Annotated in this window: 63 protein-coding genes (2 of these 63 only partly in view); 38 read left to right on the top strand and 25 right to left on the bottom strand. The window is 43.4% G+C overall.

Annotated features, from left to right (window positions below; translation table 11 throughout):
- From FFF34_012095 to FFF34_012085, 3 genes are all read right to left on the bottom strand, one after another.
- Nucleotides 1–3,102, bottom strand: the 5' portion of a protein-coding gene (locus tag FFF34_012095; protein ID TSD64642.1) for a T9SS type B sorting domain-containing protein. Its footprint begins 804 nt before the window's first position; only the first 3,102 of its 3,906 coding nucleotides appear in the window; it begins with the start codon at nt 3,100–3,102; the stop codon falls past the left edge of the window.
- 122 nt (nt 3,103–3,224) lie between these two features.
- Nucleotides 3,225–4,211, bottom strand: a complete 987-nt coding sequence (locus FFF34_012090; protein ID TSD64641.1) for a family 43 glycosylhydrolase — start codon at nt 4,209–4,211, stop codon at nt 3,225–3,227.
- A gap of 4 nt (nt 4,212–4,215) precedes the next feature.
- The gene (locus FFF34_012085) at nt 4,216–4,959 is read right to left on the bottom strand and encodes a YdcF family protein (protein TSD64640.1); all 744 of its coding nucleotides are present in this window, start codon (nt 4,957–4,959) and stop codon (nt 4,216–4,218) included.
- A gap of 98 nt (nt 4,960–5,057) precedes the next feature.
- Here FFF34_012085 and FFF34_012080 point away from each other — a divergent pair, with 98 nt between their 5' ends.
- Nucleotides 5,058–6,392 carry a hypothetical protein gene (locus tag FFF34_012080; GenBank protein TSD64639.1) on the top strand — a complete coding sequence of 445 codons (1,335 nt, stop codon included), beginning with the start codon at nt 5,058–5,060 and terminating at the stop codon, nt 6,390–6,392.
- A 65-nt stretch (nt 6,393–6,457) separates the two neighbouring features.
- Here FFF34_012080 and FFF34_012075 read toward each other — a convergent pair whose 3' ends face one another.
- From FFF34_012075 to FFF34_012060, 4 genes are all read right to left on the bottom strand, one after another.
- A complete protein-coding gene (locus tag FFF34_012075) occupies nt 6,458–7,105 on the bottom strand; it encodes a gluconate 2-dehydrogenase subunit 3 family protein (GenBank protein TSD64638.1) in 648 nt (215 codons plus the stop codon).
- A 6-nt stretch (nt 7,106–7,111) separates the two neighbouring features.
- Nucleotides 7,112–8,848, bottom strand: coding sequence for a GMC family oxidoreductase (locus FFF34_012070; GenBank protein TSD64637.1), 1,737 nt, complete (start codon nt 8,846–8,848; stop codon nt 7,112–7,114).
- Between the two features lie 35 nt (nt 8,849–8,883).
- Nucleotides 8,884–9,540 carry a DUF1080 domain-containing protein gene (locus tag FFF34_012065; GenBank protein TSD64636.1) on the bottom strand — a complete coding sequence of 219 codons (657 nt, stop codon included), beginning with the start codon at nt 9,538–9,540 and terminating at the stop codon, nt 8,884–8,886.
- A gap of 114 nt (nt 9,541–9,654) precedes the next feature.
- Nucleotides 9,655–10,644: a hypothetical protein gene (locus FFF34_012060; protein ID TSD64635.1), complete on the bottom strand. Its 990-nt coding sequence runs from the start codon at nt 10,642–10,644 to the stop codon at nt 9,655–9,657.
- Nucleotides 10,645–10,815: 171 nt separating this feature from the next.
- Here FFF34_012060 and FFF34_012055 point away from each other — a divergent pair, with 171 nt between their 5' ends.
- Entirely contained in the window at nt 10,816–12,000 is a 1,185-nt protein-coding gene (locus FFF34_012055) for a DEAD/DEAH box helicase (protein TSD65062.1), read from the top strand.
- Between the two features lie 83 nt (nt 12,001–12,083).
- Entirely contained in the window at nt 12,084–12,959 is an 876-nt protein-coding gene (locus FFF34_012050; GenBank protein TSD64634.1) for a sugar phosphate isomerase/epimerase, read from the top strand.
- Between the two features lie 73 nt (nt 12,960–13,032).
- On the opposite strand, the gene FFF34_012045 is transcribed toward FFF34_012050, so the two are convergent.
- The gene (locus FFF34_012045) at nt 13,033–13,899 is read right to left on the bottom strand and encodes an alpha/beta hydrolase (protein TSD64633.1); all 867 of its coding nucleotides are present in this window, start codon (nt 13,897–13,899) and stop codon (nt 13,033–13,035) included.
- Nucleotides 13,900–14,046: 147 nt separating this feature from the next.
- On the opposite strand from FFF34_012045, the gene FFF34_012040 reads away from it, so the two are divergent.
- Entirely contained in the window at nt 14,047–15,189 is a 1,143-nt protein-coding gene (locus FFF34_012040) for an alpha/beta hydrolase (GenBank protein ID TSD65061.1), read from the top strand.
- Here the strand turns inward: FFF34_012040 and FFF34_012035 are convergent.
- From FFF34_012035 to FFF34_012025, 3 genes are all read right to left on the bottom strand, one after another.
- Entirely contained in the window at nt 15,174–15,947 is a 774-nt protein-coding gene (locus tag FFF34_012035) for a molybdopterin-dependent oxidoreductase (protein TSD64632.1), read from the bottom strand. The genes FFF34_012040 and FFF34_012035 overlap by 16 nt on opposite strands.
- Nucleotides 15,934–16,599 (bottom strand): thiosulfate reductase, encoded by a 666-nt coding sequence (locus tag FFF34_012030; protein ID TSD65060.1) that lies wholly within the window; start codon nt 16,597–16,599, stop codon nt 15,934–15,936. The genes FFF34_012035 and FFF34_012030 overlap by 14 nt, the downstream gene beginning before the upstream one ends.
- A 74-nt stretch (nt 16,600–16,673) precedes the next feature.
- Complete coding sequence (locus tag FFF34_012025) at nt 16,674–17,459, bottom strand: DUF1223 domain-containing protein (GenBank protein ID TSD64631.1); 786 nt, start codon at nt 17,457–17,459, stop codon at nt 16,674–16,676.
- 158 nt (nt 17,460–17,617) lie between these two features.
- Between FFF34_012025 and FFF34_012020 the strand changes: the two genes are divergently transcribed.
- From FFF34_012020 to FFF34_012000, 5 genes are all read left to right on the top strand, one after another.
- Nucleotides 17,618–18,205, top strand: coding sequence for a sigma-70 family RNA polymerase sigma factor (locus FFF34_012020; protein ID TSD64630.1), 588 nt, complete (start codon nt 17,618–17,620; stop codon nt 18,203–18,205).
- Entirely contained in the window at nt 18,205–18,471 is a 267-nt protein-coding gene (locus FFF34_012015) for a hypothetical protein (GenBank protein TSD65059.1), read from the top strand. Before FFF34_012020 ends, FFF34_012015 begins: the two co-directional genes overlap by 1 nt.
- 57 nt (nt 18,472–18,528) lie before the next feature.
- Complete coding sequence (locus FFF34_012010) at nt 18,529–18,786, top strand: hypothetical protein (protein ID TSD64629.1); 258 nt, start codon at nt 18,529–18,531, stop codon at nt 18,784–18,786.
- An 84-nt stretch (nt 18,787–18,870) separates the two neighbouring features.
- Nucleotides 18,871–19,452: an AhpC/TSA family protein gene (locus tag FFF34_012005; protein ID TSD64628.1), complete on the top strand. Its 582-nt coding sequence runs from the start codon at nt 18,871–18,873 to the stop codon at nt 19,450–19,452.
- A gap of 166 nt (nt 19,453–19,618) precedes the next feature.
- Entirely contained in the window at nt 19,619–20,710 is a 1,092-nt protein-coding gene (locus FFF34_012000; protein ID TSD64627.1) for a hypothetical protein, read from the top strand.
- Here FFF34_012000 and FFF34_011995 read toward each other — a convergent pair whose 3' ends face one another.
- Genes FFF34_011995 through modA form a run of 3 tightly spaced genes read right to left on the bottom strand, consistent with a single transcriptional unit; the run spans nt 20,711 to nt 22,771 of the window.
- On the bottom strand, nt 20,711–21,328 hold the full coding sequence (locus FFF34_011995; GenBank protein TSD64626.1) for an ATP-binding cassette domain-containing protein: 618 nt from the start codon (nt 21,326–21,328) through the stop codon (nt 20,711–20,713).
- Nucleotides 21,325–21,996: a molybdate ABC transporter permease subunit gene (gene modB / locus FFF34_011990; protein TSD64625.1), complete on the bottom strand. Its 672-nt coding sequence runs from the start codon at nt 21,994–21,996 to the stop codon at nt 21,325–21,327. Before modB ends, FFF34_011995 begins: the two co-directional genes overlap by 4 nt.
- Nucleotides 21,997–22,012: 16 nt before the next feature.
- Nucleotides 22,013–22,771 carry a molybdate ABC transporter substrate-binding protein gene (modA, locus tag FFF34_011985; protein ID TSD64624.1) on the bottom strand — a complete coding sequence of 253 codons (759 nt, stop codon included), beginning with the start codon at nt 22,769–22,771 and terminating at the stop codon, nt 22,013–22,015.
- 139 nt (nt 22,772–22,910) lie between these two features.
- Between modA and FFF34_011980 the strand changes: the two genes are divergently transcribed.
- From FFF34_011980 to FFF34_011970, 3 genes are read left to right on the top strand one after another with little or no spacing between them, the layout of a single operon-like run.
- Nucleotides 22,911–23,759, top strand: coding sequence for a glycoside hydrolase family 16 protein (locus FFF34_011980; protein ID TSD64623.1), 849 nt, complete (start codon nt 22,911–22,913; stop codon nt 23,757–23,759).
- Nucleotides 23,760–23,777: 18 nt separating this feature from the next.
- On the top strand, nt 23,778–25,010 hold the full coding sequence (locus tag FFF34_011975) for a glycoside hydrolase family 5 protein (protein ID TSD64622.1): 1,233 nt from the start codon (nt 23,778–23,780) through the stop codon (nt 25,008–25,010).
- 23 nt (nt 25,011–25,033) lie between these two features.
- A complete protein-coding gene (locus tag FFF34_011970) occupies nt 25,034–25,897 on the top strand; it encodes a DUF1080 domain-containing protein (protein TSD64621.1) in 864 nt (287 codons plus the stop codon).
- 2 nt (nt 25,898–25,899) lie between these two features.
- Here FFF34_011970 and FFF34_011965 read toward each other — a convergent pair whose 3' ends face one another.
- The 5 genes from FFF34_011965 to FFF34_011945 all read right to left on the bottom strand — a co-directional run bounded on the left by FFF34_011965 (nt 25,900) and on the right by FFF34_011945 (nt 28,026).
- Entirely contained in the window at nt 25,900–26,235 is a 336-nt protein-coding gene (locus tag FFF34_011965) for a DUF86 domain-containing protein (protein ID TSD64620.1), read from the bottom strand.
- Nucleotides 26,225–26,527, bottom strand: coding sequence for a nucleotidyltransferase (locus FFF34_011960; protein ID TSD64619.1), 303 nt, complete (start codon nt 26,525–26,527; stop codon nt 26,225–26,227). The genes FFF34_011965 and FFF34_011960 overlap by 11 nt, the downstream gene beginning before the upstream one ends.
- A 25-nt stretch (nt 26,528–26,552) precedes the next feature.
- Nucleotides 26,553–27,458, bottom strand: coding sequence for a prohibitin family protein (locus tag FFF34_011955; GenBank protein TSD64618.1), 906 nt, complete (start codon nt 27,456–27,458; stop codon nt 26,553–26,555).
- A gap of 63 nt (nt 27,459–27,521) precedes the next feature.
- Complete coding sequence (locus FFF34_011950; protein TSD64617.1) at nt 27,522–27,710, bottom strand: hypothetical protein; 189 nt, start codon at nt 27,708–27,710, stop codon at nt 27,522–27,524.
- Nucleotide 27,711: 1 nt separating this feature from the next.
- Complete coding sequence (locus FFF34_011945; GenBank protein ID TSD64616.1) at nt 27,712–28,026, bottom strand: rhodanese-like domain-containing protein; 315 nt, start codon at nt 28,024–28,026, stop codon at nt 27,712–27,714.
- A 122-nt stretch (nt 28,027–28,148) separates the two neighbouring features.
- On the opposite strand from FFF34_011945, the gene FFF34_011940 reads away from it, so the two are divergent.
- From FFF34_011940 to FFF34_011930, 3 genes are all read left to right on the top strand, one after another.
- Nucleotides 28,149–29,267 (top strand): DUF4407 domain-containing protein, encoded by a 1,119-nt coding sequence (locus tag FFF34_011940; protein TSD64615.1) that lies wholly within the window; start codon nt 28,149–28,151, stop codon nt 29,265–29,267.
- A gap of 177 nt (nt 29,268–29,444) precedes the next feature.
- Complete coding sequence (locus FFF34_011935; GenBank protein ID TSD64614.1) at nt 29,445–31,289, top strand: M61 family metallopeptidase; 1,845 nt, start codon at nt 29,445–29,447, stop codon at nt 31,287–31,289.
- Between the two features lie 2 nt (nt 31,290–31,291).
- On the top strand, nt 31,292–32,605 hold the full coding sequence (locus tag FFF34_011930; GenBank protein TSD64613.1) for a M20/M25/M40 family metallo-hydrolase: 1,314 nt from the start codon (nt 31,292–31,294) through the stop codon (nt 32,603–32,605).
- A 92-nt stretch (nt 32,606–32,697) separates the two neighbouring features.
- Here the strand turns inward: FFF34_011930 and FFF34_011925 are convergent, their stop codons facing one another.
- Together FFF34_011925 and FFF34_011920 are read right to left on the bottom strand one after the other, a co-directional pair.
- Nucleotides 32,698–33,099 (bottom strand): hypothetical protein, encoded by a 402-nt coding sequence (locus FFF34_011925; protein TSD64612.1) that lies wholly within the window; start codon nt 33,097–33,099, stop codon nt 32,698–32,700.
- Nucleotides 33,100–33,103: 4 nt separating this feature from the next.
- Nucleotides 33,104–33,808 carry a hypothetical protein gene (locus FFF34_011920; protein TSD64611.1) on the bottom strand — a complete coding sequence of 235 codons (705 nt, stop codon included), beginning with the start codon at nt 33,806–33,808 and terminating at the stop codon, nt 33,104–33,106.
- A gap of 236 nt (nt 33,809–34,044) precedes the next feature.
- Here FFF34_011920 and FFF34_011915 point away from each other — a divergent pair, with 236 nt between their 5' ends.
- Nucleotides 34,045–34,896, top strand: a complete 852-nt coding sequence (locus FFF34_011915; protein ID TSD64610.1) for a metalloprotease — start codon at nt 34,045–34,047, stop codon at nt 34,894–34,896.
- A 118-nt stretch (nt 34,897–35,014) separates the two neighbouring features.
- On the opposite strand, the gene FFF34_011910 is transcribed toward FFF34_011915, so the two are convergent.
- The 3 genes from FFF34_011910 to FFF34_011900 are packed head-to-tail and all read right to left on the bottom strand — an operon-like array spanning nt 35,015 to nt 37,328.
- Complete coding sequence (locus FFF34_011910; protein TSD64609.1) at nt 35,015–35,746, bottom strand: 1-acyl-sn-glycerol-3-phosphate acyltransferase; 732 nt, start codon at nt 35,744–35,746, stop codon at nt 35,015–35,017.
- 44 nt (nt 35,747–35,790) lie between these two features.
- Nucleotides 35,791–36,351: an NUDIX hydrolase gene (locus tag FFF34_011905; protein TSD64608.1), complete on the bottom strand. Its 561-nt coding sequence runs from the start codon at nt 36,349–36,351 to the stop codon at nt 35,791–35,793.
- A 38-nt stretch (nt 36,352–36,389) separates the two neighbouring features.
- Nucleotides 36,390–37,328, bottom strand: a complete 939-nt coding sequence (locus FFF34_011900; protein TSD64607.1) for an EamA family transporter — start codon at nt 37,326–37,328, stop codon at nt 36,390–36,392.
- 109 nt (nt 37,329–37,437) lie between these two features.
- Between FFF34_011900 and FFF34_011895 the strand changes: the two genes are divergently transcribed.
- On the top strand, nt 37,438–38,064 hold the full coding sequence (locus tag FFF34_011895) for a hypothetical protein (GenBank protein TSD64606.1): 627 nt from the start codon (nt 37,438–37,440) through the stop codon (nt 38,062–38,064).
- A gap of 38 nt (nt 38,065–38,102) precedes the next feature.
- On the opposite strand, the gene FFF34_011890 is transcribed toward FFF34_011895, so the two are convergent.
- The gene (locus tag FFF34_011890; protein ID TSD64605.1) at nt 38,103–39,353 is read right to left on the bottom strand and encodes a methionine adenosyltransferase; all 1,251 of its coding nucleotides are present in this window, start codon (nt 39,351–39,353) and stop codon (nt 38,103–38,105) included.
- Between the two features lie 206 nt (nt 39,354–39,559).
- On the opposite strand from FFF34_011890, the gene FFF34_011885 reads away from it, so the two are divergent.
- From FFF34_011885 to nuoL, 21 genes are all read left to right on the top strand, one after another.
- Nucleotides 39,560–40,450, top strand: coding sequence for a diacylglycerol kinase family lipid kinase (locus tag FFF34_011885; GenBank protein ID TSD64604.1), 891 nt, complete (start codon nt 39,560–39,562; stop codon nt 40,448–40,450).
- Between the two features lie 6 nt (nt 40,451–40,456).
- Nucleotides 40,457–40,792 carry a translation initiation factor gene (locus FFF34_011880; protein TSD64603.1) on the top strand — a complete coding sequence of 112 codons (336 nt, stop codon included), beginning with the start codon at nt 40,457–40,459 and terminating at the stop codon, nt 40,790–40,792.
- 409 nt (nt 40,793–41,201) lie between these two features.
- Entirely contained in the window at nt 41,202–42,041 is an 840-nt protein-coding gene (locus FFF34_011875; GenBank protein ID TSD64602.1) for a MotA/TolQ/ExbB proton channel family protein, read from the top strand.
- A 92-nt stretch (nt 42,042–42,133) separates the two neighbouring features.
- Nucleotides 42,134–42,751, top strand: a complete 618-nt coding sequence (locus FFF34_011870; GenBank protein ID TSD64601.1) for a biopolymer transporter ExbD — start codon at nt 42,134–42,136, stop codon at nt 42,749–42,751.
- A gap of 5 nt (nt 42,752–42,756) precedes the next feature.
- A complete protein-coding gene (locus tag FFF34_011865; protein ID TSD64600.1) occupies nt 42,757–43,290 on the top strand; it encodes a biopolymer transporter ExbD in 534 nt (177 codons plus the stop codon).
- Between the two features lie 31 nt (nt 43,291–43,321).
- On the top strand, nt 43,322–44,146 hold the full coding sequence (locus FFF34_011860) for an energy transducer TonB (protein ID TSD64599.1): 825 nt from the start codon (nt 43,322–43,324) through the stop codon (nt 44,144–44,146).
- 7 nt (nt 44,147–44,153) lie between these two features.
- A complete protein-coding gene (locus FFF34_011855) occupies nt 44,154–44,384 on the top strand; it encodes a hypothetical protein (GenBank protein TSD64598.1) in 231 nt (76 codons plus the stop codon).
- On the top strand, nt 44,374–45,300 hold the full coding sequence (locus FFF34_011850; GenBank protein TSD64597.1) for a phosphate ABC transporter substrate-binding protein: 927 nt from the start codon (nt 44,374–44,376) through the stop codon (nt 45,298–45,300). Before FFF34_011855 ends, FFF34_011850 begins: the two co-directional genes overlap by 11 nt.
- A gap of 21 nt (nt 45,301–45,321) precedes the next feature.
- Nucleotides 45,322–47,031, top strand: a complete 1,710-nt coding sequence (locus tag FFF34_011845; GenBank protein ID TSD64596.1) for a hypothetical protein — start codon at nt 45,322–45,324, stop codon at nt 47,029–47,031.
- Nucleotides 47,032–47,116: 85 nt separating this feature from the next.
- Nucleotides 47,117–47,488 carry an NADH-quinone oxidoreductase subunit A gene (locus FFF34_011840; protein TSD64595.1) on the top strand — a complete coding sequence of 124 codons (372 nt, stop codon included), beginning with the start codon at nt 47,117–47,119 and terminating at the stop codon, nt 47,486–47,488.
- Between the two features lie 117 nt (nt 47,489–47,605).
- A complete protein-coding gene (locus FFF34_011835) occupies nt 47,606–48,148 on the top strand; it encodes an NADH-quinone oxidoreductase subunit B (protein ID TSD64594.1) in 543 nt (180 codons plus the stop codon).
- Nucleotides 48,148–48,651, top strand: a complete 504-nt coding sequence (locus tag FFF34_011830; GenBank protein ID TSD64593.1) for an NADH-quinone oxidoreductase subunit C — start codon at nt 48,148–48,150, stop codon at nt 48,649–48,651. Before FFF34_011835 ends, FFF34_011830 begins: the two co-directional genes overlap by 1 nt.
- A 5-nt stretch (nt 48,652–48,656) precedes the next feature.
- Nucleotides 48,657–49,868, top strand: a complete 1,212-nt coding sequence (locus FFF34_011825) for an NADH-quinone oxidoreductase subunit D (GenBank protein ID TSD64592.1) — start codon at nt 48,657–48,659, stop codon at nt 49,866–49,868.
- Entirely contained in the window at nt 49,861–50,385 is a 525-nt protein-coding gene (locus tag FFF34_011820; protein ID TSD64591.1) for an NAD(P)H-dependent oxidoreductase subunit E, read from the top strand. The genes FFF34_011825 and FFF34_011820 overlap by 8 nt, the downstream gene beginning before the upstream one ends.
- On the top strand, nt 50,385–51,749 hold the full coding sequence (nuoF, locus tag FFF34_011815; protein ID TSD64590.1) for an NADH-quinone oxidoreductase subunit NuoF: 1,365 nt from the start codon (nt 50,385–50,387) through the stop codon (nt 51,747–51,749). The genes FFF34_011820 and nuoF overlap by 1 nt, the downstream gene beginning before the upstream one ends.
- 125 nt (nt 51,750–51,874) lie before the next feature.
- Complete coding sequence (locus FFF34_011810; protein TSD64589.1) at nt 51,875–52,873, top strand: 2Fe-2S iron-sulfur cluster binding domain-containing protein; 999 nt, start codon at nt 51,875–51,877, stop codon at nt 52,871–52,873.
- On the top strand, nt 52,873–53,904 hold the full coding sequence (nuoH, locus tag FFF34_011805; protein ID TSD64588.1) for an NADH-quinone oxidoreductase subunit NuoH: 1,032 nt from the start codon (nt 52,873–52,875) through the stop codon (nt 53,902–53,904). Before FFF34_011810 ends, nuoH begins: the two co-directional genes overlap by 1 nt.
- Before the next feature lie 17 nt (nt 53,905–53,921).
- Nucleotides 53,922–54,419, top strand: coding sequence for an NADH-quinone oxidoreductase subunit I (locus FFF34_011800; GenBank protein TSD64587.1), 498 nt, complete (start codon nt 53,922–53,924; stop codon nt 54,417–54,419).
- 63 nt (nt 54,420–54,482) lie between these two features.
- Nucleotides 54,483–54,992, top strand: coding sequence for an NADH-quinone oxidoreductase subunit J (locus FFF34_011795; protein ID TSD64586.1), 510 nt, complete (start codon nt 54,483–54,485; stop codon nt 54,990–54,992).
- Nucleotides 54,992–55,321, top strand: a complete 330-nt coding sequence (nuoK, locus tag FFF34_011790) for an NADH-quinone oxidoreductase subunit NuoK (protein TSD64585.1) — start codon at nt 54,992–54,994, stop codon at nt 55,319–55,321. Before FFF34_011795 ends, nuoK begins: the two co-directional genes overlap by 1 nt.
- 104 nt (nt 55,322–55,425) lie before the next feature.
- A protein-coding gene (gene nuoL, locus FFF34_011785) for an NADH-quinone oxidoreductase subunit L (GenBank protein TSD64584.1) crosses the window boundary here: on the top strand, nt 55,426–56,329 show its beginning. 1,001 nt of this gene lie beyond the right edge of the window; the window shows 904 of its 1,905 coding nt (coding positions 1–904); the start codon lies at nt 55,426–55,428; its stop codon lies beyond the right edge, outside the window.

The following is a 56,329-nucleotide window of genomic DNA, read 5'->3' as shown; positions in this document are numbered from 1 at the left end:
TATTACTACCAGAGGGTCGGGAGCTTTTGTTACTGTAACTTTAAATTTAATTTCAGCTTTATCATACGCCGGCAAAATATCATCAGTTACCGCTATCACTACATTAACCGGCTGTCCGGCAATTAATAACTGGCCTGGTAAAGGTGATTGTTTAAACTTAAAATTAGCAGAACATTGGCTCGCGGCAGTAAGCCCAGTGGTATAGTCGGCCAAAAACAGAGAACAATCACCGGATATGCTGATGTTAATATCATCATGGGCAGCAACTGTTATAGGGCTTGTTATTACAACAGGTACATCAACACTTTTAGCATTACTTACACTCGTATTATCCACATAGCCCGATACCGGGCCAAGGGTATTTCCTTCGGCTGCAATAATAGTTACTACCCCTGCGGGGGTAACTTTTCTAATGCTGTGGTTAAAGGAGTCGGCCACGTATATATTGCCATTGTTATCAATAGTGATACTTTGAGGGGTATTAAATTTAGCAGCGGTGCCTGTTCCGTTTACAAAGCCTACATCACTTCCTGCAAATACATTACGGTCCCAATTAGGTGTATTTGGCGTAAACTTATAAATAAGATGTGTGGTGGTTGATACAAAAACAGCGCCATGGCCGTCAACAACTATCCCGGCATAACGAGTTAAAAAATCGCGTGTACGGTATAGTGTAGTTACTACTCCTGCAGGCGTGATCTTGCGTAAACTCCTCACATCCTTATTGTCCGAACTGATCACATATAAATTACCATCTGGGCCGAAAGCAAGGCCGCTTATACCACTAAACCTGGCCCCTAACCCTGTACCATCATTACCGGGTAAATCATTGGCGAAACGGGTACCCGCAAATACTGTTGCAGTAATGCCGTCGGGGCTTATTTTTATAATGCGGGTATTATCTGCAGCGTAAACATATCCATTATCATCAACAGCTATAGCTGTGGCATCAAACGGATCGGTATTGTTAAGGTCGTCTATTGCATTAAAGGCAAAGGTAGTAACAACGCCATCGGGTGTAATTTTGCGGATATTAAAATTTAGTTTATCAATTACATAGGTATTGCCATTTCTCGGGTCGGCTGTAATGCCGAACAAGGCCGAACCAAACCTGGCATTTTTACCTTTGCCATCAACGTTACCCGCAGCCAGCCCACCTGCAACTGTGGTTACCCGGCCAGTAGCTCCATCAATTTTACGGATAGCCTTATTGCCAAGGTCAGATATATATAAATCGCCTGTTATATTATCGTAGGTGATACCGGTAGGCTGGTTAAATTCAGCATTCAGTGGGTCGGCAGGGTCGGGGCCATAGCCTGCCTTTACAGTAACCTTTTGCGGCCCTATATCAGCACAGGCAAATACATTATTAATTAGTTTAACCACTACCGGTTGAAAGCCTGGGGGTGCAGCAGATACGGTTGCAAGTTCGCCTAAGGTAGCCGTATGGGTTTGGTTGTTGCCTAAAGGCAGTAATATGGTTGGCGGCTTTGGTGTAATGGTGGGGTACTGATACACCACAGGGACCTCTGCAATGGTTAATGTTTGTGAAACATCAGGAGCATCGTCATAAAATGAATTACCATACAAGTGAGCGGTAATGGTTACCGTTCCAGGCCCCAGTATATGTATTTTACCATCGGCTATGCTGGCTATGTTTTCGTCGCTGCTGGTATAAGTAATATCTAAATTAGTAACAGATTTTGGCGGTGAAGCAGTTGCGTTGGGGCTAAAATCGACATCGGTTTCCTTTTTTGCAGGCAAGGGTGGAAAATTGATGGTTTGCGGAATGCGCGTATCATCATTTACCTGCATGTAAACAGTATAGCCCCTGCTGCCATATTCGTTATAGCCAATTACCGAAACCTGGTAAAGGCCCGGCGTTGTAGGGGTGCCGCTTATTTTACCTGTAGTATAGTCAAATGTAAGGCCTGGCGGTAATCCGGCATAATCTATTATTTGAAAGCCGGTCACCGAAATTTTTCTGATCAGGTTATTATTAGCATCCGCTATATAAACATTACCCTTATTGTCTACACATAAGCCGCCGGGGTCTCTCAACGAGGCTTGCCCTAATATACCGTTGCTGTTACCGGGGTTTTCGCTGGTAAGGTTCGTCACTACATAATCCGGTGTTATCCGTCTAACCATCTCTACATCGGTTACATACATAAATCCGTAGTCGTCGATTGTTATTCCGTTGGCATAGCTAAACCTCGCTGACCGGCCTGTGCCTTCCCAGTAACCAAAAAAAGGCTGACCTGCAACAGTAGTAACGGTTGGCCCGGCGCTTATTCCTCTTATATAACTATAATCGGTAACGTACATGTTGCCATCCGGCGATATGGCTAAACCATTAGGTGTAGAAAAAGCAGCATCGGCACCGGGGCCGTCTATATCTATTGGGGTTGCCGGTATTTTACCCCCCGCATAAAGCGTAACATATCCCTGGCTAACTTGCCTTATCAGGCTTTTAAAATTTGACCCATAATCTGTTACATACATGTTGCCAGCGCCATCAATATCTATACCCTGCGGCCCGGCAAAGGTATTATTGGTTTGGGCGGCAGTACCGGGTATCCCCGCATATACACTTACCGCGCCGGCAGGCGTTATCTTTTTTACCGTGTGGTCGCCCACATCGGTTACAAATATATTTCCGTTTTTATCAAACACCATTCGCCAGGGTCTTACCAAATTGGCCGATACAAAGGTGCTAACAACGCCGGTTGCTAAGTCTATCTTACGGATGGAGGCATTGCCAAACTCAACAACATACATAAACTTACCGTCGGGGCTAATTTTTACATCCTGGGGCTTATTAAAAGTTGCGGCAGCTTTTGGTCCGTTATTTTGGCCGGCTGCCCCGGTACCCGCGAAAGTGCTCACCTGGCCGTATACATTGGGCGGTACACGGGGGCTGTTAGGTTTGTATGATGGCAGCAAAGGAGTAATAGGCACATTAACCGTGTAATACTGCTTATCGGGCTGGTTAAATTTGGGGGGCTGTTTTAATGGATCTTCTGTACCGTACTGCGCATAAGCCGGCGTTATTGTTGCAAAGACAACAAAGCAAAATAAAATATAAAAAAGGCTTTTCACTTATGTTAAATCGCGGCTAATCAGCATGAAAGCGGATAATAAATGTAGGCATTTTTTATTAGCTATCAATTAAATAATCAATAGCTCTAATTAATTTGTATACTATAATGCAGCAGGTTGCCCTATTTTATTTTACTGGCTGTTACCCCTTCGAGGGTTATTTTTACAGGGTTAATTAAGCCGTTGGCATCAAAGGTAATTTTATCAATACAAGTTACCCGGTGGTTAGCGTCGGTTTCGGTAAGCGGGCGGCGGTGGTAAATTATATACCACTCGTCCTTGCCCGGTACTTGTATAACCGAGTGGTGCCCGGCGCCCGTAGCAACGGCAGGGTCCTGTTTTAAAACGGTGCCTATTTTTTTAAATGGCCCGTTAATGTTATCGCCTATGGCATAAGCCACGCGATAGTCGGGGCCTGTCCAGCCGCCTTCGCTCCACATAAAGTAATATTTGCCTTTACGGGTAAACATTACAGGGCCCTCTACATAACCTTCGGGTGTAATTTCTTTAAAAGTGCTTCCGTCGGCCATGGGTATAAAGCCGGTGAAATCGGCCTTTAGTTTAGCAATATTGCAATGCTGCCATCCACCATAAATAATGTAATACTGGCCGTCGGCATCTTTAAAAACAAACTGGTCTATAGGTTGCGCGCCATTGTAAAATTTATCAATCAATGGTTTACCTAAATAATCTTTAAAAGGCCCTTCGGGTTTATCGGCAACGGCAACGCCTATACCGCCATATTCCTTATCGCTTTGAATATCATTTGCGCCAAAAAATATGAAGTACTTGCCATCCTTTTTAACGATGGCCGGTGCCCATAATGCGCGCTTTACCCATTTTACATTTGATGAGTCGATGATATTGGCGTGCTTGGTCCAATTAATCAGATCGGGCGATGAAAACGCATCGAAATGCACTTGCTGGTTATACTTGGCCGAATAGGTGGGGTAAACCCAATACTCTTTACCAAAAATGGTAGCCTCCGGGTCGGCATACCAGCCATCAAAAATAGGGTTGCCCGAAGTTGTTTTTTTGGTAGTGTTTTGTGCTGATGCCATTTGCATTATTAATACAGGCAAAAAAATTAAGATAGATGCTTTTTTCATTTTTTTATTTGATCCAGGCTACTAAGTAGCCAACAATTTCTTTTAAATACAAATTCCAGGTAAGCAAAGCTTCGGCGCTTGGTACAATACTCATTAAAGTTACCTCCTGTTTGCCATACATATAATTGCTTGGGTAGGATATTGCGCTTATACCTGCCTTTTTAAATATTAATGCCGCCCTGCGCATATGGAAGGCCGATGTTACCAATAAATACGGCGGCTTTAAACCGGCCTTTTGCAATAGCGGTTTACTATAGGCGGCGTTCTCCAAGGTATTACGAGATCGTGTTTCCATGATTACAGTGCTATCGGCAAAGTTTAATTTTTTAAGCTCGGTTTTCACAAAGGCCGCCTCGGTAAAGCCATCGGGGTTAATATCGGCATTGCCCCCAGTAAATAATATTTTTTGAGCCTTTTTGTTCATGACAAGTTTAGTGGCCTGTATATACCGGTCGGCAGCCCAATTAAAATAACCCTTCCCCTCTTCGTCTTCCGATACAAATCCGCCCAACAAAATTACCGCGCTGTATTGTTTATTATCCGGCTTGTACTTGCCAATATCCCATAGGCGAGCAAATGAATCGGCAAGTAAAGGGTTCGAAAAAACAAACAATGTTATGGTAGCTACAAGAAGCAAGCGATTTTTTCTTTTTTGATTTTTGGTTTTTACTGCAAATATCAATAACACTACAACCCAGGTTAAAGGGTGCAGTAGCAGAGTAAACAACTTAGATAGTATAAAAACCATTGCTTATAAAAGGTGTACAAATTAATGCTTTTTAATTAATAAAGCTTTGTAACCAATATTTTATTACCGGCGTCAGATAGTAATAATGAACCTAAAAAATGAAATATAAATTATTTACCAGCTTTATTTTAAGCGCCCTTGCTGTTGGCGCGTTTGCCCAGCAACAAGGATCTGTAACAACCCCGGTGTCGCTAACCGCTAATCAAAAAAACGAAACAATAGACAGTATTATTACAACGATTAACAATAGGTATGTTTTTAAAGATGTGGCTAAAAAGATAGAAATATACCTGCGCGGCAGGCAATCTAAAAACGCATATGGAAAAATCACTAACGGCGCTGAGTTTGCTCAGACCCTTACTACCGACTTGCAAACCGCCGGTAATGATAAACACCTGCGGGCCGGGTATTTTGCCGAAGAGTTACCGGTTGAAAAAGAACGCGAATTAATGAGCATACCGGCCGAGGAACGCGATGGGCTAAGTAATATGCTGCAACATACCAATTACGGCATCAACAAAATTGATGTACTAAAAGGCAATATTGGCTACATTGATATCGGTGTATTCGTATCGCCGGAATTTGCGGGCGACACCTACGCTGCTATGATGAATTACGTGGCCCACACCGATGCCCTTATCATCGATCTTCGTAAGTGCGGGGGCAGCATGTCGCCTGATGCGATACCTTTTATTTGCAGCTATTTTTTTGAATCGCCGGTGCACTTAAATGATATTTATTACCGTAAAGGCGATAAACTAACCCAATCATGGACATACGCTTATGTGCCCGGCAAAAAATATTTAAATAAACCAATTTATGTATTAACCAGTGGCGCTACATTTTCGGGGGCTGAAGAATTGGCCTACGACCTGCAGAATTTGAAACGCGCCACTATAATAGGCCAGACCACCGGCGGCGGTGCAAATCCTGGCGGCGATATAAGGATAAACAGCCATTTTAGGCTATTTGTACCCGTAGGCCGGGCCATTAACCCTATTACCAAAACAAATTGGGAGCGTGTAGGTGTAAAACCCGACATCATTATGAATACAAAACTGGCCTTATTTAGAGCGCAGCAATTGGCGATGGAAAGCACTATAAAAACCACCAACGAGCAGCAATGGAAAGACGGCCTAACCTGGTTTTTAAAAGAGTTGAATGATAATCAACCTAAATTTAAACCCCTGACTTTTGAACTAAAGGGTTTCGATAAGGCAAAAGAGGTTTATGTGGCCGGGTCGTTTAATGATTGGTCGGCGCAGGCTACTAAGTTGCAACGTGTGGGCAATAAATGGATAGCCAACACCGAAAGCGAACCGGGTAAAATAACCTACAAATTTATAGTTGACGGGCAGTGGATAACCGATCCGGATAATAACCAAACCCAGGTTAATGGGCCGAACACCGATTCGGTTAAAATACTGGAGTAGTTTACCAGCGGATAGTGATGGTGATGAAAAAAGCCCGTGGCATATATGCCCGGGCTTTTATTTTTTTAAACGATGCTTGTTGCAATGCTTATTTTAACATTTTCCATGCCGTACTGCTTCAACACATCGGCGGGTACTCCTGTCCATTTATTTGGCGAGTTGCCTGCATAGCCAAGATCTTTAACCCCCATTTCGCTGCTCCAGAAACCGGATGCGGTTAAATCGCGCATGCGGTTAAAAAAAGCCACACCTTGTGCCATTTCTAATTTGGCCTTTTGCGGGTAAGCTATCAGGTCCAGCAGTTGTGTTTGCTGTGCGCTGCTGCATTTAATAAAGGCATTATTGTAGCGGTTAAGGCATTGCATATCTAACCAGCGCAAACCGCCACGCATAGGCAGCTGATGCTCGGGGATATCCTTTACTATAAACTCAATAAACTCGGGCACCTTAGCATCAGATGCACTGCCCGACTTACCATCCTTAGGTATAATAATATCAGCCAGCACTGTAATGGTGGCCATTTCGTGGTCGGTAAAAAACTTATCGGCCATTAACTTTTTGTCTCGGGCTACTTCAAAGGGCTGCCTGCCTACTGCCGCTTCGGGTGCGTCTTCGGTGGCGGGCGCTTTGTCGCTGGTTTTACAAGCGCCAAGCAGTAAACCTGTTGATAAGGTACCTAAACCAATTGCTTTAAGGGATTCGCGTCTGTTCATGATGCGTTATACATTAAGTTTTTTACGTTGTTGTAATATATATTCTGCGGTACGCATAGATAAGGCCAGGATGGTCCATGTGGCGTTTTTATCGCCTTGCTGTACAAACGGGGCGGCATCAACCACAAAAAGGTTTTTGCAATCGTGCGCCTGGCACCATTTGTTTAAAGCCGACTTTTTAGGATCGTCGCCCATGCGTATAGTACCCACCTCGTGGATGATCTTGCCCGGCGCCTCTAAGCCATAATTGGTTTCGGGGCCTTGCATTTTGCCATAAATAGCACCCATATTGTGTAATATTTCGGCAAAAGTTTCCTGCATGTGCTTGGCCTGGTTTATTTCATCATTGCTCCATTTATAGTGGAAACGCAATACCGGTATACCGTATTTATCTACTACACCGTTAGGGTCAATTTCGCAATAGTTATCCGCGCGTGCTATGGCGGTACCACGGCCGGCCATGCCTACCTGTGTGCCATAAAAGCGGCGATAATCTTCTTTTAAACCTGCGCCATAGCCACCACCGTCTTTCATTTTACCATCGCGGCCCGGTACAACACCGTTCATGTTTTCTATTCCGCTACCAAAACCATACGATGGCATGTGTAAACCACCGCCATACTCGATGTGGTAACCACGCGGGAAATTTAGTTTTTTGTTATCCAACCACCACGGCGAGTAAATGTGAACACTGCCCACACCGTCTTCGTTATAACGCTTGCGGTCCATCAATTGCGGAAGGAAACCGCCTGCGCCCGACCCGGTAGAATCGTGCAAGTACTTGCCTACTACACCGCTGCTATTGGCCAGCCCACCCGGGTGCGCTGCCGATTTAGAGTTTAACAGTATACGTGCCGACTCGCCTGCGCTGGCGCCCAGCACTACTGTTTTGGCATTTACCTGGTACTCTTGCAGGTCTTCTTTATTAACGTAAGATACGCCGGTAGCTAAGCCATTTTTATCGGTGATTATCTCGCGTACCATGGCATTGGTTATTACTTTTAAGTTGCCTGTTTTCATGGCTGGTATAACCAGGCATGATGATGCCGAGAAATCGCCATAAACTTTACAGCTACGGCCACATTGCCCGCAAAAGAAACAAGCACCCCTGTCTTTATTGCCCGGCAAGGCCTCGGTTAAAACCGAACCACGGCCTGGTATAACGGTAACACCTGCTTTTTGCGCGCCCTGTTTAATAAATAATTCGTTTAATCGGGGTTTGGGCGGTGGTAAATAAATACCATCGGGTTCGTTCTCTATATTTTCAACCGTGCCATATATACCTATCAGGCGGTCAACTTTATCATAGTAAGGTTTAACGTCTTCATAGGTAATTGGCCAGTCATCAGTAAGGCCATCTTTAGCCTGAAAATCTAACGGGCCCATCCGCAGGGATATACGCCCCCAGTGGTTGGTACGTCCACCCAGCATACGCGAACGGAACCAGTAAAATTCGGTTTTGTCTTTGGTGGTATAAGGTTCGCCTTCCAACTCCCACCCGCCAAAGGCGGCATCAAAATCACCAAAGGGGCGGGTTACACCAGCACCCCTGCGTGGCGATTCCCACGGCCATTTTAATTGCTGTGAATCTTTAGCCGGGTCAAAGAAAGGCCCCGCCTCCAGCATTAATACTTTAATACCAGCATTGGCTAATACATAGCCGGCCATACCGCCGCCTGCACCCGAGCCAACTATCACCACATCATAGGCGGTGCCTGATTTTTTTATCTGCAAATCGTCCATCTATATCTAAAAAAGTTATTCTATAAATTATAGCCCTACAGTTGTTTTAACGTGATGTTTTTGTAGGCCACCACTGCACCGTGCGATTGCAATGCGATATGCCCTTTAGGGTATTTAGCAAAATCTTTCCAGGTTTTAAATTTGCTATTGTCCAGCAATTGCTGCCATTCCGGGCTGCCCATTTGCACATTTATAACTTCGGTGCCGTTTAGCCAAAAAGTAAGGTGCCCTTTGTCTTTACGTATTTTTGCCTTGTTCCATTGGCCGGCTGGTTTAGCGGCAGTAGCCGGTGCAGCTTTCATATCATATAACGAACCAGCAAGGTGATTGTCTTTTTTATTGTCTTCGGCTTTTTCGTTATCAAGCACCTGCATTTCTATACCGCTTAAATAGGTTGCGCCTAAAGCCGGGTCTTCGTGCACGCCAAAAATAATACCGCTGTTGCCGCCTTCGGCTATTTTCCACTCCAGGCTTAATTCATAGTTTTCATACTCGCCATCGGTTACCAGGTCGGCCTGTCCCGGTGCAGCAGGGTCTAATTGTAAGGCACCGTCAACTACCTTCCACGGGCCTGCATCTTTACCTAAATAGGCATGCCAGCCGGTAGTGGTTTTACCGTCGAATAGTTTTTGTGCCGATGATGAATACGAAAGTGCCGCTACAGCAATTGCGCTTAACAGTAATTTTTTCATGGTATTTAAGTTGTGCAGCGCAATGGTGGCTGCGTTTATAATGTTTGAAAAGTAAATGTAGTATAAATTTTATTTGATAAGCAAGCCACGTTGTTATCACACCAAAATATTACATTAATGCCTGTTAAACAAAAAGGATAGGCCCGAGGCTACACCAAATTGCATATAAGCATAACTGTCTTCAAAAAATATATTGTAATCATCCTGCCCACGGTAGCCACCGCCCACCAAAAACGATACATTTTGCATAAACGGAAACTGGTAATAATATTTAAGGCTTACGTTCAATCGCTTTTTTAGGTTAAGCGCATTGTAACCGTTGTACTTATCGGCTATGTAAGTAAAATCAAATTGCAGGCGCTGCCAGTTATTTACTACCTGTTGTTTAGGGTCAACAGCATCCGGGTATTTTTTGGCGATATTATAAATGTAACCGCCGTTTAAACGTATCCAGCCGTATTTGCCGGGTAAGCCGTACGCCGCGCCGGTACCAAACAAACCCGAGTGTACCTCTAATGCAAGCGACCGGTACTGATCGGTAATTATTTTGGAGTGATCTACCCGTTTACCATTTACATAGGTAAGTGTATAAAAATTTGTGCTGAATTTGCCGCTATCGCGATTAAAGCTACCATCGGGCATTACGGTTGGCCCGCGTATACCGTTGGAGTGATGGGTGTATGATAACGATAGATATTGCGGTTTGTAGGTATCGCGGTTAACGCGGTAATACAGCGTGCCGTTAGGCATATAACTGGGCGATTTTACCGGTGCGCCGCGTGCTGATAACAGGCGCAGCTTTACCCTTGCCTCTACATCAAAAAAGAAACGCGATTTTGGTGTATTGAACATTACAAAATTGGCAGTAATATCGCCTACCAACATGGTTTTTAGGGGCTGAAAAAGCTCTTGCCCAAAAAAGGAGGGGCGCAGGTTTTGCAGATAAATATTATTAAAATCGCGGTTAATGCGGCGGGTTGCAATGGTTGCCGTATCGGTGGTATCTGCTAAAGCTTGTTTTTGCGCGTAACCATTTAAGGTAGCAAGTAGCAGGGCCGCAACAAAATAATATACTTTTAAAGCACGTAATAAGTGTTTCACCATAACTTTATAACCCGCATAGGTACCGCTCAAAAGTACGAGATAGTTGCAGATAATGAAGTAAACATCGTTTAAAACGCTAAAAATTTATATCTTGCAGACATACGTATTAAGAACAGAGTGACTTTCCAGGAATTTAATTTCAACGAACAATTATTAGAAGGCGTTTTAAGCATGGGTTACACCCAGGCAACCCCCATACAAGAGATGACCATACCGGTTATAATGAATGGCGACGACCTTATAGCCTGCGCGCAAACAGGAACAGGCAAAACAGCATCATACCTATTGCCGGTATTAAACTATATTAGCAATACACACAACCACCATACCACCGCGCTGGTGCTTGCCCCCACGCGAGAGCTTGCCCAGCAGATAGACCAGCAGGTAGAGGGGCTGGCCTATTTTACCGGCGTTAGTTCGCAGGCGGTATTTGGCGGGGGCGATGGCATGGCTTACGAGCAGCAGCGCCGCGGTATACAAAACAATGTAAATATTATTATAGCCACTCCGGGCAGATTAATAGCCCACCTAACGTCGGGTGTATTAAAGCTTGATAAAATAACCCACCTGGTATTGGACGAGGCCGACCGTATGCTGGATATGGGTTTCCAGGACGATATTATGCGCATAATAGGCTATCTGCCTAAAAAGCGCCAGACACTATTATTTTCGGCAACTATGCCGGGCCGCATACGCACACTGGCAAAGGCTATATTAACAAACCCGCAGCAAATAAACATTGCTATATCGCAGCCTGCTGCCGGTATAGACCAACAGATATACCGCCTGCACGACGGACAAAAAACACCTTTGCTAAAAATGCTTTTAAAAGATGGAGGGTATTTAAGCTCTATTATTTTTGCATCGCGTAAAGAGATCGTAAAATCGCTTTATAAAGAACTGAAACATGCCCATATTGAAGTGGCAGCTTTCCATTCCGACCTGGCACAATCAGAAAGAGAAGAGATATTACTGCGCTTTAAAAACAAAAAGCTACCGGTTATTATTGGTACCGACGCGCTTTCGCGTGGTATTGATGTAGAAGGGATTGACCTGGTGGTAAACTATGATGTCCCCGGCGACCCAGAAGATTATGTACACCGTATTGGCCGTACCGCGCGCGCCGCTACAACAGGTACTGCAATAACCTTTGTAAACGACCGCGACCTAAAAAGGCTTAAAAGCATTGAGCAATTAATAGATAAACCCATAACGCAAAAAGAGCTGCCCGAAGTACTGGCAGGCATTGAGCACGTGCGCGAAGAACGGCCGGCAGGCGGCGGTGCCCGCCGCGATCAACGCCGTGGGCCTAAGCGTTTTGGCAATAATAAACCATCGCGCCCGGCATCTAATTAAACCATTGTAATTTTATTGTGTCTGTTTGTTTTGTATTGCGTAATGCTTTACATTTACACCAACCAATTAAATCTATTTTTACCATGACTTCCAGACGTTCGTTCTTAAAGACCACATCGGTTCTTTCGGCAGGCCTTTTAATGGCCCCTAATTTATTCGCCCGTAATAAAAAATATATAGGCTTACAGTTATATACTGTACGCGATGCAATGCAAAAAGACCCAACGGGCACTTTGGCTAAAGTTGCCAAAGTAGGGTTTAACTCGGTAGAAGGTGCAACCTATACCGGCACACAAAAATTTTACGGCATGGAGCCGGCAGAATTTTCGAAGGTATTAAAAGGTAATGGCTTAATAATGCCAAGCGGGCACTATATGTTAGGCGAAGGTATGGCCAATGCCAAAGGTACTATAACTAACGACTGGGAAAGAGCGGTTAACGATGCTGCCAATGTTGGTTTAAAATACATGGTTTGCGCCTATTTATTAGATAGCGAGCGCGGAACCTTAAGCCATTACCAGGAAACTGCTGAGAAATTAAACAAAGCCGGCGAAATTTGCGCGAGCGCAGGTATACAGCTTTGCTACCATAACCACGATTTTGAATTTGCTACCCAGGACGGACAGTACCCATACGAGATATTGTTAAACAATACCGACTCGAACCTGGTAAAAATGGAAATGGATATCTATTGGATATACCGTGCCAAACAAGATCCGTTAGCGTTGTTCCAGAAATATCCGGGCCGTTTCCCGTTATGGCACGTAAAGGACATGGATAACACCCCTAAGCAAATGTTTACCGAAGTAGGTAACGGCGTTATTCCGTTTAAAAATATATTTAAACATGCTAACGAAGCAGGTTTAGAGTATTTCTTTAACGAGCAGGATATTTGCCCAGGCGATCCGTTTGATAGCATTACAAAAAGCTATAGCTACATTAAATCAAACCTGGCATAATTACAACCAGCGTAAAATATCAGCCGGATCAGTATATGGTCCGGCTTTTTTTGTACACTGGCCTAATTGATAACTAAGAGGCGGTTACCTGTTGTACATGGGCAGCTACATCGTCTATCAGCGCAGCTAATTTAATAATGCGCTCGTGCCCGGCATTGTTATAATTAGTGGTTTGGATGCCTGGGTTATTAGTTAAAAATTCATGTAAATACGAATAAGGTAAAAGTATGTCGTGCTCATCATAGGCTAACCAATGGTTAAGGCCAGCATCAAATTTATAAAGCTGGTTAAGATTATAATAAGATGCCGGCACACTGTAACGTTCTTTAAAACTTTCTAAAAACAGGTTTTGCGCCTCTGGGGCAACCTCAGCTGCTGTCATGCTGGCTATAAAGTTTTCCTGTAGTAAAATAAAAGGAGTAATGCTAATTAACAATTTAGGGGTAGCGCCAGCCTGTTGTAAAGCCAGCACATTGGCCATTGCCCCAAACGAGTGCCCAATGACTACATCTGGTGAGCCATACTTTTCTATAACACCCTTAACTCCGGCCACAAATAGCAACAGGTTTGATAGCTCTCCATCCGAGCTTCCGCAAGCAGGCGCATCAAATGCCAGTATGGTTAAATCGGGGTTTTGTTGAAGGGCGGTTACCATCTCGGTAAAGTCTGCCGCTTTTGATCCCCAACCATGGCTTATTAAAACAGTGGTTTTGCCCTGCCCCCATTTAAAGCCCCTAATGGTTAAGGGTTGGTGAGTAAAGTACTCGTCGTTAACAACAAAATCAAATTTTTCAGCCTCGTCTATCAATTGCTGCTGGTGAAGGCGCAAGGGCATTTTAGGCGGGTAGCAAATTAGTTGCCAAAGTAATTCTGTTAGCTCAGCAGCAGGCGCCATTGCTGAAGATTTAACCTGGGCAACAATTTGTTTTAATTTTTTCATATTGGGTATACCAAAGCTAAATAATTTATGTAGCTTGAGTTAAATTTATAAGATTGAACTTTAGGCGTTTACAATGTACATATAATTAAAGCCGAAACTTTTTAATAACATCACAATACATTGAAATTTGCCATACACTCGCGCAGCATGAAAAAACTGGTGGTTATCACAGCGCTTTTTTTGCTGTCGTTATTATGTTTAGTTAGGGCGCCTACCTATCATTTATGGTTATTGGCCATAGCCGTGACGGAGTTCCCGCTCATATTTGCGGCTATAGTTACCATGGGTATCCTCGCGGTAATATGGCTGCAAAAATTTCAGAAAGTTTTTTTAGGAATTAGCGTTATTACTCTACTTGTTTTTTTATCCCCAGTGATAAGGGCATTCAGGGTTGCCGATAAACTTGAAGAGCGTTTTAACAAGGCGTTTGGCTTAACTACAGATATGAACAAGGCCGATTCGCCTTTTGATCTATTCAGAGTATTCTTTAGTTCCGAGGCTACAGTAACCTACCGTAGGTTAACTTACACCAATACCACCATACACTTAACGCTTGATTTTTACCCCTCGCAAATAGCCGGCAACAAGCCTTGCGTAATAGTAATACATGGCGGATCCTGGAGTAGTGGCGATAGCCAGCAACTGCCCGAGCTAAACAGCTATCTGGCTAACAGGGGCTATAATGTGGCATCGGTTAATTACCGTATGGCACCAAAATACAAAAGCCCCGCCCCTGTTGAAGATGTTGCACAGGCGGTTACCTATCTGCGTAGTCACGCCAATAGTTTAAAAATAGATACCAATAATTTAGTGATACTGGGCCGCTCGGCGGGGGCGCAAATAGCCTTGCTGTATGCCTATACTCAGCACAACCAAGGGGTTAAGGGGGTAATAGATTTTTACGGCCCTGCAGATATGGTTTGGGGCTATTCGGCACCGGCTAACCCTTGGGTAATGGATTCGCGAGGGGTGATGGAACGTTACTTAGGGGGTACTTATGGTGCTGTTCCGCAAAATTATAAAGCCAGCTCACCTATCGAATACGTTAGCCCCAACAGTGTGCCTACTTTAATCATACACGGCGATAATGATGTGCTGGTAGCACCAGAGCATAGCCGCCGCTTAAACGATAAGCTGGCACAAAACGGTGTACCGCATTATTATTTAAGGTTACCCTGGGCAACACACGGGTTTGATTATAACCTAAACGGCCCTGGTGGCCAGCTATCTACCTATTGTGTAGAACGGTTTTTGGCGCTAACATGCCATACTACCTACAAACCCGAGTAATAATCGTACCCTTGCTCGGCCCAGTAATCGGGCGGGCGCTTATTGCTAAAAGTAATACTACCAATACGCTTTAAATTTTTTATGCCATATTTTACCGGGATAATAAGCCTTAGGGGTGCACCATGTTTTGGTGGCAATGGCCCGGCATTTACCTCGTAGGCCAATAGGGTTTGCGGGTGCATGGCGCTGGGCGTATCCAGCCCAACATAGTATTTATTATCCGGTGTAGCCAGGCCAACATAATCGTATTCGGTTTGGTCGTCTAACTTAAAATGAGCCACAAAATCGCTGAATTTTACGCCTCCCCAATATTGTATCTGGTCCCAGCCCTCTACGCATTTAAAATCGTATACAATCTCTGTTTTAGGCAGGGCCTTTATTTGATTAAGGGTAATGTTAAGCACCTCGCCGTTATGTTTTTTTACCTGTAATTGCCAATCGGCAGGCGGCGCACCTGCCGAACCGATATCGCTGTTGTGGCGTACCACCTTTGCGGCCCGCTCTTTAGGATATGTTTTCACCAGGTGATTATTGCTAAAGAAATTACGGAGGAACAGTTCCGTTTTATTGAGCGCCCTGCGCAGCGGGGCCTTGGCCCCGGCGGTTGCAGTACTTATTTCTTTAGGAGCCGTATACAGCCATCGCCAGCCACCATAAGCGGCACCCGATAGCACCGCGAAGGTACCGAACGATAAAAAGGTACGCCTCTTTATCTTCTGCTCAATAGTGAGGGGTTGTTTTACCTTATTTTTTTTCATCGCTTGCTGTTGCTTGGGTAACTGTTTTGGCGGGCTCGTTCACCACCTCGAAACCGGTAATAACCGATTGGAAATTTCGCCAGCCGGCTAATATTACCTGTATAATGTGTATCAAAAAGAAAAGTACGTAGCCAATAGTAAGTACAAAATGTATAACGCGTGCTGAATGGTAACCGCCGCAGAGCCAGGTAAGCGTGTTAAACTGTACTGGTTTATAAATGGCCAGCCCGGTAATTAACGAACTAAACCCCATTACAATAATGGCGCTATAGGCAATACGCTGTGCCGCATTGTATTTATTTTGAGGCGGTGCCATTTTACGGATATGCAGATCGTGCAGTACTACCAGCCAGGCCTCTTTAAACGAATGGCGGTTGGGCACCAGTTGCCGCCACGAGCCGGATATAAGCGTATATAAAACGTAAAAGATACCATTAAGCGTAAAAAACCACATAAAGAAAAAGTGGAACGACATGCCCTCGGCTAAGCGGCGCGGAATATGCAGTGCCTGGTAAAAACCTTCCGAAAAAAACCGGTAATAGGTATGGCCAAACAGTTTAATGCTGTACTCGTCGTTAGCCCAATATATAAGCAGTCCGCTCCATATCATAATAGTAAGCAGTGGGAAATTTACCCAATGGAACCACCGCATGGCTAAGGAATGTTTCTCTTTAATTACTTTCATATAGTTAGGGGCATGTACATTATAAAGTTAGCTATTAATTATTAATTGCTTGCCATGGTTGCCGCGGCAATAGCCACGCGCGATGCCGCAGTAATTTGGCCTGTGTTGGTGTTTTGCACTAACCCTATAACCTCCCAACCCTGCGCTATAAAATCATCAGGTAGTGATAGGTCGGCTTGGCCGGTTTTGTCTTTATCAAGTGCTACGGTTTTAATACCGCGCACTATCTGTACATGCGATAATGTGCGCCCGCTGTTTTCCCCGTTCTTTACTTTGGTAGTAGCATTTTTTTGTATGAGCGCTAAAAGCAGGGTAGTGTTTTGGGCTGCGCCTTCGGTTGTGTATTTGATGGTAGCCTTATGTTTATCTACCGTTAAGTTTTGCAAGGATAATTGCACTGTAGGGGTTTTGTTTAAGTTACTGGTTATGGAATTGCGCAAGGTGCCTTGTGCCGAGCCTACCATTTCGGTGCTTCCATTTACAACGGCTTGTGGGGTATAAACGCCGTTAAGCTTTAACCATTTGGCATATGCCCCCTGCCTGTGGCTGTAATCGGCGCTGCTAAAAACATCTTTCCAACCCAGTCGGTTCCAATAATCTACATGGTAGGCAAGTATGTAAACAGGTCTACCGGCGCTCTCTTTTTGTATGCGCGCCACCAATTCATCGGCCGGCGGGCAGCTGGAGCAACCTTCAGATGTAAATAGTTCTATAACAGCAAAGCCTTTGTCGACTGTCGTATGATTGTTTTTGATAACAAACGCGGCTGAAACCATCCCGGTTATTACCAGGCATATGGCTAAAGCGCTTATTTTTATTGATCGCATGATTTTAATATTTAACCGTTAGTCGGCATATAAACTAAATCCTTACAAAAATTTTATATTTATAAAAGTAGATATAAGGCAGCTTATATACGTCACTAATTAAAAGATGATTTTTTGTAAGGATTGCTACCCAAAGCCGACTAACAGATAGTTTTACTATGGATGAATTGATAAGCGCCCCCACCGCACACAGCCTCGACCCCAATAATTGGGTTAGCGCATATGCCGATTATTTGTATGCTTACACCATTATGCGTGTGCGTAACGAAGAGCAGGCCCGGGATCTGGTGCAGGAAACTTTTCTTTCGGCGCTGGAGGGGATGCACCGCTTTGCCGGCAAAAGCAACGAGCGCACCTGGCTTACGGCTATCCTAAAAAATAAGATCATTGATAGCTACCGAAAAAAGTCATTAGGCTTACAGGTGCAGGAACTGAGCAACGCGGAAACAGAGCAGCAAGACTTTTTTAACCAGGCCGATGGACATTGGACAGCGGCGCATCAGCCTTTAAGTTTTGGCATAGACAACCATGACGTACTGGCTAATAAGGAGTTTAACCACATTTTGCAAAGGTGTATGCAAAAACTACCCGCATTATGGCTATCGGTATTTACCATGAAGCATATGGATGATGAAACAACCGATTTTGTATGTGCCGAGCTAAAAATAAGCGCGTCAAATTTTTGGGTCATCATCCATCGCGCTAAACTTAACCTGAGGGCATGCCTTCAAAAAAACTGGATGTAATGAGCGAACTGAAAAAAATAATATATAACTGTAAGCAGGCAACCTTTTTAATTGAAAAAAGGATGCTGGGCCGTATCACCTTTCGCGAGAGGATAGAATTGCATATACACCTTTTGGGCTGCAACGTTTGTAAGTTATACGGACGGCAAAGTCAAAAAATAAATCAAATGATAAAGCATTTGATAGTGGCCGCGCAGCCCACGCTTAATGCTGATTTTAAAGCCGACCTGCAGAGGAAAATAACTGAAAGGCTCAAAAAAAAATAAAACGATTGTAAGGTTTGTTTAACACGCTCGACTAAGTTGGAAATTAAATTAAACAAAATGAAAATTAACAACAATCAGCGCCCGGTTGCGGGTGTATTATTAGCCGCGGTTGCCGCTTTATTTTTTAGCCTTAATGTAAATGCACACGCGGTAACTACAAAGGTAAGGCAAGTTGCGGCAGCCGATACCGGTAAAATGAAAGCTGGTAAGATGGAGTCGAAAATGGAGCCTGCCAAAACTAAAATGGCAAAAGCCAAAAAAGCAAAAGCCGGCAAAATGGAAAGTAAAATGAAAGCCGATACAGGCAAAATGTAAAACCTTAGGGTTGAGTTTTAATTATTGTTTTTGTGTGAAAGCCGGGGGAGTGATTGCCCCCGCTTTCTGTTTTAAAAATTATTAATGATGAAAAAATATATACTAATACTATCGGTAATGCTGTTTGCAGTGCAGGTAATGGCGCAAACCGGCCTTAAAAAAGGTGATACTGCGCCCGCATTTACCGTAACCGACGTTGCCGGTAAAACCATAGGCTTAAAGCAATTGCTTAAGCAGCACAAATCTGTTGTGTTATTTTTTTACAGGGGTCAGTGGTGCCCTTACTGTAATAAGCAAATACAACACCTGCAAGACTCCTTACTACAATTAACTGCTAAAGGCGCTTACGTTGTTGGTGTAACGCCCGAAACCGGCGATAACATCCAAAAAACAGTTGATAAAACACACGCGTCTTTTACAATAGTACAGGATAAGGGGTATAAAATAATGAAAAGCTATGGGGTAAATTATGTTTTAGATGATGCTACCGTAGTTAAATACAGGGGCTTCGGGCTCGATCTGGATAAAAACAATGGTAACACCGATCATGTATTACCGGTGCCTGCTACTTATGTTATTAATAGTTTAGGTAAGATCGCTTTTGTGCATTTTGATAAAGATTATACCAAACGCGCATCAGTAAAAGAAATCTTAGCAACGCTGTAATAGCCATATAACTAAGCAACAATTTTATTAATTTGCTCAAAGTTACCTTAGGTGGCTTTGAGCTTTTTATTGTAAAGTGTGGTGAAAGTACAGTAAATTCACAACCCAAAGTTCAATATTAAAGTATAATAATCAGACGAACTTAACACTTATAATTTGCGGTTATATGAGATCAAAATTACTTTGTTTATTCCTTTTACTTATAAGCATGGCCGCTAAAGCAGCGCCAGGTGAATTAAAAGTATCGCTCGATTTTGAAAGCGCGCAGGTGATAACCTGGCTGCTGTCTGGCAAAACCGTTACCGATGCGCAAATAAACCAGGCAGCCGCGGTATATGGCAACCAGCAACTCATTAAAAAAGTAAAAGGCTACAGCGGTTTTGGCGAAGATGTTTTTAAAAGCACCTTAAAAGAAATTATTGAAACAGGTACCATAAAAGGTAATGACCCCTATAACTGGAAGATGGTAAAAGCCAACCTGCCCGCTATACAAAACTTGTTAGGCAAATTAGCCCAAAACCAGCAAGCCTTTTTAAACGATGTTACCGCCATAATACAAGCATACACACCTGCGGAGGTTAGTGCCGAAGTAAGGGCCTGCTTTTTGGTGGGTGGAGGGTCATTAGGGTTTGTTATTGGCGACGAAAAAACGTTTAACGTAGCCCTGCAAAAAATAGGCGATGATTATGAAGGCTTAAAATACCTGGTAGCACACGAGTTGTATCACAGCATGCAAGGGGCAGGGCAGGCAATGCGTAAGAAAAATAAAGAAAAAAATGCACCCTACTATGTGCAGGCTTCATACGCGCTGGCTTATAACGTATGGTGCGAGGGGACGGCTAACCTGGTAGGCGATTTTGCACAGGTTAAAAACCCCGCGCCTTTTTCAAAGGTACAGGCAGATGAGTGGCAAAAAAATGCCGATCGCAAAGGCGAGAATTTTTATTTGTTCGAGTCGCTTTTATACAAGAGCCACAACGATACAGCGTCGCGCGGCTACGAAACCTTTTATAATATTGCCTTTACCACCGCTTACGACGAAACATCGTACTTTACCGGCTACGAGATGGCTAAAAAGATAGAAAAGTATTCGGGTAAAAAGGTGATAGCTAATATACTGGTGCAGGATCCCCTGGTATTTTTTGAAGAATACATCAAGCTTTACAAGGCTCATCCCGAAGACACCTCGTTCATCAGGTTTGATGCTTCAACCGAATTAATTATAAGCAGGCTTGCCGTTTGGAAAGACAGGCTGTAGCTACGCTATCTCCAGTTCGTCATTAATAAGGCCATCCAGCTCATGCGGGTTATGGCTTACAATCAGGGTGGTAGTACCCAGTCGGGTAAATAACGGGCGCAGGTCGGCTATCAGTGTGGTTTTCATTTGTATATCCAGCGCCGAAAATGGTTCATCCATCAGCAAAACCTTGGGCTTAATGGCCAGCGCGCGTAATATGGCCAGCCGCTGCTGCTGCCCGCCCGATAAGTGATCGGGTTTGTGGCTGCCAAAATTATCCAATTTGCCAATTTCTAACAGTTCGCTTATCCAGGGGGCATCATCACAGGCATAACTTAAGTGCGCCTTAACCGTCATATTAGGAAATAGGGCGTAATCCTGAAATACAAAACCGGGCCGGCGCTGCTGGGGTGGCAGGTTGATTTTTTGTTCGGCACTAAACCAGGTAAGGTCATCAACCTTAATAATGCCGCTATCGGGCGTTATTAGCCCCGCCAGCATTTTTAAAAAAGTGGTTTTGCCTACACCTGATGGCCCCGTAATACGGGTGATGCTTCCCTTTGCAAATTGTTTTTTTATTTGCAGGGTTTGCTCGCCGTTGTAAGCTTTCAGTCTTTTTTCAATAGCAGCGTCTATCATTCTAAAGGGCTTTTTACCTGGTACTTGTTAAAAATAAACACACCCAAAACCATCACAAAGGTAATGGTAAACAGCACCAGCGAATAGTTATTGGCGGCGGTGTAATTCATTTGCTCAACCGAATCGTATACGGCTATTGATGCTACACGTGTTACCCCCGGTATGTTACCCCCTATCATCAGCACTACGCCAAACTCGCCTAAGGTATGCGCAAAAGTAAGCACCGCGGCAGTAAGCAGGCTGGGTTTAATGTTGGGCAGCAGCACATGCGTAAAGGTTTGCCAGGGCGTTTTACCAAGCGTGTAAGATGCTTGTGAAAGCGATAAAGGCAATTGCTGAAAAGCCGACTTTACCGGGCTTATAATAAACGGCATACTGTATATAACCGATGCCAGCACCAAGCCGGGGAACGAGAATACAAACTGGATGTTAAACGTTTGCTGTAGCCATTTCCCCAAGCCCTGTTGGGGGCTAAAAGCCAGCAGCAAGTAAAAGCCCAGTACCGAAGGTGGCAGTACGAGCGGCATAGTAATAATAGCTTCGGTGATGATCTTAAAAAACGACCGCTTTCGTGATAGCCACCAGGCCAAAGGCAGGCCAATAATTAGCAGTATAAGCGTGGTTATGCCTGCTAATTTTAGAGTGAGCCAAATAGGTGCCATATCCATTTTTTACCGCGGGTGTTTATTTAACATGGTAACCAAACCGTATAAATATTTTTTTGGCCGCCGGGCTTAACAGATACCGGTAAAACTTTTCGGCCTTGGTGTTTCCTTGCGCATGTTTAAGCAGTACCATGCCCTGTTGTATGGGCGAATAGGTTTTAGGATCGATTACCCGGTAAAAAAGCGGCGTTTTATTAGCCGGGTCTTTTATTAATGATAAAGTGGTAAATGCTACCGGTACCACACCTGTAGTAACATAAGTGTTTACCTGCGATATGCTTTCGCCATATACAATTTTATCTTTTATGGTATCGTATATACCGGCTTGCATCAGCGTTTCCTGCGCGGCCTTGCCATAGGGCGCAATAGCCGGGTTGCCGATAGCTATTTTTTTAATGGTAGCACCCGGCAGCAGTTTTGCCCAATTTGCCAGGTTAATGTTTTGGCTGCTGCAAATAATAAGTGCGCCTTCGGCATAAACTACCGGTTCTTTTAAGGCAAAACCTTTTTTATAAAGCTCGGCGGGGAACTTGGTATCGGCAGATAAAAACAGGTCGAATGGCGCACCGTTGCTTATTTGGGTGCTTAAATTACCCGATGGGCCCGATATGGCGTCAATGCCAATACCTGTTTGTTTTCCAAAATCCTGTTGCAGCACTTTTATTACCGGCTGCAGGTTGGCGGCTATGGCTACCTTTAAATTTTGCGCGTGGGCCGTTAGCTGCCATAACAGGCAGGCACTGGTAAGCAGGTATTTAAATGAGGTTGTTTTGGTCATGAGTATATATAAAGCCGCTGTTTTACAAAATACGTTTAATTGCGTTAACAGCGCAAATGTAATGTGTTAACATCCATAATATAAATATCTTATATTTGGATTGGGCTTTAAACCAATTATAAGCTTATAACCCTTTTTTATGAATAAAATTAACGCTGCCCTGTGCGCAGTTGCGCTGTTAGGTATGGCTGCCTGTTCGGGTAAAAAACAAGACCCTAAGCCGGTTGTTGTTGACCCGCCTACCGAGGTGGTTGATAAAGGCTGGACTTTTGAAACTACCGCCTATTTTGCCGATGAGTTTGATTACACAGGCAAACCAAAAACTGATAAATGGGGATACGATACCGGCGGCGGTGGCTGGGGCAACAGCGAGCTGGAATACTATACCGATGCTGCAAATGTAAACGTTGCCGATGGCAAACTAACTATTACAGCCAAAAAGGAAAGCCTGGGCGGCATGAATTATACCTCAACACGCCTGGTATCAAAGGGCGAAGGCAGCATGTTGTATGGCCGCCTGGAGGTTAAGGCAAAGCTACCCGCAGGCAAAGGCACATGGCCGGCCATATGGATGCTGCCTGATGATTACGTGTATGGCAACTGGCCAAACTCGGGCGAGATAGACATTATGGAAATGGTGGGTTTTGACCCCGGCAATGTGCATTTTACCCTGCATAACCAATTGTATAACGGCGCGAATGGTAAGGGAGGTAGCAAAACCATCAACACGGCAAGCAGCGAATTCCACGTTTACCGTACCGACTGGACACCCTATGCCATAAAGGGCTATTATGACGGCGATTTGGTTTATACCTATGTAAACAATGCCAATAGTGTTGCCGCCTGGCCATACGATCAAAAATTCCACCTGTTAATGAATATTGCCGTTGGAGGAAGCTGGGGTGGCCAGCAAGGTATTGATGATACCGCGTTCCCGGCCAGCATGGTGGTAGATTATGTACACTTTTATAAAATGATTGAAAAATAAACCATTCTGATTACCTATATGAAAAGACTATTTATTGTTCTGCTTATCCTGCTGACGGGTACAATTAACTTACAGGCACAGTCGCCAAAATTTATTGGCGTTAAGGGCAAAGAAATTATTGGGGTTGATGGCAAACCGTTTTTAATACGCGGCACCAATTTAGGCAACTGGCTGGTGCCCGAGGGTTATATGTTTAAGTTTACAAACGTTAATTCGCAAAGGCTGATAAACGAAGCGCTGACCGAATTGGTTGGTCCCGAAGAGATGAAGCTGTTTTGGCGTAAATTTCAGGACACCTATATTACCAAAGCTGATATTCATTTTTTAAAGCAAACAGGGATGAACTCCATCCGCATACCGTTCCATTATAAGCTGTTCACTAACGAGGATTATATGGGCCAAAACAACCCAAACCGCGGTTTTGAATTGCTCGACCGTGTAATTGGCTGGTGCAAGGCCGAAAACCTGTATGTGATATTGGATATGCACTGCGCACCCGGCGGCCAAACCGGCGATAATATTGACGATGGCAACGGCTTCCCTTTTTTATTTAAAAGCGCCGCAAGCCGCAAACAGGCTGCCGATATTTGGCGCAGGATAGCGGCCCACTATAAAAACGAAAGTATTATATTGGGGTACGACCTGCTGAACGAACCTATTGCCCACTACTTTGATGTAGCCGACCTTAACCCGCATTTAGAGCCTACCTACAAGCAACTCACCGCCGCTGTGCGGTCGGTTGATAAAAACCACCTGGTGTTTTTGGGCGGCGCGCAATGGGATAGCAATTTTAAAGTGTTTGGTAAGCCGTTTGACAGCAAAAGCGTTTACACTTTCCATAAATACTGGACCGACGTAAAACAGGAGGTAATACAGGAATACATAGATTACCGCGATAAATACAATGTACCCATCTACGTTGGCGAAACCGGCGAGAACAAAGACGAATGGGTACACGATTTCCGTATACTGTGCGAAAAGAACAACATAGGCTGGCATTACTGGCCCTACAAAAAACTGGATAATAAAGCAGGCTTTATGAGTTTTAACGTGCCCGATGGCTACGACGATGTGATAGCCTACACCCAAAAACCACGCGCGAGCTTCGAAGATATCCGCAAAGTGGGCCCTATAGACCGCGAAAAAATGAAGAAGGCACTATGGGCATTTTTAGAAAGCAGCAAGTTTGAAAACTGCATCCCGCAAAAAGGGTATATTGAAGCGCTGGGCTTAAAAGTACCTGCTAAGTAAAAAACAACAACTGATCTAACTATATGAAATACCTGTTTACCATTCTTTGCGCGATATGTCTGCTCACCGGCACATCGCTTAAACCCGCCGACGACTGGACACCCCTGTTGGATAAAAACCTGAGCAAGTGGGAAACCTATCAAAGCTTTTACCATAAAGTGGGCTATAAAGGCGCACCACCAAAAGACGAAAATGGCAACCTGATTGAACCTATTGGTTATAATGTAAACAAGAACAACGTTTTCTCGGTAGTGATGGAGGACGGGCAGCCCGTTTTAAAAATCACCGGCGAAATATACGGCTGCATTTTTACCAAACAGGATTTTGCCAATTACCGCCTAAAGCTAAAGTTTCGTTGGGGTAACAAAAAATGGGTGCCGAGGTTGGATGAGTTAAAAGACAGCGGCCTGCTATACCACTCGCAGGGCAAATGCGGGGTAGAGTACTTTCGTACGTGGATGCTAAGCCAGGAATTTCAGGTGGTTGAAAACAGCAGCGGCGACTACTGGTCGCAGTCAACCTCACAGGCGGATGCACGTGCTGTAAAAGATTCAAGCTATAAGTTTAGCGCAACGGGTAAATGGGTGCCCCTGGGCGGTGCAACCGGCAATGGTGGTTTTTGCGAAGCCGGTGCCAAAATGGATAAACCCCTTGGCGAATGGAACGAGATAGAATTGATCACCTATGGCGATAAAAGCCTGCATATTGTAAACGGCAAGGTAGTAATGGCGCTGCAAAACTCGCGCTTTAAAGATGGCGACGTAATAAAACCCCTTACCCATGGCAAACTGCAACTACAAAGCGAAGCCGCCGAGGTATATTATAAAGACATTATGATAAAACCCATCAGCGGCATACCTGCGGAGTATAAGCAATATTTTGAGTAGGCTTAATCCTTTAAAAATGTTTCGACTTCTAACAAAAGAACGGGCAGGTTTCTGATCACAATAGACCAAATAATATCATCAGACACGGTATCATAGCCGTGTATTATACGGTTTCGGGTATCGATGATTTTTTTAATGTCTGTTATTTGAATGTCGGGCTGGTATTTGATGATGCGATTTGCGGCTTCGCCAATAATCTCAACATTTCTTTCAATCGCCCTTTTTGTTTTTAAATCTTTTTTAAACGTAAAAAAGTCTTTTTTGTCGGGCAAAAAAGTATTTATTTCTACGATAGCTTTTTTAATATCCCAAAGCCAGGTTTTAACCTCATCGCCCATAAATAAGCACTTTTGTGTTATCTATGCTTTTCTTAAGATAAATGTTGTTTATAGATTTTTCTTCTAATAGGTCGATATGACGTTTAAGAATGTTCTCAAGCTGAAACTTTATCGCAAAATAATTATCGGAGTATTCAAGCGGGTCGTTGCTGTCAATATCAACAACCATATCAATATCGCTTTCCGGGGTTAAGTTATCGGTAGTCACTGACCCAAAAGCAAATAAAGACCTCACCTTATGTAAATTACATAACAGCTTTATTTGGGCGATATGGTCTTTTAACTCGGTCATTATATCAAAGTTAATAAACTTCCGGCTAATTCTTATCACTCAATATCACCGGTGTTTTGCTGTTACCCATAATAATTACCTTGGTGTTTGGCGATAGTGCTATTTCTTTTTGCGCTTTAATGGTTTCGTACTGCAATTGCTTGTCAGACAGGCCGGTAGATAATATCTTTTGGTAATCCGCAATACCTTGGGCCTCAACGCGTTTACGGTCGGCTTCCTGGCGCTCCTTCTGCAAAACGAAGGTCATTTTTTGGGCGTCCTGCTCGGCCTGTATCTTCGATTCGATACTTGCCCTTACCGATGCCGGTAACGATATATTTCTAACCAGTATCTGCTGCAATTCTAAGCCGCGTTTGGCAAAACTTAAGGATATGGTACGGTTTATCTTTTCTTGAAATTCCTGCCTTTTGGTAGAGTACAGGTCTACAGCGGGGTAAGCTACGGCGTTATCGCGTATGGCGGTGCGCGCTACCGTACGCACTATCTTGTCTACATAATCCATTCCGATGTTTTGCATAATGAATGGTGCTTTGGCAGGGTCAACTTTGTATAAAACCGAAAGATCGACCATCACCTCCAACCCGTCAGACGATAGCACCCTGATGGCATCATCGCCCTGTACATCGCCTTCGCTGTGTACGGCGCTCATGGTATAGTTTTGCGTTTGTATATTAAACAGGGTAACATCAACCAGCGGGTTAATAACGTGCAGGCCGCTTTCAAGCACATCGTTTTGCACCTTGCCAAATAGTACCTGTACACCCACCTTGCCCGGCTCGATGGTTTTAAATACCGAAAATAATAAGCCTATAGCAGCTATGGCAATACCTGCAATGCTAATGGCGCCGCCAAAACGGCCCGCAGGCTCAGGCGAACGTTTTACCACTCTGCCAACAAATAACAAAATGATACCAATAATTACTAAAAACATGGTGTTTTGGGGGTTAAGTTTAAATTATAGGGATTAGAGCAAAAAACCCCTGATTTATTACAATCAAGGGTTTTTTTGGCTGTTGCGTATGCCTTTTATTAGTTTTATTTTAAATACAATTAGCAGTACGGCTATAAATGTGCAAGCCAGCACATACTCGTACCGTTGGTGCTCAAGGGCAGTGTAGCCAATTAAAACCGCCAAAAATATGCCCAGGTTTAAAGCTACATTCAACGCTATTTTTTTGCCCATATTAATATACGTTTATTTCGGGGTCAATTTCGGCCTGCCAGGCTAAAATACCGCCCTTAAGGTTGCTTAGGTTAGTATAGCCCTGCTGCTCTAACTGCATTATTGCCGCCGCGCTGCGTTTGCCACTGCGGCACATTACTACAACCGGTTTATCTTTAGCTATTTTTTCGGCCTCTATTAATATGCCGCCAAGCGGTATATGCTGGCCGCCAATGTTTGATGTTTCGTATTCAAAATCCTCGCGAACATCTATTAATTGAAAATCTTCGCCTTTATCCAATTTCTCTTTTAGTTCTTGTACGCTTACTTCTTTCATTTTTAAATATAATTATTAGTCAAAGGTATGTTTTTTCTTAATCAAATATTTAGGCATGTTTTGTAACAATCGGCACCCATAGGCGTTTATTATATACGTAAATAGTTACATACCAACACCTGATGAAAAAAATTACACGGTTTTTCTGGTTTTGTTCGGGCGCGCACATCGATACATTAAAGAAATACCCTATAGAACATAACAAATATGTGGGCATTGGTGCCACCATATTTTTCACCGCTTTATTCGCGTCGCTATCCGGCGGCTACGCCATGTATTTTGTTTTTAGCGGCGACGCCTTTGCCGTTGGCTTTGCCATATTGTTTGGCCTGCTTTGGGGTACTGCTATTTTTAACATGGACCGCTACATCGTATCCAGCATAAACAAAGAGGGCAGCATTAACAACCAAATATTGCAGGCATCGCCACGTATATTGTTGGCCATAATGATAGGCGTAGTGATATCGCGCCCGTTGGAGCTGAAGATATTTGATAAAGAAATTAGGCAGAAGCTAAAAACAGCTTATTTGAAAGGGCAGCATAGCAAAATAGATACCCTGCAAAAAACCTACAACGAAAAGTATGCCCAGGAGCTGACCAAAAACAACGACCTTAAGAAGGAAAAAGACTCGTTGGAGCGCGACATTAACCGTTCGCGCTATCAACTAAACCAGGAGGTTTTTGGCGATAAAACCAACCAAACATCGGGCATAACCGGTTATGGCACTTATGCCAAGCAAAAGCAGCAGGTATTGCAGGAGAAAGAAGAACGGTTGAAGGCGGTTACCGGAAACCTGGGCCAGTTAGACGATTACCTGGGCCGCCGTAAAGATTATGAAGGCTTGAATGCCACCCGACTATTTACCGAAAAGCAGCTGGACAGCCTGGCAAACGTTGCCGGCTTTGCCGACCGTAACTGGGCACTGGGCCAGCTATCCTACAACGATAACGGCACCCGCGATTTAGACACTTACCTGGCTATTGCCTTTATAGGCTACCTGTTTATTTTGTTTGAGTGTTTGCCGGTGTTTGTAAAGCTAATGTCGCCCAAGGGGCCATATGATACCGCGATAGCTAAAACAGCCGAGGCCAATAACCACTTTGCCGAACGCGACAAAGAGCGTGAAATAATGGTTACCGACGATACCTACGACCATAGCCTGGATGCCGATATAAAGCGGCGAAAGCAGATCATTACCGGCCAATCGGAATATGACCTGGGCAGGCATAGTTATGATTGATAAGAGGTTGGGCGGTTGCCTCACCTAATCCTCTCCAAAGGAGAGGACTTTAAAAAAATTAGTCTTTAAGCCCTTCTCCAAAGGAGAAGGGTTGGGATGAGGCGAACATCCGTATCAAAATTGATATTAAACTTTTACCGATTAAATGTTAATTTCATCGCCGATATATCACCCTCAATGAAAAAACTACTTTTACTGGCTGCTGCGGCTTTTACAGCTACCGCAAGCTTTGCCCAAACCAAAAACCGCGATGCCATATACTATGCGGTATCATTCCCCAACGCCATACATCACGAGGCCGAAATTACCATGACCATACCGGGCATATCTGTAGGTAAGGTAATGGTACGCATGAGCCGTTCATCGCCGGGGCGTTATGCCACGCACGAGTTTGGTAAAAACATATACAATGTAAAGGCAACCGATGTTGCGGGCAGCCCCTTAACCATTACACAGGTACAAGGCGATGTGTACGAGATAAGCGGCGACCACCCCGATATTGTAAAGGTAAGCTATACCCTGTATGGTAACCATGCCGATGGTACCTATGTAGGTATTGATGGCAGCCACGCACACCTTAACATGCCCGCCGCCTTTATGTGGGTGCCGGGTATGGAAAAGAAACCGGTAAAGTTTGAGTTTAACGACCTGGACAAATACGGCTGGAAAGTAGCCACACAATTAAAGCACGAGGGTGATAACGTATACAGCGCCCCCGACTTGCAATACATGATGGATAGCCCTACCGAACTAAGCGCCATTAAAGAAAGCAGCTGGGAAGTGGTAAATACCAATGGCAAAAAACAAACGATAAAGCTGGCAGTACACTCTGATGACGACCAGGCTACCGTAGATAATTTTGCCAAGATGGTACAAAAAGTAGTACTGGAAGAAAAAGCCGTATTTGGCGAGCAGCCCGACTACGATTTTGGCACCTATACCTTTTTAGATGATGTGCACCCAAGCGATTTTGGCGACGGGATGGAGCACCGCAACAGCACCTGTATTGTTGACCAGGCACCAAAAATTGCCGGCAACGAGAAAGATTTGATAGGCACATTTTCGCACGAGTTTTTTCATAGCTGGAATGTGGAGCGCATACGCCCAAAATCGTTAGAGCCCTTTAACTTTGAGCATGCCAACATGAGCAACGAGCTTTGGTTTGCCGAAGGCTTTACCCAATACTACGGCGAACTGATACTTACCCGTACCGGCGAAAATAGTGTAGACAGCTATACCAACACCCTGGCTGGGCTTATCAATTCGGTGCTGGTATCGCCGGGGCCTGCCAAATACCCGCCAACCATGATGAGCCGCTACGCGGTATTTACTGACGCAGGCGTATCTATTGATGCCAGCAACTATGCCAACGTAATTACCAGCTATTATTTTTATGGCGGCGCTACCGCCCTGGCGCTTGATCTGCGCCTGCGCAGCGAGTTTAAGTTAACGCTTGATGATTATATGCGCCAGGTTTGGTTAACCATTGGCAAGCCCGAAAAGGCCTACACCATACCCGACTTGCAGGCAGTATTGGCCAAGCTAACCAACCCCAAATTTGCTACCCAGTTTTTTAACGATTACATATACGGTATTAAAAAGAACGACTATGCCGCCCTGCTTGAAAAAGCGGGCCTTATATTGCGCAAGGCGCAGCCGGGCAAAGGCTGGCTTGGCCGCATACCGGGCAGGCCGGTTGATGGTGGTGGTTTAGCCATCACTTCGGCAACATTGTCTATCTCGCCGCTTTACAAAGCGGGTTTAGATGCCGGCGATGTGATATTAAAGGTAGATGGTACCGATATAAAAACCGCAGCCAATATTACCGACCTGCTAAAAGATAAAAAGCCCGGCGATAAGTTAGCGGTAAGTTATAAAAACCGCACCGGCGCGCACGAGGCTACCATTACACTGGAAGAAAGCCCCGCGCTGGAAGTGGTAACCAACGAAAAAGCAGGTAAAGATTTAACAAAAGAACAACAGGATTTCCGCAATAGCTGGTTATCATCAAAAGTAAAATAATTATGAAAAGCAGATCATTTATAGCCATAGTCGCTTTAGCGCTGGCCCCCTTAACCGGCTTTTGCCAGGATGTACACCAACTGGTAAACCAGGAAGATGTTGGCCGCATTATAAAAACTTTGAGTGCCGACGATATGCAGGGCCGCGGCACCTTTACGCCCGGTATTGATAAGGCCGCTACTTTTATTGAGGGCGAGTTTAAAAAGGCGGGGTTAAGTCCGCTTGCAGGCGCAAAAGGTTTCCGCCAAAATTTTTCGATGGTGCGAACTACGCCGGTAAGCTCAAAAGTAGTTATAAACGGCACCGAAGTAGCGGCAAGCAATGTAGCCATTGGCGCATCGCAATCGTTTAACTGGGCTACCGCCGATGGCGTAGAAGTGGTGCGCATAAGTGCCGGTAAAGATTTTATAACTGAATACCGCGCTATTATGAACAGCGACAAAAAGCTGCTTATTTTGGTAGATACCAGCTTCTCTAAAATTTTTACGAGGGTTGCCGCGCGTTATAAAGATGGCGGCACCTCTTTTAAGGCTGCAGCCAGCGACGGCGCGCTGGTATTTGTAATGGGTACGTTTGGCGATGTAAAATCGCTTACGGTAAATTACGAAAGCAAGGCAACCGAGCAGCCTTTGTTTAACGTGGTAGGTATCATCCCCGGCAAAACAAAGCCGAACGAATACGTAGTGTTTTCGGGCCATTACGACCACCTGGGCATACTAAGCGGCAAACGGGTGATGGAGGGCGACAGCATTGCCAACGGTGCTGATGATGATGCATCGGGCACCACAGCGGTGATTAGCCTGGCCAAGTATTACAAAAAATTAAACAACAATGCCCGCACGCTGGTATTTGTGGCCTTTACGGCCGAAGAGATAGGCGGCTTTGGTTCGCAATACTTCTCTAAACAAATGAACCCCGACCAGGTAGTGGCTATGTTTAACATAGAGATGATAGGTAAGGAAGCAAAGTTTGGCGCTAATACCGCCTTCATTACCGGCTACGAGCGTTCAGATTTTGGAACCATACTGCAAAAGAATTTAACAGGTACGGCATTCACCTTTCACCCCGACCCATACCCGGAGCAAAACCTATTTTACCGCAGTGATAACGCCACGCTAGCCGCTTTAGGCGTACCGGCGCATACCATTAGCACCGACCAAATACCTACCGACAAGCTATACCATACCGTTAAGGATGAGTTTAGCTCGTTAGATGTAGCCAACATTACGGCAACCATCCGCGCCATAGCCCTAAGCTCGCGCAGTATAGTAGCCGGCACCGATACACCGAGTAGAATACCGAAGCTGGCGAAGTAGGTTGGCAATAGTTGTAGAGGTTGAAAAGGTTATAAGGGTTGGAAAGGTCTTTGCGGTCCTTTTTTGTTTAAGCTATGGTGCGAGCGAAGCTATTAGCTTAGATCATTAGACAAGGGTTTCTTTGTCGTTATTTTTAACAGCATAGCGCCAATTAATCCACAAAGCGCCGCCAAACCGGTTACAAATATTATGGTAATAACCCAAGTTGATAAGGAAGGGTCATTTTTTATATCCCCTGTGTTTGGTTTTAGCAGCATGGATATTTCCCAACCGATCGTCGAATCAAAAAGGCCAAGAGCGGCGGCTGTTAAAACCCCGGTTTTTGTATTATACCATTTAGCTAAGATAAAACCAAAGGTGCCGTAAAGCAAAAAAGTGACAGGCGCTAAATATGCAGAATTAAAATTGACCTCTCTTGACACAATCGAGCCGAACGCATCAAATAAAGCAATTATAAGCACGCCAACAAAAAGAAGTTTATGTCGTCTGTTCATTTGATTATTTGGCCCATTTAATGAGTGTAGTATCAATTTCGAATATTTTAGGATCGATTGGTTGTTCTTTCACAGATATAACTTCATACGATTTGCTTGATAATATCTTTTTGTGTGTACTGTCGAAATGGGTTGCTTTGAATTTCAAATAAAAGGCACCGGATTCGTTTACGATTTTATTAAAAAAGCCCAGATTCCAGTTTTTGAAGTGGTCTTTATCAATATTTAGATAACCTCTTGAAAATGTAAAGATAAAATCTGTGTATGTTGTGGAATCCTTTTCAGGATAACTGGTTTTGAGCTCTATGCTTTCGCACTTTCTTGAAAGTGTTTTTTCGTTTATTGTTTTTACTTTAAAACTATCCAGCTTTTCAATAGGAAAATTTAAATTTAATTGATGCAATGTATCAGAGGTATTAAAACGCAATAATCTTAAAGCTTGGCTTTTGAGGTAATAATCTCTAACAAGGTGGGGCGCCGACGATGCCTCTGAATGTATACCAACGTAATTCCCATGCGAGTAAAAAAGTTGAACGGTATCGTCTATATTTACAAATCCATCGCTACTTTTAGATATTTCATGGTAAGTGATTATTCCTTCAAACTCTTTTACGGCCTTTTCTTTCGTATGTTCGTTTCTAAGGTTACACGCCATTTGAGCCATAAACAATATTGATGAAAGCAACAGTACGGTTAACTTTTTAAGCATAATACTAAAATAGTAAAGAATAATAACAAATGTCTTTTAAATGTCCACATGTGGTCGTGTCACCACCGCTACACTAATTTACTCATACACTATTCGCCCCTTAAAAATCTTCAACCCAAATAGCATAAAATTGTGGCGTTTAAATTTCAACCTTTATAACTTTTACAACCTTTACAACCACAACAAAACATCTTCAACCAAATACTGTTAAATGCTAAAACTAATCCCTCAGTATTATGCAATGGTTTGGCAGGCGCGAAAGCGGTAATGTAGAAGAAGGCAGCAGCGGCGGTGGCCGTGGGATGGCCCTTGGTGGCGGTGTTATAGGTATTATAGCCGCGGCGATATACTTTTTTACCGGGATAGACCCATCAGCCGTGCTTAACCAGGTACAAGGCGGCGGCAACCCGCAGCAGGCCAATACGCAGTCGGCCGGGCCGGATAACGACCAAAAGAAGTTTGCCCGTGTGGTTTTAGCCGATACTGAGGATGTATGGACCAAGCTATTCAGCGATATGGGCCGCACCTACCAGGAGCCTACCATGCACTTTTTTGAGGGCGGCGTAACCACTGCCTGCGGCCAGGCGCAATCGGCCAGCGGCCCTTTCTATTGCCCCGGCGATCAGAAGGTATATATAGATGTCGCCTTTTTTGATGAATTAAAAGAGAAATTTGGCGCAGCCGGTGACTTTGCCCAGGCCTACGTTATAGCCCACGAGGTTGGCCACCATGTGCAGGACCTGCTTGGCGTATCCGCCAAAATGGAAGAGGCGCGTAATCAGCTCAGCGAGTCGGAATATAATAAGCTATCGGTAAAGCTGGAACTGCAAGCCGACTTTTATGCCGGTGTTTGGGCCTATTACGAAAAGAATCTGAAAAACGTACTGGACCCGGGAGATATAGAGGAGGCCCTTAACGCTGCCCACCAAATTGGCGACGACCGCTTGCAGCAGGAGTACCAGGGAAGGGTTACTCCGGATAGCTTTACCCACGGCACCAGCGCCCAGCGCATGTACTGGTTTAAGAAGGGTTACGAAACCGGCGACGTAAAACAAGGCAACACTTTTGCCGCCGCAGATTTGGAATAGCAAAAAAATATTGCTATTTTAACAAAATAGCCCAAACGAATTAAAACGAAAAAAAGAGAAAGATTTGGCCATTAAAGCGAAAAAATGGAAAATATTCCGCTATAACGTGGAATATAGATCAATCGATTTTTGCTCTAATTCGGCGCTCAATTTCGGCTACTAATTCTTCAACCGTTCCGGTACCGGGTTCAATAGGTTCTAACACTTCCCAGGTCATGGGGGTAAAGGTATTTAGCGGGTACATGCCGTATTGTATCATCTTCCACGAGTCTTTTATAGCTATAGGAACCAACAGTGCGTTGGGGCATTTCTTCAATAAAGTGGCTATTCCAGCCGATTGGAAGGGTTTTACATGCCCATCCTTTGATCTGGTCCCCTCTGGAAATATCATCGCCGACCAGTTGTTATCCTTCATGCGGGTGGCAAATTTAACCAGTTCGGTAATGCTCTGCCGCGGGTCCTTGCGGTCTATATTAGCACCGCCGCCATGCCTTAAGTTATATGATATAGAGGGAATTCCCTTAGTTAACTCCACTTTTGATATGAACTTGGCGTGGTACCTGCGCAGGTAGTATATCATAGGGGGGATATCAAAAAGGCTTTGGTGGTTGGCAATAAATATGATCGGGCGGCCTGCAGGCAGGTTTTGGTTATTGATAAAATTAACGCTGTTGCCTAGTATATAGGCGGTTTTCACCAAAAAGAAGTTAAGGATATCTACACAGCGCTTATGGGCACTATAGCCACCAAGCTTAAGCGTAAGCCACTGTATAGGATGAAAGATAACCAGTAGCATAAAAAATGCAAAAATGGCAACTGGCGACAGGATATAGCCTAAAAACTTTTTCATTGGCCTGCAAATTTAGGCTTTTTTAAGAAAATGATAAAAACAGGTTATAATGTGTTCTCTATTTGCATCAGGCGCACTTTTAGTACGGCGGCCACAGCCAGCGAGTCGGTTATTTCGCCGGCGCAAACCATGCGGTAAACCTCGTCAAAAGGTACTTTTTTAACAATAAGCTGCTCTGTATCTTCAGGTTCGGCTTCAAACTGCTGTAATCCGCGGGCTACGTAAAGTATACAAAACTCGTCACTAACCGAGTTAGAAAGGTGCATACGTTGTATCTCCGTCCATTTGGATGCCTTTAAGCCAGTTTCTTCCAGTAACTCCCTTTTAGCCGATTCTATCGGATCGACACCAATAACACCGCCGCCTTCGGGCAACTCCCAGCTATATTGGTTAAGCGTAAAGCGGTATTGCCCAACCAGATAGGTATTCATGTCATCATCTAAAGGTAGCACACCTATAGCTATGTTTTTGTAATGCACCTGCCCATAAATACCCGGATTGCCCGATGGATTGATCACTTGGTATTCGGTTACATTTATCCATGGGTTATCGTAAATTTCTTTTTCTGAAAGTATTTTCCAGGGGTTATCTGTCGGGTTGTCCATAGGGTAAATATAATTCAAATTTGATAATGAAAAAGGCTCTAAGTGCTTTCGCGGGCTAAGTCTTTTCTTTTAAGGTAGCCCGGCGCATTAACCAGCAATATACCCGCTAATATGATGATAAGGCTTATTAATTGCGCCGTATTAACACTTTCATTTATCATCAGCCAGCCTAAAAATACCGCTACAACAGGGTTTACATAAGTATGTGTGCTTACAATAGCCGGTGGCTTAATGGTTATAAGCCATATAAACGATAGGTAGGCTACCAGCGAACCCATTATGATTAAAAAGATAACACCACCCCAGGCCTCGGGAGTTACATTTTTAAATGAGAAACCCACCTGTTCGCTTTTACAAAGGGCCACAATGCCGCTTGCTAAACCTGAGGCCAGTAGCTGTATTCCCGCATTCATGGTGGCAGAGCTGTTGCCTTTACTATCTTTAGTAATAAGCGACCCCAACACCCATAACACGGCGCTAAATAATATCACTATACTGGCAATAGTAGCCATGGGCGATGGGTTGGCCTCGGCAACGCCCAGTTTTAAAAACAGGAATATGCCGGTAAAGCCGATAAGCAAGCCACTGATAATAAATTTGTTAGAAAAATATTCAGGCCAGCGTTTTTTATCTATCAGTAAAAATATCAATGGTTCGGTAGCTACCAATATGGCCGCCTGGCCCGAACTGATGTATTGCTCGGCCCAGGCTATCATACCTGTGCCGCCAACCAGCATCATTATCCCGCTTAAAGAATGGCGGATGATCAGTTTTCTTTCGGGCAATTGCTCGCTTTTAAGCATGCACCAGGCCAGCATTAATATACCCGCAACTAAATAACGTATGCTAACCATTATAAATGGCGGAAAGCTTTTTAAAGTATAGGCAACCGCTAAATACGTTGACCCCCAAACGATGTAGATGCTGAAAAAAGCGAATGCTACTAATAAGGGCGATGCTGTTGGTTTAATTTTCATAATTCAACAATTTACTTTACTATCATAATTGATAACGGTAGTAAAATTAAATGGTTTTTACTATCTAAACTATTTTTGGCAGTAAAAAATTTATTAGATTTGTTACGGTATGAGTAAAGAAAGGAATATAAGTAATTTACCGCTGGATGGCGGATTATTATGCCTCGACTTTGTTAATACCGTACAAACCCGTAAAAAGCCGGTCTTTCATGAGTACCTGCCGGGTTATGAGGCTTTTTTAGAATGGAGCATAAAGCTAAACCTTATAAGCCCCGACGAGGCAAAGGTTTTTGAGACAATTGCAATGCAATCGCCGGCAAGGGCAATAAGCGCCTATCATCACGTTTTATTAGCGCGGGAGTTATTATATAAGTTCTTTTCGGCCAAGGCAGCGGGTATGGCTATTGAAGCTGAGCTTTTAAATGGCTTTAACCTGTTACTAAGCGAAGCTTTGCAGCATTTGATGTTTGTGAACAGTAAGAATGGTTTACAACAAAGCTGGCGAAATGATGATAATGATCTGGCTGCACCATTATGGCAGGTGATGAAATCGGCCTATGATATATTAGCAGCGCCCGAATCAAAATATGTAAAAGAATGCTCTGCTTGCGGGTGGTTGTTTTTAGATAAAAGCCGTACCCATAGCCGGCGTTGGTGTAACCCGTTAGAATGTGGTAGTGTAGATAAGGCCACGCGCTACTATCACCGTATGAAAGCCAAAAAGAGTAACGCATAAAAAAAGCCTTCTGAATTTAAGAAGGCTTTCTTTTATTCTTATAAACCAAATTCGGCTTTAACTTTATCTACAAAGTCCAGCTTTTCCCAGGTGAACAGTTCTACTTCGCGTTCGAGTTTGCTGCCGTCGTGCGCATTAAAGGTTTTAGTAACTGTAATACTTGGCTTACCAAAGTGGCCGTAAGCAGCGGTTTCGCTGTATATTGGGTTACGCAATTTAAAGCGTGTTTCAATAGCATAAGGAGTCATATTAAATATGGCCTCTACCTTTTTAGCTATCTCCCCATCATTTAAACCTACTTTAGCAGTACCATAAGTATTTACATAAATACCCATTGGCTGTGCTACACCTATAGCGTACGATACCTGTACCAAAACCTCGTTACAAACTCCTGCAGCTACCAGGTTTTTAGCAATATGGCGTGTAGCATAAGCGGCAGACCTATCAACCTTTGATGGATCTTTACCTGAGAATGCACCGCCACCGTGGGCACCTTTACCACCGTAGGTATCAACAATAATTTTACGGCCGGTTAAGCCTGTATCGCCATGGGGGCCACCAATAACAAATTTACCGGTAGGGTTAATGTGGTATTTAATATCGCTGTTAAAAAAGTGAGCGTATTTAGGATATTTAGCTTTTACACGTGGTATAAGTATGCTTATTATATCATTGCTTATCTTTTTAAGCATCGCTTGCTCTTCGTCAAAATCATCGTGTTGTGTAGATATTACGATAGCATCAATGCGGGTAGGTGTATTATCGTCGCTATATTCAAGCGTAACCTGCGATTTTGCATCGGGGCGCAGGTATTTAATGTCTGTATTTTCGCGGCGTATGGCAGCAAGCTCTATTAATAAGGCATGCGCTATATCTAAAGCTAAAGGCATGTAATTGTCGGTTTCGCTGGTTGCGTAACCAAACATCATACCCTGGTCGCCTGCGCCTTGCTCTTCTTTGGCCTGGCGGTCAACACCCTGGTTAATATCGGGCGATTGCTCATGAATGGCAGATAACACACCGCACGAGCTACCGTCAAACATGTATTCGCCTTTGGTATAGCCAATTTTATTGATCACTTCGCGTGCAATCTTTTGTACATCTAAGTAAGCTTTAGATTTTACCTCGCCAGCCAAAATTACCTGCCCGGTAGTTACTAAAGTTTCGCAGGCTACTTTGGATTCGGGGTCAAAAGCTAAAAAGTTATCAATTAGCGCGTCTGATATCTGATCGGCAACTTTATCCGGGTGCCCCTCTGATACGGATTCTGAAGTGAATAAATATGGCATATAATTATTTAATAAAACGTTTAACCGAAAGGTATGAAATTTTGAAACGTTGTAAAAGGGGCAGAATTAGCACTTTTTTACGTGGTTGCAATCTCGTCCGCTATTATAACGGCTGGTAAATCAGTCCACTTTCGGGTGGCAAAAATAAAACAATTTTTCACAAAGCCGAAAATACATTTACTTTTGACGGCTGAAAACCTATATAGTTGAAAAGGAAAGCGTTATTTATTATAAACCCGGTATCGGGAGGGAAGAAGAAGGACGGTGTGCCGGAGCTGATAACTAAATACCTCGATCACTCGATTTTTGAGTTCGAAACTATTTTTAGCACAGGTATAAAGCACGCCCGCGATGTAGCCAGGGATGCCGCTGCCGATTATGAAATAATTATAGCAGTGGGCGGCGATGGCACAGTTAACGAGGTGGCATCGGCAATTGCAGGTACCAATACCGTGTTAGGGGTAATTCCATATGGATCGGGAAACGGCCTTTCGCGCTTTTTAGGCGTGCCAATGAATGCCGAAGGCGCAATAAAGGCTTTAAATACCGGGCATGTTATTGATATCGACGCCGGTAAAATGAATGGCAAATGGTTTTTTAATATGGCGGGCATGGGCTTTGATGCACATATTAGCCATGTGTTTGCCCATGGAAGTAAAAAGCGGGGCTTTTTTAGCTACCTAAAATCTTCCTTCCAGGAGATAGCCAACTATCGGTCGCAAACTTACAATATAACTATAGATGGGGTGCAATACCAGCGCGAGGCATTTATGCTTAGTATAGCCAATTCATCCCAATATGGTAACAACGCACATATATCGCCCACAGCATCTGTACAGGATGGGCTGCTTGATATATGTATTATCAAGCCGTTCCCGCTATGGCGCTTCCCCGAAATGGGTTTGCGGATGTTTACCAAGACAAGCGAAAGCTCTAAATTTGTACAAATAATAAAAGGGAAAACAGTAGCCATTACCAGAACACAGCCGGGGCCTATACATTTAGATGGCGAGCCACGCGAAGCCGGGATTAATATTGATATAGAAATACAACCCGGCGCACTAAAAGTTATGGTTGGCGATACTTATAAAAAGTAATAACCAATGGCAAAGAAAAACTTTACCGGCATAATGTACTCTACAGACCCTGATTTTAAATATCAGGTAGAAGCGGACACTGAGCAACAAACGCTGCCCCCGCAGCAGCAAAACTTAAAAATATTCCTTGATCGTATAAAAGGGAATAAACTCGTAACCCGTATCTCGGGGTTTATAGGCAGTGTTGCAGATATTGAAGCTTTAGGGAAAAAACTAAAAACCAAATGTGGCGTAGGTGGGTCTGTAAAAGAGGGCGAAATATTATTACAGGGTGATTTTAGGGACAAAATTTTAACCATACTGCACACCGAAGGGTACAAGGCAAAAAAAGCCGGAGGGTAATATAATTAACCAGGATAACAGTGGCAAAAGCAGGTTAACAACTTGCAGGGATGCACATTACGCGGTTTAAATAGCAATTAATAACAACCAACTTAGCGTAACAATGGTGTTCTTAGACGCATCTATATCATTATAGTTACACACTTTTTATAAGTTTCCGTTTGCTATTATTAAAAAAATTAAGTTTTATTGTAAAAAATTGTCTGTCACTAAGACAATTTTTCTGCTTAAAAGCGTTATGTATTCACCAATTTACAAAACGATAAGGGCTGTATATTAAATTATTATAAAGAATTGCTGAAATAGTTTTTTTAATTCATTTAAATTCTATTTTTGTTATTCGCTTAATACGCACACATTTTTATTAACTTATATTATAAACAAAACGAAAACTAAAAATTAAAAAGTAATGGCAAACGCACCAACAAAACCAACTACTACTGTTAAAAAAGAAAGCTCAAGTGCATCCGGCGCATTTGCATCTTTGACCATTCCAATCTGTATTGTAGTGGCAATTTGTATTTTCATATTCATCTTAGGCGATCCAAGTCACTACAAAGGTGGCGACCCGGCAAATGAGCCAAACCCAGGCGATCTATTCGGTACTGTACACAAAGGTGGGGTAATTGTACCTATCATCATGTCGTACCTGTTAATGGTTATCGTATTTTCAATCGAAAGGTTTGTAGTTATTGGTAAAGCATCAGGTACTGGAAACGTAGATGCATTTGTTAGAAAGATCCAATCTTTTCTTAACGCAGGTAACATCGACGCTGCAAGCGCAGAGTGCGACAAACAAAAAGGTTCAGTTGCAAACGTTATCAAATCAGGTTTGAAAAAATACCGCGAAATGGAAGCAGAGCCTAACCTGGATGTTGATCAAAAAACATTAGCTATCCAAAAAGACATTGAAGAAGCAACAGCTTTAGAGATGCCTATGTTAGAGCAAAACTTAACCATTATCGCTACTTTGGTATCTATCGGTACATTAACCGGTCTATTAGGTACAGTAATCGGGATGATCAAGGCCTTCGGCGAGTTAGCAGCATCGGGTGCTCCAAACCAGGCAGCATTATCAAACAGTATCTCTGAGGCACTTATCAATACTGCATTAGGTATCGGTACTTCAGCTATATCAATTGTAATGTACAACTTGTTCACTTCAAAAATTGATAAACTGACTTACGCTATTGACGAAACTGGTTTCAGCATTGTTCAAACATTCGCTGCATCACATAAAAATAAATAATCGTAAAATATTAGTGCGTGTTTTCCCGTTATAACAGAATATAATTGGGATAATTAACTATCTTTACATTATATATTTTAAAAAAGAACAATATGCCAAGAGTAAAAGTTGCAAGAAAGAGCACCTCGATAGATATGACCGCCATGTGCGACGTAGCTTTCCTGCTGCTTACTTTCTTCATATTAACAGCCAAACCCCGCACAGAAGATCCTGTGCCGGTAGATATACCTGCTTCGTCAATTATGCAGCCAATACCTGATGATAACGTATTGCTGCTAACAGTTGCGCAAAAAAAGGTGTTCTTTACGGTAGATGGTAATGATATTCGTAAACAAACGCTTATACAAATGGGCCAGAAGTACAATATCCCGTTTACACCCGAAGAGCAAACAAAATTCTCCGGAACGCCAATTTTTGGTGTGCCTATGAGTCAGCTTAAAGGCTTCCTTGCTTTAGATGCCGGACAGAAAAAGGAGTTTAAGCAACCAGGTATCCCTATGGATACTACTGCTAACAACGAATTAGCCGACTGGATACGCGAAGCGCGCAAAGCCGACGTAGCTTTACACAATAAAGCGTTAAGGATATCTATAAAAGGTGATAACAAAGAGGAGTACCCAACTATTAAAACATTGATAGCCGTGCTTCAGAAACAAAAAATTGACAAGTTTAGTCTAATTACAACGATTAGAGCTGTACCTAAAAAATAACAGAAATGGCAGAATTAGACACCTCCTCCGGCGGGGGAAAAAAAGGCGGGAAAGTAAGAAGTAAGAAAGCCTCTACACGCGTGGATTTAACCGCGATGGTGGATCTGGCCTTCTTATTGATCACCTTCTTCATGCTTACCACTACGCTATCTAAACCTAAGGCTATGGATGTAACCATGCCCGATAAGGATGAGCAAACCAAGGATCAAAAGCCTGTTGCTGCATCACGATCGATGACCATATTGTTAGGTGCTAACAATAAATTGGAATGGTTTATAGGAGAGCCTGGTAAATCGCAGCCGACCACCGATAATTACGGTAAAAATGGCATACGTAAAACCCTTATCGAAAAAAGTAAGGAAGTACAACAAACAACAGGTAAATTCCTGGTAGTGCTTATTAAGCCAAGTGATAAATCAAACTATAAGAATTTGGTTGATGTTTTGGATGAGATGAAAATAGTGAACATACAATCGTACGCTATTGTAGACATTTTACCAGCAGAGCTTGAATTGCTTAAGCGTGACGGAAACTATTAAATTATTAAAAGTAAATTAACGTTAGAAGATAATGTTTGGATCAAAATTAGACATACTAAACCAGCAGTGGATCGACGTTGTTTTTACAGGCCGTAACAAAGCATATGGTGCATACGAATTAAGAAAGGAAAACCCTCGTCATACCAACAGGGCCCTTATTATAGGTGTTGCAGTGTTTGTGTTTCTTATTTCCTTTAAAACAATCCTCAATAAGATTGAGGGATTCATTCCGAAAGCTGATGAGAAGGTAAAGGTTACCGAAGTGGTATTACCTCCGCCTCCAGTGGATGAAACAAAAAAACCACCTCCACCCCCACCGGAACCACCTAAACCGAAAATAGACCAGGTGCGTTTCCCTCCTCCGGTTGTAAAACCGGATAACGAGGTGCAGGAAAAAGATCCGCCAACGGTAGAAGAGTTAAAAGTTGCCGACCCTGGTCAAAAAGACCAGAAAGGTGACCCTAACGCCGATATCAGGATTGATGAGCCAGTTGGTAACTCGGATGTAAAACAAGTGGTTGAGGAAAACCCTAACCAAATTTTTACAGCGGTTGAGCAACAGCCAACTTTCCCGGGTGGTGAGTCTGCATTTGGTAAATATCTTTCAAAGAATATCCATTACCCTGCAATTGCAAGAGAAAATAACACGCAAGGACGTGTAATTTTAACCTTCGTTGTTGAAAGAGATGGTTCTTTAACTGATATTAAAGTTGTACGTGGCTTAGGCAGTGGTACAGATGAGGAAGCAATGCGCGTACTTAAGGCTTCTCCAAAATGGAAGCCAGGCATCCAAAACGGTCGCCCGGTACGTGTACAATATAGCATACCTGTAAACTTTGCCTTGGCAGAAGAATAACAGAACGATGTTATCAGATAAAAATGAAAAGCAAAAATCGCCCAAAAGGCGGTTTTTGCTTATTTTAGGAGTTACTGCATTTGCAGGGTTTTGCGTATTGGGCTTAATGATCATGTTTTGGGATAAATTCCCGATAAAATTCGCCCAGCCGCAAAAAACCTTATTCGGGTTGGTTATAATTATCTACGCAGTTTTACGCTTTTCGCGGTTGTTAAAAAAGGATCCCGATGAACAGTAAATTAATAATTGTATTGCAAATGCTTATTGTGGTATTGCTGTTTGGCAGTTGTAAGCAAAAAAGCAATACAAACATAAAAAAAGGCCCGCCTACCGGAGGTTTTACCAGTGGAACGGCATATTTTTCAGCAGATGAATCGTTCTCGCCGATAATAGACGAAGAATTGTATGTGTTTAAAGCCGCATACCCGGATGCTAAGCCGGTATTAAGTTATAAAACAGAAGCAGAGGCAGTAAGCATGCTGCTAAATGATAGTGTTAGAGTAGCTATATTATCTCGCCCGCTGGATACGGCAGAAGTAAACTTGTTTAAAAGGCGTACACTGCCGGCCGACATAGTAAAATTTGCGGTTGATGCTGTAGCAATTATAGTAAATCAGGCATCAAACGATACAACTATTACGGTAAATGAAATAAAGAAGATGCTTAACGGCGGGGCAAAAGCCGACAAAAGCATAGTATTTGATAACCCAAACTCAAGTTTGGTAAGATATTTGAAGCAGTTAAGCGGAAGTATTGATCTAAAACAGAAAAATATTTACGCTTTAAAATCAAGTAAAGAAGTAATAAAATATGTTAGCGGGCACCCGGATGCAATTGGCATTGTGGGTTTTAACTGGCTTAACGATCCTGATAGCGATTATGCTGCAGCCGTTGATAAAGTTAAAATTGTTGGCGTTAAGGATGAGGGTAATAAAAAAGTGCCTAACCAGTACTTTAAACCTTCGCAGACTACGCTTGTCCAACATACATACCCGCTAAGTAGGTCATTGTACATAATTGATTGTACAGGCACAAAGGGGTTAGGTGCGGGTTTCGCATCGTTTTTGGCAAGTGAACGGGGGCAAAGGATCATATTAAAATCGGGTTTATTGCCTGATTCTATCCCCCCAAGAGAAATAAACATTGTACACTAACTATATTTATATAAAACTAAGATGAAAATGATCAGTAAGATAAGTAAATTAATATTAGCGCTGGTATTTGTGGGTTCATCAGTTTTTGCGCAAAGTTTGGCCGACGCCAAAAAAGCGATTGATGCTGAGCAATACCAGAAAGCTAAATCGATGCTTAAAAATTTGACAGTTACACAGGCAAATAAGGACGAAAACTTTTTTTACCTGGGTTGGGTGTATATCCTTCAGGATTATCCCGATTCGGCAAAAGCAGTTTTTCAAAAAGGAATTGCAGTAAACCCTAAATCAGCTTTAAATTATGCAGGTTTAGGTGCGGCTGCCTTTGTGGATAAAGATAAAAACACCGCTACTACTAACTTTAACCAGGCAGTTGCGTTAGCAGGTAAGGATAGTAAACCCTATGTATATGTTGGCCGCAGCTATTTATTAAATGCTGATGCCAACGGTATGGTTTCGCCAGCCGATGCTAATGCTGCTATAGCGGTATTAAATAAAGGGAAAGCCGTAAACCCTAAAGATGCCGAGCTATTGGTAGCTTTAGGCGATGCTTTACGCACACAAAGTAAAAACACCGATGCATTAGGCAACTACCAGGCAGCTTTGGATCTTGATCCGAAACTGGCTCATGCTAAAGTAGCTACCGGTGTTATATGGAAATACGCCAACAACTTTGAAGACTCGGAAAGAGAGTACAAAGCCGCATTGGCACTTGACCCTAACTATGGCCCTGCTTACCGTGAATGGGCAGAAACTGATGTACGCTGGGCGTTTAGCGATCCTAAAATGGCGTCTGCTAAAATTAAAGAAGCTACAGATCAGTATCGTAAATATCTGTCATTAACAGATATGTCTATAGAGTCTCGTTTGCGTTTTGCCGATTTCTTGCTATTGTCAGGTGATTACAAGGCATTGCAAACTGAAGCATCAGCGTTGTCTTCTGCAGCAAATAGCAATTTAAAAGTATACCGTTATTTAGGTTATTCAGCATATGAAAACAAGGATTATGCTGCAGGCTTAACCGCAATGAATACCTGGGTAACTAAAGCAGACCCTAAACGTGTAATTCCACGTGATTATATTTACTTAGGCCGTTTACAAGTAGCTACAGGGCAAGATTCTGCGGGTATTAATACCTTAAGAAAAGCCTTAACACTTGATACAACGCAAGCTGATGTATATGGCGAGATAGCAAAAACATTATACACTAAAAAGAAATATGTTGAAGCCGGTGATGCTTATAAAACGTTTATTAGCAAATCTCGTAAAGCTACGCTGAATGATTACTTATCAGAAGGTATGAGTTATTACAAGGCCTTTACAGATCAGTATTTTAGCACAGCCAAACCAAAGCCGGTTGCCGATACAACATTATTAGTTAAAGCAGATAGCGCTTTTAGCTACATTCAGCAAAAAGCAAGCAAGCCAATAGCAATTGTGGCCTTGTACCAGGCACGTGTTAACGACTTTAAAGAACCTGATAGAAATACATCTAAAGGTTTAGCTAAGCCATACTACGAGCAATACATACAGTTGCAAACAGAAAAAGGCGTTACAGATGCCGAGAAGTCTTTTATGGCTGAAGCATATGCCTACTTAGGTGTGTACTACGAGTTTAAAGAAAAAGACGACGCTAAAGCCGCCGAAAATTATACCAAGGCAAGGGAATATGACCCTGCTAACAGATCGGCTACTGCCTACTTTGCACGCAAAGGCGGCGCAAAAAGTAAATAAAGTTTAATAAATTATTAAAGCTATATCAAAGGCCTCTTGTAAAAAGAGGCCTTTTTTATTGTTCGCTCATTTGTATATTTGCACCATGGAAGTACAAAGTTTACCGGTAAATTATTTGCCCATCATTTTTCAAATGCTGGTGGCAATAGGGTTTGTAGTAACCACAATGTTTGTTACCCATAAAATTGGGCCTAAAAGGGTTACCAAAGACAAGTTAACCCCTTTTGAATCGGGTATCGAGGTGGTGGGTAACGCCCGCACGCCAATGTCTATCAAATACTTCCTGGTAGCTATATTATTTGTGTTATTTGATGTAGAGGTGATTTTTATGTATCCCTGGGCGGTAAACTTTCGCGATTTGGGTAAAACCGGGATGATAGAGATGTTTATTTTTATGGGAACATTACTATTAGGCTTTATATATATTATAAAGAAAAAGGCCTTAGACTGGGATTAGTTTAGATTAATTCTAAATACGTTTCCTGCTCTTCATTAGTGTATTTGTTACAACGTATTTGTTGTAAATTTGTCCCATCAGCGTAAGTTGTTGGGTTTATTTATTTGAGGATAATTCATGAGTGATATTCAAATAGTTGAGGCTCCTGCGGGATTAGAAGGGTCAGGATTTTTTGCCACCAAGCTTGATCAGGCTGTTGGTTTGGCTCGCTCACACTCTTTATGGCCATTACCATTCGCAACATCATGCTGCGGTATCGAGTTTATGGCTACCATGGGTTCGCATTACGATCTTTCGAGGTTTGGTGCGGAACGCTTAAGTTTTTCGCCACGCCAGGCCGATCTTTTAATGGTAATGGGTACCATATCTAAAAAAATGGGCCCTGTTTTACGCCAGGTTTACCTGCAAATGGCCGAACCACGTTGGGTTATGGCTGTTGGTGCCTGCGCATCAAGCGGGGGTATTTTTGATACTTATTCGGTATTGCAGGGTATAGACGAGGTTATCCCGGTAGATGTTTACGTACCAGGTTGCCCTCCCCGCCCCGAAGCTATCATAGATGGCTTTATGGCTATCCAAAAATTAGTACAAACAGAAACACTTCGCCGTCGCGAAGAGCCGAAATATCAGGCTTTACTTGCTAAATACGGAATTCAATAATGGGTAAAATAGCTAAGGAAGAATTACTGCAAAAGCTTAGTGAGAAGTTCCCGGGACAGGTGACTGAAACCGGTGCTGATTTTGGCTTGCTTACCGTTGAAACCAACAAAGAGGTTATTACTGATGTGCTAAGCTTTTTAAAAACAGATGCGGCGTTGCAGTTTATCTTTTTAACAGACCTAACCGCAATTCACTACCCTGAGCAGGAAAAGCCAATAGGTGTAATTTATCACCTGCACAGTTTAACAACTAATACACGCATACGTATAAAAGTGTTTTTGACACTTGACGATTTACACATACCTACAGCATCAACCATTTGGGATGGAGCTAACTGGATGGAACGCGAGACTTACGACTTTTTTGGGGTGATATTTGACGGCCACCCCGATCTTAGAAGGATATTGAATGTTGATGACATGACCGTATTCCCGATGAGAAAGGAATTTCCATTGGAAGATCCAAACCGTATTGATAAAAAAGATTACTTTTTCGGGAGATAATATAAATGCAGAATCACCCAGTATATACCGACAACGATCCGCAAACCGAGTACTCGACACTCAACCTGGGGCCAACACACCCTGCAACGCATGGCGTGTTCCAAAATGTGTTACAGATGGATGGCGAACGTATTGTTAGCGGCGTATCAACAATAGGTTATATACACCGCGCATTCGAAAAAATTGCCGAGCACCGCCCTTTTTATCAGATAACCCCGCTTACCGACAGGTTAAACTACTGCTCGTCGCCCATAAACAATATGGGCTGGCACATGACAGTTGAAAAGCTTTTAAATATACAAACCCCAAAACGTGTTGATTACATGCGTGTAATTATCATGGAATTGGCGCGTATTACCGATCATATTGTTTGTAACGCCATTTTAGGGGTAGATACCGGGGCTTTAACCGGCTTTACCTACATGATGCAATGGCGCGAGCATGTGTACGAGATATATGAAGAAATTTGCGGATCGCGCCTTACCACCAACATTGGTCGCATTGGCGGGTTCGAGCGTAATTTTAACCATATAGCCTTTAACAAAATACGCAAGTTTGTAAAAGATTATCCTGCTGTTTTAAAGGAATTTGAAAGCCTTTTTAACCGCAACCGCATATTTGTTGACCGTACTAAAGGTGTTGCAGCAGTAACTGCCGAAACAGCCTTAAGCTACAGCTGGACAGGCCCTATACTGCGCGCTGCCGGTGTAGATTATGATGTAAGGGCCATGGAGCCATACTCGTCATATGAAGATTTTGATTTTGAAGTACCTGTAGGCGAAAACGGCGACGTTTACAACCGCTTTTTGGTACGTAACGAAGAGATGTGGCAAAGCTTGCGCATAATTGAGCAGGCATTAAACAAAATAGAAAAAGAGCCATCAGATGTTTTCCATGCTGATGTGCCCGCGTTTTACCTGCCTCCAAAAGAGGAAGTATATAATAATATGGAAGCTTTGATCTATCACTTTAAAATTGTGATGGGCGAAGTAGATACCCCCACTGCCGAGGTTTACCATGCGGTTGAAGGTGCAAACGGCGAGTTAGGCTTTTACCTGGTGAATGACGGTGGCCGTTCGCCATACCGTTTACATTTCCGCAGGCCAAGCTTTATCAATTACCAGATGTACGCGCCAATGAGCCAGGGGATGTTATTATCAGATGCTATTATTAACATGAGTAGTTTAAACGTTATAGCCGGAGAGTTAGATGCTTAGTGTACAAAATACCGATACACCGGTAACATTTTCACCAGAGCTGATCAGCAAGTTTGCTGATGTTGTTAGCCGTTACCCTGTGGGTAAACAAAAATCGGCCCTGTTGCCTATACTGCATTTGGTACAGGCAGAGTATGGCTGGGTTAGCGCGCCGGCTATGGATAAAGTTGCCGAATACCTGGATATCCAACCCATCGAAGTTTACGAGGTGGCATCGTTTTATACCATGTACTTCTTAAAACCGCAAGGCAAATACATGCTGGAGGTTTGCCGTACCGGCCCATGCGAAATAGTAGGTGCCAGCAAAATATTAAACCACGTCGAAAAAGCGCTTGGCGTAAAAGAAGGCGACGTAACACCCGACGGTTTATTTAGTTGGAGAGGTGTAGAGTGCTTAGCTGCCTGCGGTTTTGGCCCGGTTTTACAAATTGGCCCCGAGTATACTTTTTATGAGAACTTAACCACCGAGTCGGTTGATAAACTGATAAGTGACCTGAAAGGAAAGGCGAACAACTAATGGCACGTAAAATACTTTTAGAACATATAAACGTACCCGGCATCAATACATTTGATGTTTACCGCTCAAAAGGTGGTTATGCTGCCGTTGAAAAGGCCCTTAAAACCCTATCGCCTGATGATGTGGTTGAGGAGGTAAAAAAATCGGGTTTGCGTGGCCGTGGTGGTGCAGGTTTCCCTACCGGGATGAAATGGAGTTTTTTAGCCAAGCCCGAAGGTGTAGCCCGTTACCTGGTATGCAATGCCGATGAATCGGAACCAGGAACTTTTAAAGACCGTTATTTGATGACTTACATCCCTCACCTGTTAATTGAGGGGATGATAGTAGCCAGTTATGCGCTGGGTGCTAAAACATCATACATATACGTTCGCGGCGAAATGATGCCGCAGATACGCATACTCGAAAAAGCTATTGCCGAGGCAAAGAACAAAGGCTTTTTAGGGAAAAATATTTTAGGCACAGGTTACGACCTGGAGCTTTATGTACAACCCGGTGGCGGTGCCTACATATGCGGCGAAGAGACAGCGTTATTAGAATCGTTAGAAGGCAAGCGCGGTAATCCACGTATAAAACCACCATTCCCGGCTATTGCGGGGCTATATGGTTGCCCAACAGTGGTAAACAATGTAGAGTCGATTGCTGCCGTTGTGCCCATTATTAACGAGGGTGGCGACGAATATGCCAAAATTGGCATCGGCCGTAGTACCGGTACAAAACTAATATCTGCAGGGGGTAACTTACGTAAACCCGGTGTTTACGAAATAGACCTTGGCCTGCCAGTTGAAGAATTTTTATACAGCGACGAATACTGCGGTGGTATTGCCAATGGCAAACGCTTAAAAGCCGTTGTTGCAGGCGGTTCATCGGTGCCAATATTGCCGGCTAACCTGTTTATGAAAACCGTAAACAATGAACCCCGCCTGATGAGCTACGAATCATTAGCTGATGGTGGTTTTGTTAGCGGTACCATGATGGGCTCGGGAGGTTTTATAGCTTACGATGAAGACCAGTGTATTGTACGCAACACCTGGAACTTCGCACGTTTTTATCACCACGAAAGCTGCGGGCAATGCTCGCCATGCCGCGAAGGTACCGGCTGGATGGAAAAGGTTTTACATCGCCTGGAATATGGCCACGGTAAAATGAGCGATATGGACCTGCTGGTTGATGTATCTAAAAAAATTGAAGGAAATACAATTTGTCCATTAGGTGACGCTGCGGCCTGGCCGGTTGCCAGTGCTATACGCCACTTTAGGGATGAATTTGAATGGCATGTAACGCATCCACATGAAGCAACAACCCGTAATTTTGGGATTGCTCATTATGCAGATCCGCTTCCTAAATTGGAAGAGGCAGGTAGTTAATAAAGAAAAACAAAGCGTCATTGCGAGGTACGAAGCAATCCTCGACAGAAAAGTTTGCGACAAGCGTGTAGAAGATGCCACGCTATCGCTCGCAATGACAGAAACGATAATAAAGACGTAAGTCAATGAAGGTAACGATAGACGGATTTCCTATTGAAGTAGAAGCTGGGACAACTATCCTAAACGCCGCGAGGATGATAGGTGGTGATATTGTTCCGCCTGCTATGTGCTATTACTCTAAGCTGGAAGGTAGTGGCGGTAAATGCCGTACCTGCCTGGTTAAAGTAAGCAAGGGTTCTGAAAAAGACCCTCGCCCTATGCCTAAGTTGGTAGCAAGCTGCCGTACTACAGTAATGGATGGAATGGAAGTGCAAAATATCACTTCGCCTGAGGTTATTGAAGCGCGCAAAGGTGTGGTTGAAATGTTATTGATAAACCACCCGCTGGATTGCCCTGTTTGCGACCAGGCCGGCGAGTGCCATTTACAGGACCTGGGTTACGAGCATGGTGCTGCCAAAACACGTTATGAGTTTGACCGACGCACGTTTGAAAGAATTGATATAGGCGATAAGATACAATTACACATGACGCGCTGCATACTATGCTACCGTTGTGTATTTGTTGCCGACCAGATAACCGACCATCGTATACATGGTATATTAAACCGTGGCGATCATTCAGAGATATCAACCTACATTACCAAAGCCGTTGATAACGACTTTAGCGGTAACGTAATTGATGTATGCCCGGTAGGCGCGTTAACCGACAGGACTTTCCGCTTTAAAAACCGTGTTTGGTTTACCAAGCCGGTTGAAGCGCACCGCGATTGCCATACCGAAGGCTGCGGGGGTAAAGTAACCCTGTGGTATAAAGGCGAAGATGTATTACGTGTAACCGCGCGTAAAGATGAATACGGCGAGGCAGAAGAATTTATTTGCAATACCTGCCGTTTTGATAAAAAGAAAACAAGTGATTGGGTAATAGAAGGTCCGCGGAAAGTTTCGCATAAATCTGTTATCAGCTCAAACCACTACGATACGCTTAAACCACTGCCGGTTGTTAAAACAAACCCGGTATTAATGGAAGCGAATAAAGAACAATTTGAAAGGGAGACACGCCTGTAATGGAATTAGCAGATATAGCCATAAAATTTGGGCTGATAGTAGTCATTTTTGCCATTAGCCTGGTAGTAGCTATGTACTCTACCTATGCCGAACGTAAAATAGCGGCCTTTTTTCAGGATAGGGTTGGCCCTAACCGTGCAGGCCCGTTTGGTATGTTACAGCCGCTGGCCGATGGTGCTAAAATGTTCATGAAGGAAGAGATCATCCCTACCAATGCCACACCATTTTTGTTTATAGTTGGCCCATCGCTGGCTATTTTAACAGCTTGTATAGGTTCGGCAGTTATACCATGGGGGCAAAATATTACCGTGGGCGATAAAGTTATCCCGCTGCAGGTCACTGATATTAACGTAGGTATATTATACATATTCGGCGTGGTATCGTTAGGTGTTTACGGCGTAATGATAGGCGGCTGGGCATCTAACAATAAATACTCGTTATTGGGTGCTATACGCGCGGCATCACAAAACATCAGTTACGAAATTTCGATGGGGCTTTCTATCATCGCCCTGTTAATGGTTACCGGTACCTTAAGCTTAGGCGAAATTGCCCAGCAGCAGCATGGCTGGCACTGGAATGTGCTTTACCAACCTGTTGGCTTTTTATTGTTTTTGATATGCGCCTTTGCCGAAACCAACCGTACACCGTTTGATTTGCCTGAGTGCGAAACCGAATTGGTTGGCGGTTACCATACCGAGTACTCATCCATGAAGTTGGGTTTTTACTTGTTTGCCGAGTACATTAACATGTTTATATCATCGGCAGTAATGGCTACCCTTTATTGGGGCGGTTATAACTACCCGGGTATGGATTGGGTAGCTGCACATGTGGGCCCGGTTGTTGGCCCCTTGATAGGCACAGCCGTAATGTTTGCAAAAGTGTTTGCATTCATATTCTTTTTTATGTGGGTGCGCTGGACTATCCCACGTTTTAGGTACGATCAATTGATGGACCTGGGCTGGAAGGTTTTGATACCATTGGCCATAGCCAACATTGTGATTACCGGAATTTTTATTACTTTTTTTAGTTAAGGAGGGAGTTTAAGTAAATGGAATCGTTAAGTAATAAGAAGAAGCAATTAACTATAAAGCCACTCAATTTTTGGGAGAGGGCTTACTTGCCTGCTATAGTACAGGGCTTAAGCATAACCATGAAGCACTTTTTTAGGAAGCCGGTTACAATTGCTTACCCGGATGAGAAGCGCGAATTTTCGGAAAACTTTAGGGGTATGCACTCGCTAAAGCGTGATGAGAACGGTAAAGAGCGTTGCACCGCTTGCGGCCTTTGCGCTCTATCGTGCCCGGCGGAAGCCATCACCATGACAGCAGCTGAGCGCCAAAAAGGTGAAGAACATTTATACCGCGAGGAGAAATACGCTGCTGTATACGAAATAAACATGCTGCGCTGCATTTTTTGCGGCCTGTGCGAAGAAGCTTGCCCTAAAGAGGCAATATACCTGGATGGTGATATCGTACCGTCGGATTATTTGAGAAAAGATTTTATTTACGGTAAAGACAAATTAGTAGAGGCTCCCTTAAATCAATAACAGAAGTTTTATACCTTTGCCCAGCTATTTTTACAAGGCAAAGGTATATTGTAAAATATAAACATGAGTACATTTTACTTCATCGCGTTTTTATCAATATTTTTTTCGATACTGGTTATCTCTGCAAAAAACCCGGTGCACAGTATATTGTACCTTATACTCACCTTTTTTACTTTCACCATTCACTATATATTGCTTAACGCGCAGTTTTTGGCTATCGTAAACTTTATTGTTTACATGGGTGCCATACTGGTGTTGTTTTTATATACGCTGATGCTGATTAACCTGAATAAAGAATCGGAACCGGTTAAGCCATTTATGGTTAAAATAGCCGCCGTATTTGGTGGCGGTGTTTTAGCGGTAGCGCTGGTATCATCATTAAAACTTATAGGCGCATCAGAACCGGTAGTATTAAAAGACCCGGGATTGGGCCTGGTGAAAAACCTGGGTAAAGTATTATTTAACGAGTTTTTATTGCCTTTTGAGGTGTCGTCGGTATTGCTTTTATCGGCAATGGTTGGTGCGGTGTTATTGGCAACTAAAGATCCAAAAGAACCTAAAGCAACCATCTGATGGAAAGTTTAACCAATACCATTCAAGCGGTACCGCTTAATCATTACATCCTGTTAAGCACTATCATTTTTTCGATAGGTGTAATGGGCGTGTTGTTACGCCGCAACGCCATCGTCATATTCATGTCGGTTGAGCTGATGTTAAATTCTGTTAACCTGTTACTTACTGCATTTTCGGTTTACCGTGGCGATGCGGCAGGGCAGGTTTTTGTGTTTTTTATTATGGCCCTTGCCGCTGCCGAAGTTGCAGTAGGTTTAGCCATTATAGTAATGATATACCGCAACACCAATTCTATCGATATTAACGTATTGAACAGGTTAAAGTGGTAGGATTCCCCCCAGCCCCCTGAAGGGGGAGTTGGAGAGCGCTAACAAAAAAGAAATAAACTTCTATTCCCCCTTCAGGGGGTTAGGGGGTTAAAACGAACAACATAATGAACAATTTGATCTGGCTTATTCCTGTACTACCTTTAGCCGGTTTCGTTATAAACGGACTTGGGCGAAACGCGCTGTCAAAAAACCTGATAGGTGCTATTGGTAGTTTGCTGGTATTGGTATCTTTCGGAATAAGTGTAGCCGCATTTTTTCAAATTAAATCATCAGGTGTTCCTATCAACGTTACCTTATTCGATTGGATAAGCGTAGGCAATTTTAAAATACCTTTTTCTTTCCTGGTAGATCAGTTAAGCTCTATCATGCTATTGATCATAACCGGGGTAGGTTTCCTTATCCATTTATATTCTATCGGCTACATGCACGACGATAAGGGTTTTGGCAAATTCTTCGCTTATTTAAACCTGTTTGTGTTTTTTATGCTGTTGCTGGTAATGGGTAGCAACTATGTTATTATGTTTATTGGTTGGGAAGGTGTTGGTTTATGCTCGTACCTGCTAATAGGCTTTTGGTACACTAACCCAAGCTATGCAGATGCAGCTAAAAAAGCATTTGTGATGAACCGCATAGGCGACCTTGGCTTTTTGTTGGGCATATTCCTTTTAGTAAATACATTTGGCAGCGTTGCTTATGCCGAAATATTCCCCAAAGCATCAGCGGCTGTTTCGGCAGGTGCACCTATCGTATTGATCACCTTATTATTATTTGTAGGTGCGGTTGGTAAATCAGCACAGTTGCCCTTATTTACCTGGTTACCCGATGCTATGGCTGGCCCAACGCCTGTATCAGCATTAATACACGCTGCTACAATGGTTACCGCGGGTATCTATATGATAGCCCGGTCAAACATCCTGTTTACTTTAGCACCAGATACAATGGAAGTAATTGCCATTGTAGGGCTGGCTACAGCTGCCTTCGCGGCATTAATTGCCTTAACACAAACCG

It is taken from the genome of Inquilinus sp. KBS0705, from assembly GCA_005938025.2.
In the GTDB taxonomy this organism is placed as follows: domain Bacteria; phylum Bacteroidota; class Bacteroidia; order Sphingobacteriales; family Sphingobacteriaceae; genus Mucilaginibacter.
The sequence above is the reverse complement of the archived record's forward strand: the minus strand, read 5'-3'. Positions and strand labels throughout refer to the sequence as shown.

Bases quoted from the DNA above. Each gene is read 5' to 3' on its own strand.
- FFF34_012090 (TSD64641.1), bottom strand. From the start codon at position 4,211: ATGAAAAAAGCATCTATCTTAATTTTTTTGCCTGTATTAATAATGCAA.
- FFF34_012085 (TSD64640.1), bottom strand. From the start codon at position 4,959: ATGGTTTTTATACTATCTAAGTTGTTTACTCTGCTACTGCACCCTTTA.
- FFF34_012080 (TSD64639.1), top strand. From the start codon at position 5,058: ATGAAATATAAATTATTTACCAGCTTTATTTTAAGCGCCCTTGCTGTT.
- FFF34_012075 (TSD64638.1), bottom strand. From the start codon at position 7,105: ATGAACAGACGCGAATCCCTTAAAGCAATTGGTTTAGGTACCTTATCA.
- FFF34_012070 (TSD64637.1), bottom strand. From the start codon at position 8,848: ATGGACGATTTGCAGATAAAAAAATCAGGCACCGCCTATGATGTGGTG.
- FFF34_012065 (TSD64636.1), bottom strand. From the start codon at position 9,540: ATGAAAAAATTACTGTTAAGCGCAATTGCTGTAGCGGCACTTTCGTAT.
- FFF34_012060 (TSD64635.1), bottom strand. From the start codon at position 10,644: ATGGTGAAACACTTATTACGTGCTTTAAAAGTATATTATTTTGTTGCG.
- FFF34_012055 (TSD65062.1), top strand. From the start codon at position 10,816: ATGGGTTACACCCAGGCAACCCCCATACAAGAGATGACCATACCGGTT.
- FFF34_012050 (TSD64634.1), top strand. From the start codon at position 12,084: ATGACTTCCAGACGTTCGTTCTTAAAGACCACATCGGTTCTTTCGGCA.
- FFF34_012045 (TSD64633.1), bottom strand. From the start codon at position 13,899: ATGAAAAAATTAAAACAAATTGTTGCCCAGGTTAAATCTTCAGCAATG.
- FFF34_012040 (TSD65061.1), top strand. From the start codon at position 14,047: ATGAAAAAACTGGTGGTTATCACAGCGCTTTTTTTGCTGTCGTTATTA.
- FFF34_012035 (TSD64632.1), bottom strand. From the start codon at position 15,947: ATGAAAAAAAATAAGGTAAAACAACCCCTCACTATTGAGCAGAAGATA.
- FFF34_012030 (TSD65060.1), bottom strand. From the start codon at position 16,599: ATGCGGTGGTTCCATTGGGTAAATTTCCCACTGCTTACTATTATGATA.
- FFF34_012025 (TSD64631.1), bottom strand. From the start codon at position 17,459: ATGCGATCAATAAAAATAAGCGCTTTAGCCATATGCCTGGTAATAACC.
- FFF34_012020 (TSD64630.1), top strand. From the start codon at position 17,618: ATGGATGAATTGATAAGCGCCCCCACCGCACACAGCCTCGACCCCAAT.
- FFF34_012015 (TSD65059.1), top strand. From the start codon at position 18,205: ATGAGCGAACTGAAAAAAATAATATATAACTGTAAGCAGGCAACCTTT.
- FFF34_012010 (TSD64629.1), top strand. From the start codon at position 18,529: ATGAAAATTAACAACAATCAGCGCCCGGTTGCGGGTGTATTATTAGCC.
- FFF34_012005 (TSD64628.1), top strand. From the start codon at position 18,871: ATGATGAAAAAATATATACTAATACTATCGGTAATGCTGTTTGCAGTG.
- FFF34_012000 (TSD64627.1), top strand. From the start codon at position 19,619: ATGAGATCAAAATTACTTTGTTTATTCCTTTTACTTATAAGCATGGCC.
- FFF34_011995 (TSD64626.1), bottom strand. From the start codon at position 21,328: ATGATAGACGCTGCTATTGAAAAAAGACTGAAAGCTTACAACGGCGAG.
- modB (TSD64625.1), bottom strand. From the start codon at position 21,996: ATGGATATGGCACCTATTTGGCTCACTCTAAAATTAGCAGGCATAACC.
- modA (TSD64624.1), bottom strand. From the start codon at position 22,771: ATGACCAAAACAACCTCATTTAAATACCTGCTTACCAGTGCCTGCCTG.
- FFF34_011980 (TSD64623.1), top strand. From the start codon at position 22,911: ATGAATAAAATTAACGCTGCCCTGTGCGCAGTTGCGCTGTTAGGTATG.
- FFF34_011975 (TSD64622.1), top strand. From the start codon at position 23,778: ATGAAAAGACTATTTATTGTTCTGCTTATCCTGCTGACGGGTACAATT.
- FFF34_011970 (TSD64621.1), top strand. From the start codon at position 25,034: ATGAAATACCTGTTTACCATTCTTTGCGCGATATGTCTGCTCACCGGC.
- FFF34_011965 (TSD64620.1), bottom strand. From the start codon at position 26,235: ATGGGCGATGAGGTTAAAACCTGGCTTTGGGATATTAAAAAAGCTATC.
- FFF34_011960 (TSD64619.1), bottom strand. From the start codon at position 26,527: ATGACCGAGTTAAAAGACCATATCGCCCAAATAAAGCTGTTATGTAAT.
- FFF34_011955 (TSD64618.1), bottom strand. From the start codon at position 27,458: ATGTTTTTAGTAATTATTGGTATCATTTTGTTATTTGTTGGCAGAGTG.
- FFF34_011950 (TSD64617.1), bottom strand. From the start codon at position 27,710: ATGGGCAAAAAAATAGCGTTGAATGTAGCTTTAAACCTGGGCATATTT.
- FFF34_011945 (TSD64616.1), bottom strand. From the start codon at position 28,026: ATGAAAGAAGTAAGCGTACAAGAACTAAAAGAGAAATTGGATAAAGGC.
- FFF34_011940 (TSD64615.1), top strand. From the start codon at position 28,149: ATGAAAAAAATTACACGGTTTTTCTGGTTTTGTTCGGGCGCGCACATC.
- FFF34_011935 (TSD64614.1), top strand. From the start codon at position 29,445: ATGAAAAAACTACTTTTACTGGCTGCTGCGGCTTTTACAGCTACCGCA.
- FFF34_011930 (TSD64613.1), top strand. From the start codon at position 31,292: ATGAAAAGCAGATCATTTATAGCCATAGTCGCTTTAGCGCTGGCCCCC.
- FFF34_011925 (TSD64612.1), bottom strand. From the start codon at position 33,099: ATGAACAGACGACATAAACTTCTTTTTGTTGGCGTGCTTATAATTGCT.
- FFF34_011920 (TSD64611.1), bottom strand. From the start codon at position 33,808: ATGCTTAAAAAGTTAACCGTACTGTTGCTTTCATCAATATTGTTTATG.
- FFF34_011915 (TSD64610.1), top strand. From the start codon at position 34,045: ATGCAATGGTTTGGCAGGCGCGAAAGCGGTAATGTAGAAGAAGGCAGC.
- FFF34_011910 (TSD64609.1), bottom strand. From the start codon at position 35,746: ATGAAAAAGTTTTTAGGCTATATCCTGTCGCCAGTTGCCATTTTTGCA.
- FFF34_011905 (TSD64608.1), bottom strand. From the start codon at position 36,351: ATGGACAACCCGACAGATAACCCCTGGAAAATACTTTCAGAAAAAGAA.
- FFF34_011900 (TSD64607.1), bottom strand. From the start codon at position 37,328: ATGAAAATTAAACCAACAGCATCGCCCTTATTAGTAGCATTCGCTTTT.
- FFF34_011895 (TSD64606.1), top strand. From the start codon at position 37,438: ATGAGTAAAGAAAGGAATATAAGTAATTTACCGCTGGATGGCGGATTA.
- FFF34_011890 (TSD64605.1), bottom strand. From the start codon at position 39,353: ATGCCATATTTATTCACTTCAGAATCCGTATCAGAGGGGCACCCGGAT.
- FFF34_011880 (TSD64603.1), top strand. From the start codon at position 40,457: ATGGCAAAGAAAAACTTTACCGGCATAATGTACTCTACAGACCCTGAT.
- FFF34_011875 (TSD64602.1), top strand. From the start codon at position 41,202: ATGGCAAACGCACCAACAAAACCAACTACTACTGTTAAAAAAGAAAGC.
- FFF34_011870 (TSD64601.1), top strand. From the start codon at position 42,134: ATGCCAAGAGTAAAAGTTGCAAGAAAGAGCACCTCGATAGATATGACC.
- FFF34_011865 (TSD64600.1), top strand. From the start codon at position 42,757: ATGGCAGAATTAGACACCTCCTCCGGCGGGGGAAAAAAAGGCGGGAAA.
- FFF34_011860 (TSD64599.1), top strand. From the start codon at position 43,322: ATGTTTGGATCAAAATTAGACATACTAAACCAGCAGTGGATCGACGTT.
- FFF34_011855 (TSD64598.1), top strand. From the start codon at position 44,154: ATGTTATCAGATAAAAATGAAAAGCAAAAATCGCCCAAAAGGCGGTTT.
- FFF34_011850 (TSD64597.1), top strand. From the start codon at position 44,374: ATGAACAGTAAATTAATAATTGTATTGCAAATGCTTATTGTGGTATTG.
- FFF34_011845 (TSD64596.1), top strand. From the start codon at position 45,322: ATGAAAATGATCAGTAAGATAAGTAAATTAATATTAGCGCTGGTATTT.
- FFF34_011840 (TSD64595.1), top strand. From the start codon at position 47,117: ATGGAAGTACAAAGTTTACCGGTAAATTATTTGCCCATCATTTTTCAA.
- FFF34_011835 (TSD64594.1), top strand. From the start codon at position 47,606: ATGAGTGATATTCAAATAGTTGAGGCTCCTGCGGGATTAGAAGGGTCA.
- FFF34_011830 (TSD64593.1), top strand. From the start codon at position 48,148: ATGGGTAAAATAGCTAAGGAAGAATTACTGCAAAAGCTTAGTGAGAAG.
- FFF34_011825 (TSD64592.1), top strand. From the start codon at position 48,657: ATGCAGAATCACCCAGTATATACCGACAACGATCCGCAAACCGAGTAC.
- FFF34_011820 (TSD64591.1), top strand. From the start codon at position 49,861: ATGCTTAGTGTACAAAATACCGATACACCGGTAACATTTTCACCAGAG.
- nuoF (TSD64590.1), top strand. From the start codon at position 50,385: ATGGCACGTAAAATACTTTTAGAACATATAAACGTACCCGGCATCAAT.
- FFF34_011810 (TSD64589.1), top strand. From the start codon at position 51,875: ATGAAGGTAACGATAGACGGATTTCCTATTGAAGTAGAAGCTGGGACA.
- nuoH (TSD64588.1), top strand. From the start codon at position 52,873: ATGGAATTAGCAGATATAGCCATAAAATTTGGGCTGATAGTAGTCATT.
- FFF34_011800 (TSD64587.1), top strand. From the start codon at position 53,922: ATGGAATCGTTAAGTAATAAGAAGAAGCAATTAACTATAAAGCCACTC.
- FFF34_011795 (TSD64586.1), top strand. From the start codon at position 54,483: ATGAGTACATTTTACTTCATCGCGTTTTTATCAATATTTTTTTCGATA.
- nuoK (TSD64585.1), top strand. From the start codon at position 54,992: ATGGAAAGTTTAACCAATACCATTCAAGCGGTACCGCTTAATCATTAC.